Raw genomic sequence first — 57,671 nt, 5'->3', positions numbered from 1 at the left:
GGGCAGGCAACCGGCCACGATCAGGCGGCGGCAGCGCCCGGTTTCTTTATAGCGCGCCAGGGTCAGGATCGTATCGATGGCCTCGTCGGTCGCCGCCTGGATGAAGGCGCAGGTGTTGACCACGATGGTGTCGGCCGTGGACGGATCGTCGGTGATCTCCACCCCCGCCGAACGCAGGCGGGCCAGCATGGTTTCGCTGTCCACCTGGTTGCGGGCACAGCCCAGACTTTCGAGGAATACGTTCATCGTATCGCTGACCTTGGCATTTATAGATGATTGCGCAGCGGTCCTGACCAAATAGACATAAACAATTGGAAAATTTAAAGTAAGAAAGCATGAAAGTTAAGGAATTCTATCGATTGATGAACTCGTAAAAAGTCCCAAAGGTGTCATGGCGGACTTGCTCCGGCATCCAGAATTTATTGGAAATAATGGTTCCCGGCTTCCGCCGGGATGACGGAAAAAGCAAATTCCAGACCTTTTACGGTGCCGTCATTATATGGCAGGAAATAACCATAAAGCCATCAATCAAATCGACGACATTCCTTCACTTTCATACTTTCCGACTTTCATACTTTTTCCCTTCACTTCCCATCACTTTTTCCTCAACCGGGCCGGTGGATGGGCACAACTTAAAAGGCCACCCCCTAAAGGGCAGCCTTTCGCATCTACCTGAATCCGACGGGGATGGCAAGACGGCAATCGCCCTTCCATGGTCATCCCTTGATCTTTTTGATCTCCTCGGTCAGGGCCGGCAACACCTCGAACAGGTCTCCCACGATGGCATAATCGGCCTTGGCGATGATCGGCGCCTCGGGATCCTTGTTGATGGCCACGATCACCTTGGACGACGACATGCCGGCCAGGTGCTGGATGGCGCCGGATACGCCGCAGGCGACGTAAAGATTGGGAGAAACGGTCTTGCCGGTCTGGCCGACCTGGTCGGAAGCGGGACGCCACCCCTCGTCCACCGCCGAACGCGATGCGCCCACGGCGGCGCCCAGCACCCCGGCCAGGGCTTCGACGGCCGAATAATCGGCTCCGCCCATGCCGCGTCCGCCGGTGACCACCGCATCGGCCTCGGTCAGATCCACCTTTCCGGACTCGAACTGCTTGCCCACCACCTTGGAGCGCAGGTCGCCCAATGTCACCGCCGCCTTTTCCACCGCGCCGGCGCCGGCGGCCGACTCGACGGCCTGGGTATTGGGGCGCACCGAAACGATGGCCGGTGCTCCGGTGAGCACCACATCGGCCAGCACCTTCCCGCCGTACATGGGCCGGGTGGCCACCACCTGGCCGCCATCCACGCCCAGGCCGACCGCATCGGTGGCTAGCGCGGCATTGAGCCGGGCGGACAACCGTGCGCCCAGGTCCTTGCCCTGGGTCGTGGCACCCAGCAGAATCACGGCCGGCTGGATCTGTCCGACCAGGCCGGCCAGGGCGTTGGTATATGCCTCGGTCGTAAAATCGGCCAGGGCCGGGTCATCGGCCACGAAAACCTTTTCGGCGCCATATTTTCCCAATTCGGCCGCCAAACCTTCGATGCCGCTGCCCAGCACCACCGCCTGGACGCTGCCGCCCAGCTGGCCGGCCAACCGTCGACCGGCGGACAGCACTTCGAACGTCACCTTGCGAAAGACCCCCTCCACCTGCTCTGCAATCACTAAGACATGTTGCGTCATGATAGGCTCCTTTTTATCTAAATCACCTTTGCTTCTTCACGCAGCAGCCGCGCCAGTTGGGCGGCTTTGGCCTGAACCGAATCGCCTTCAATGATGCGTCCGCCCTTACGCTCGGCCGGCGCCTTGAGCGCCTTGACCTTCATCAGCGGCTGCAGATCGGCGGCGGCCAGGCCGAGATCGGCCGGCGTCTTGGTTTCCAGGGGTTTCTTCTTGGCCTTCATGATGCCGGGCAGACTGGCGTAGCGCGGATCGTTGAGACCCCGCTGGGCGGCGATCAGCGCCGGCAGGGGGGCCTCCACTTCCTTGGTGCCGCCTTCGACCGTACACAGGCAGCGGATCTTGCCGTCGGCCAGTTCCTGTTTGATGACCATGGATATATTGGGAATGGCCAGCAGTTCGGCCAGGGCCGTGGCCACCTGGAAGTTGTCGTCGTCCACGGCCCGGTGGCCGGCCACGATGAGGTCGTAAGCGAGCGGCTTGATGGCGGCGGCCAGCAGTTTGGCCGTGCCCAGCCCGTCGATGGCCAGGTCGCCGGGATCGATGAGAATGCCCTTGTCCGCGCCCATGGCCAGGCCCGTCCGGATCGCTTCGGCTGCCTTGGCCGGGCCCACGGAAAGAATGGTAACCGTGCCGCCTTGGGCTTCGCGAATCTTCAAGGCCTCTTCCACGGCCAGTTCATCGTAGGGATTCATCACGAATTTGATACCATCGGTCTTGATGGATACCCCGTCACCGGCGATGGCGATCATCGATTCGGTTGCCGGGACCTGTTTGACTAAGACTAAGATCTCCACTGTCCGCTCCTTCCTTTTGGGGCTATAAGTGATTCATATCATTAAGATAGGGTTAAGCTTGGGATTACTTATAAGAGTAAAAATACAAAGTCAACGCCAAAGCGGCCTCAACAGCGATTCCAGATCAATGCTATTTTTAAACCCGGCGCGGATGGGGCAGGTGGCCGATGCCACACGCCAAGCGGTCAAGTGCCGGTAAAATGCACGGCGGGCGGCCCAGATACTCGCTGCGCTCAAACAGTCTGGGCCGCTTGCCCGCCGTTTGCATTCAACCCGCACTACGACCGCAGGCTCACGTGGCCCTGGCCACCTGCCCAATCCGTGCCTGCCATGATCGGTGCAATGCGAATTTTGTCAGGCAACCTCAGGGAAGCATACCCTTCAGGGGGAATCACATTCAATTTGAACTGCGGCGGCAATTTTCCACGCAACAGGATGAGATGAGAGGTAAATGGACACTATCTAATCGGCGAAAAAGCGTTCCATCCCCTGGCTGAAATGATCCGAGAAACGGCCGTCCGCATGGCGCACCACGATCAATGCCTCGACGCCCGTCAATGCATCGATCAGGGCGATTCCCTTTTCCGGCCCCAGAATCATCACGGCCGTGGCCAATCCGTCGGCCAGGGTGCAGGAGTCCGCCACCACCGTGGCGCTCACCACCCCGTTTTCAAGCGGATAGCCGGTGCGCGGATCGATGATGTGCGAGTAAATCCGGCCGTCGATCTCGTAAAAATTGCGGTAATCGCCGCTGGTGGCCAGGGCATTGTTCTGCAGGGCCACCACCTTGTAAACCTCTTCGGCTGCGGCTTCGGGACGCGGCCGGTTGATCCCCACCCGCCAGGGCTTGCCGTCCAGACGCCGGCCGGCGGCGAATACTTCGCCGCCCACCTCCACCAGGTAATCGACAAAACCCGACGATCGCAATACACTGGCAACCCGGTCCACTCCATATCCCTTGGCGATGGAGGCCAGATCCACGGAGACAGCGGCCACCTTCTTGATCAGAACGGGTGTACCGCCAACCCCGATGAGATCGAAACCGACCTGCCCGCGTATTCGCGCCACCTCGTCGGCCGCGGGCATCTTCTCCAGGGGGCCGGCCTTGCCGAATCCCCACAGGTTCACCAGGGGATCGACCGTACCGTCCCATGCTCCGCCGGTCAGCCGATAGATATCCCGGGCCGTCACCATCACCTTCCAGAAATCGGCCGATACGGCAAAGGGGCGGTTGACCTCGCCGAATGCGTTGAAACGGCTGATCTCGCTGTCCGGCCTGTAGGTCGACATGCTCTGGTTGATCTCCTCCAGGCAGGCATCCACGCTGGCCTGCACCGCCGCCACGTCCACGGACCGGTTACCCACGAACTTGATGTGGTAGGTGGTCCCCATGGTCCGGCCGGCGATGCGATATTCCTTCTGCCCACTGCAAGCGACGAGTAAAAGGAGTAAAACCAGCACAACAGACCGGATGGGGCCACGCACGCCCAATCCCTTCAACACTCTCCCGTTACGATCCACATCCATAAAGATCGACAGCATTCCTTCACTTTAAACTTCAAACTTTACACTATCCTTTCCGGCTTTGCCGGATCAACATATCCTCGGCAACTGCTCGCCGGCCAGCATATCCACGATGCGCTGGCCGCCGATGGCCGTCTGCATCACCACGCGGCCGGCATGATCGGACACCGTGCGGCCGATGATGCACGCCTGCCGCCCGAATTCATGCTCGCGCATGGCGGCCAGTACCGCTTCGGCCTGCCCGGCCGGCACGAAACAGAGCAGCTTGCCCTCGTTGGCCAGATAGATCGGATCGAAACCCAGCAGGTCGCAGATACCGGCCACGGCCGGCGACACGGGCAGCTTCGCTTCTTCGAGCACGACCCCCACCCCGGACTGCAGCGCGATCTCGTTGAGCGCCGTGCCCACGCCGCCCCGAGTGGGATCGCGTAACACGTGCACCTGAGGGCACACCGCGAGAATCGCCTGGACCAGGCCATTGAGCGGCGCCGTATCGCTGGTCACACCCGATTCGAAGCGCAATCCCTCACGCTGGGTCAACACGGCGATACCGTGATCGGCCATGTTGCCGCTCAGGATGACGGCGTCGCCGATCTGCGCCCCGGTGGCGCCGATGGTGACGCCTTCGGGCACCACGCCGATGCCCGAGGTGTTGATGAACAACCGGTCCGCCGCACCCCGGGGCACCACCTTGGTGTCGCCGGTCACCAGGAGCACACCGGCCCGATCGAGCGCCGTGCGGACGCTTTCCAGCACCCGCTTCAGGTCGGCGAAGGTCAATCCCTCTTCCAGGATCAGGCCCATGCTCAGATAGCGCGGCACCGCCCCGCACATGGCCAGGTCGTTGACCGTTCCGTTGACCGCCAGGTCGCCGATGTTGCCGCCGGGGAAAAAGATCGGATCGACCACGAAGGTGTCGGTGGAAAAGGCCAGCCGGCCGTTGTCGACTTCAAAAACCGCCCCATCGTGCAGTTGGGCCAGGAAAGGGTTGTTGAACATCGGCATCAGGACCTCGGTGGTCAACTGGTGGGCCAACTTGCCGCCGCTTCCGTGATCGAGAAGAATCTTGTCGCTTTTCATCTTAAGAAACGCCCTCTCCGCCCCATTTTATACCATAACCATCCTATCGACAGCATACCTTAACTTTCATACTTTCATACTCTTTTCATTCTTCTCTTTTTCCCCTCGGCCCGCGCAACCCGCATGGACGGATTCAACTACTGTACCGATAATAGGCCGCGCACGTCCCCTCGCTCGACACCATGCAGGGCCCCACCGGATCCATGGGGGTGCAGCGTTTGCGAAACATGGGGCACTCGGGGGGCGTCTTGATGCCGGTCAGGATCTCTCCGCAGGCGCATCCCTTGGGCGGCGGCATGTCTACCACGGCGATCTTGAAGCGCCGGGCCGCATCGAATTGGGAAAATTCCGGCCGGATGGCCAATCCGCTGCCGGCGATCTCGCCCAGGCCCCGCCAGCGGGCGTCGCAGGCGACGAACACCTGATTCATGATCGCCCGGGCCTTGGGGTTGCCGGCTTCGGTAACGGCTCGCGGGTAGGCGTTTTCCAAAGCCGGCCGGCCCGCCTCGATCTGCCGGGCCAGCATCAGCAGCCCCTGCAGGATGTCGAGCGGTTCGAACCCGGCCGCCGCGCAGGGTGTGGCATGAGCCTCGAAAAAGGGCCGGTAGGCCTCCATGCCGATGATCACCGACACATGGCCGGGCAGCAAAAAGCCGTCGATGCGCACCTGGGGATGCTTCATGAGCGCCGCCAGGGCCTGGGGAACGGTCTTGTGGGCCGAGTAGACGCAAAAATTGGACAGTTTCAACTGTTGGGCGGTGAGGATCGCCGCAGCGATGGTGGGCGTCGTGGTTTCAAATCCAACGCCCAGGAAAACCACCGTCCGGTCGGGATGCTCCTGGGCCAGTTGCACGGCATCCATGGGCGAATAGACCACGCGCACATCGGCGCCTTCGGCCTTCTCGCACTGCAAGGAGGTATAGGTGCCCGGCACGCGCATCAGATCGCCGAAGGTGGCCACGATCACCTCCTCGCGCTGGGCCAGGGCGATGAAGCCGTCGATGTCGTTCTGGTCGGTGACGCAAACCGGGCACCCCGGTCCGGAGAGCAGCGTGACCGTCGGCGGCAGCAGGGCGCGGATGCCGTGGCGGAAGATGGCCATGGTATGGGTGCCGCACACCTCCATGATGCGCATGGGGGTCCGGGCACTGGTTTTCAACTGGGTCACCATGCTCCGGGCCAGTTGCGGATCGCGAAACGCCTCGCCGAACTGGGACAGTTGGTCCTTCATATCGAAAATCCTCTTATGTAGCACTGGCCAACGCCTATCCTGAAATCTCCGCCAGCCGCATGCCGGCCACCACCGCCTGCCCCAGCGAAATCCCGCCGTCGTTGGTCGGCACCTGTTCGTGGCTGTATACTGAAAACCCGCTCGCTTTCAGTTGTGCCGAGAGCCCTTCGAGCAGCAGCACGTTCTGGAAACACCCCCCGCTGAGCACCACCCGCTCCAGGCCGGTCTCGCCGCGCAAGGCATCGCAAAGAGCGGCCCACAGGGCAATCAGGGTGTCGTGAAATCTTCGACTGATGACAAACGCCGGCACCCCGGCGAGGATATCATCCACTACCCCCTGAATAATGGGACTTACGGCCACCACCTTGACCGGTCCGTCCGACCATTCGAAGGGATAGGCCCCCTGTTCACGACCGTCGGCGATCATCTCCAGCTCCAGGGCCGCCTGCCCCTCGTAGGCCACGTCATGCCGTAAACCGATGATGGCGGCCACGGCATCGAAGAGCCGTCCCAGGCTGGAGGTGAGGGGGGCATTGATACGCTGGACGGCCATCTGGACCACGGTGCGCGCCGAATCGGCGGCCACCCCCTGCAGGAAAGGCAGCCCCAGGTCCCACATCGCTTCCCCATAGGCGTGGTGCAGGTAGGCCAAACCCAGCCGCCAGGGTGCCTTGATGGCCGCCGCGGCCCCCGGCATGGGCACATAGGCCAAATGGACCGCGCGCCGGTAATCACCGGCGTCGGCCAGGAGCGCCTCGCCGCCCCAGAGATTGGCGTCCGTCCCATATCCGGTGCCGTCGAAAGCGAGACCAATGACCGATCCTTCGAGGTGGTGCTCGGCCATGCAGGCGGCGACGTGGGCATGATGGTGTTGCACCTGGACCACGGGCAACGCCTTCTGGGACAAGGCCCAGCGTGTGCTCAGGTAATCGGGATGCAGATCGCAGGCCAATACGCGGGGGGAGACGTCCAGTATGCGCTGGAGATGGTCGATGGTCAGGCGGAAGAAATCTTCGGTGGCCAGGTTTTCCAGGTCGCCGACGTGCTGGCTGACGAAGGCCTGGTTGCCCTTGGTCAGACAGACGGTGTTTTTCAGCTCCGCGCCGCATGCCAGGACCATGGGCATCCCTTTTTTCAAAAATACCGGCACCGGCACAAATCCCCTGGAGCGCCGCAAGGGCCGGGTGCGGCCGCCCGAACGGCGCACGATGCTGTCGTCGCTGCGCAGCCGGATCGGCCGGTCATGTACCAGGAAATAATCGACGATGGTTCCCAGCCGTTCGAAGGCTTCGTCGTTGTCGATGGCGATGGGCTCTTCGCTCAGGTTGCCGCTGGTCATCACCACGGCAGTGAATCCATGCGCCATGAGCAGATGGTGCAGGGGGGTGTAGGGCAGCATCACTCCATAGTAGTGATTGCGGGGGGCCACGGAGAAGGCCAGCCGTTCGGGCAACCGCTTGGGCAGCAGCACGATGGGGCGCTGGATGCTGCTCAGCAGGGCTGCGTCGTCCGGGGTCACGTGGGCCAACGCGGCAACCGTGTCCAGATCGGGCGCCATCACGGCCAACGGTTTCTCTTCCCGGTGCTTGCGCTCACGCAGCCGGGCTGCAGCATCGTCGTTGCAGGCATCCACCGCCAGATGGAATCCCCCCAGCCCCTTGATGGCCACGATGAAGCCCTGCCGGATCAGCTCGGCCGCTCGGGCGATGGGATCTGCGTCTGGCAGGGGATTGCGACGGGCATCGAAGAGGGCGACCCGCGGCCCGCACACCGGGCACGCATTGGGCTGGGCGTGGTAGCGGCGGTCGTTGGGGTCGTCGTATTCGGCCTGGCAGTGGGGGCACATGGTAAATCCGCGCATGGCGGTCCTGGCCCGGTCATAGGGGATGTCATCGATGATTGTGTAGCGCGGACCGCAATTGGTGCAGTTGATGAACGGATAGCCGAAACGCCGGTCGGCCGGGTCGAACAGCTCCCGCAGGCAGTCGTCGCACACCGCCACATCGGGGGAGACCAGGGTGGCGCGGGAGGCTTCTCCCTTGCTGGACACGATCTTGAAGTCGGTATGACCGGCCACCGGCCGATCCGATTGGGATATCTCCACGATATGCGCCAGGGGCGGTTTTTCGCGCTGCAGGTCGGCCACGAAACCATCGACGTCGGCGTCCGGCCCCTCGATCAGGACCGTCACGCCCCGGGCCGTGTTGGCCACCTCGCCGCGCAATCCCCTTCGCCGTGCCAGACGATAGACGCACGGCCGAAAACCCACGCCCTGGACGATGCCGTTAATGTCGATCTGGCGTGCAATGGTACCGGTGTGCATCAATCGAACTCATCGTCCCTTTCGGCCCGCTCGGCTGCCTTCCGCAGCAGCATCAGGGTCTCCTGGGCCGCGTCGGCATCGAGCTTCTGGATGGCAAAACCGGCATGGACGATGACGAAATCTCCGATCCGGGCATCCTCGAGCAAGAGCAGGCTGGCCTGCCGCCGGACCCCGGCCACATCGATCGTGGCGATCTGGTCCTCGATATGGGTAATCCGGGACGGTATCGCGAGGCACATAATTGTCTACCCCCCACCTTGGGAAAGGTCGTTTCAAACATCAATATGGTCATATATCATCAGACGCCATTTTGCCAGAGGTTCGGTTTGGTGACATAACCGCCCCCCACCCGGTCCAGTTCGGCCAGCACCATCTGCGTCAACCTATCCATGTTGGCCGCCACGACCGGCGTCAGAGTAGTGTCCATGGTGGCGATATCCTCTGGCTCCATCCCGATCACGATGGTTTCGGGGTGATGATCGATCATACCGCACAAGGCCAGGACTTCTGGAAAATCCAATTGATGCAGGGAGTGCTTGGCCAACACGCGACGGGGAACCTGGTCGCCTGCCAGGCGGTAAAGCGTTCCCGCCGCTCCCTGGTTTTGAACCGCATCCACGACGATCAACACATCGCAAGCCGCCACGATGCCCATGAGGCGCATGCCCAGAACCCCACCGTCGAGCACCTGGACATTGTCATCGAAATCATATTGTTCGGCGAGCCGCTCCACCGCCCGTACTCCCAATCCCTCGTCGCGCAGCAGAATGTTGCCCAGCCCCAGGACCGTGATCCGCGGCCTATCCGTGTCGTTCATCATTGTCCCCATTCAATCAGAAACCCTTCCTTCACTTCCCACTTAAATCTTTAAACTTTAAACTCCTATGCTCTTCTTTCATACTCCACCCCCAACCCATCCAGTTCATTCAGCACCATGGCGATCATCTTATCTAACTTGTCCGCCAACGATGGTGTCAGGTGGCTTCCGAAGGTCCGGTCATCATCTGGTTCTACGCCCAATAATACGACATGGGGCGGTCGATCGAGCAGACGGCAGTGGATCAGCGCTTCGATGAATGCCTCTTGGAGAATATGGTCCGGACTCTTCAGCCGATCGATGATCTGCGGTTCGTCGAGCCGGTAAACCGCGCCCGGCGCCCCACCCCGGCGGAGGATATCCACGGCGATCACATGGTCGGCGCCAGCCAGGGTGCCCACCAGGTGGACCCCGATGGTGCCGCCGTCGATCAGGCGGACGCCATCGGGAAAGACAAATCGATGGTCCAGCTCGTTCACCAGGTGCACGCCGAATCCCTGATCCCCGAAAAGCGTGCAGCCGAGCCCTATGATGACGATATGCGCCATGGCCACTCCATCTGGGACAAAAAAAAGGGCTCCCGATGCGTAGATGACGCAAACAGGAGCCCTATCGGTGATAGTTAGATCACGTTGACCTTATACACCTCGTTGGAGTGCGGATCGATGACATGTACCGCACAAGCGATGCACGGATCGAAAGAGTGCACGGTCCGCAGGATCTCCAAGGGTTTCTTGGGATCGGCGATGGGGGTGCCGATCAGGGCCTCTTCCACCGGGCTGCGCTGGTTCTTGCCGTCCCGGGGGCTCAGGTTCCAGGTGGAGGGCACTACATATTGGTAGTTGTGGATCTTCTTGTCCTTTACATCCACCCAGTGCCCGAGGGCGCCGCGGGGTACGTCGTTGAGCCCCACGCCCCGTCCGCTCTCGGGAATTTCATAAGGCTCATAGGTCTTGGTGTCGCCGCTCTTGATGTTTTCTACCAGCTCCATGGTCCACTCCTGCAGAGCGTCGCCGATGGCTACGGTCTCGATGCAGCGAGCCGCGGTGCGACCCAGGGTGGAAAAGAGGGCGGTGGCCGGAATCGAAAGTTGGGTCAACGCCTTGTCGACCAGGGGCTTGATGTCCTTGTGCCCCTTTCCGTAGGCCACGAGTACGCGGGCCAGCGGCCCCACCTCGCAGGACGCCCCGTCATAACGCGGCGCCTTGAGCCAGGAGTATTTGCCTTTGGATGGTTCGTACTTTGGATCTTCGGCCAGCGGCTTGGTCTCTCCCTCGTATGGATGCTTGGGGGATCCGGGCTCGTACCAGGAACGGGTCACGTCCTCGGTGATTTTGGCCTGATCCACCATGTCGACCTTGCCCAAATCGCGCTTCATGATCACGCCCCGCGGCAAATAGAGACTTTCCGGCTCCTTTTCGGTCAGGGGAAAATCGCCATAGGCCAGGAAGTTACGGGTGCCGCCAATGCCGCCCCAATCTTTGTAGAACGAGGCCACGGCCAGCAGGTCGGGCAGGTAAACGTTCTTGACGAAGGCCTGGGTCTCTTTGGTCACGTAAAGGAACTCGGCGATATGGTCCGCAGTGAGGCTGGCTTGGCACGTCACGCCGCCCACGACCAGGGACTGAGGATGGGGGTTCTTGCCTCCGAAAATGGCGTGCAGACGGGCCGTACGGGCCTGGAGGCGCAGGGCCTCGATGTAGTGGGCGCAGGCCATCAGGTTCGCCTCAGGCGGCAGCTTGTAGGCCGAATGGCCCCAGTAAGCATTGGCAAAGGGGCCCAGCTGGCCGCTCTCGACGAAGGTCTTGAGCCGTTGCTGGACCGACTTGAAGTAGACCGCGCCGCCCACATCGGCCCCGGAGACACTGTCGGCCAGGGCCGCCGTCTTCTGGGGATCGGCCTGCAGTGCGCTGACCACATCGACCCAGTCCAGGGCATGCAGGTGATAGAAATGAACCAGATGGTCGTGCAGGTACTGAGCGCCGTGCAACATGTTGCGGATCAAACGTGCATTTTTGGGAATCTTCACATTGAAGGCGTCATCCACCGCCCGCACTGAGGCAATGGCGTGAACATAGGTACAGACGCCGCAGGAGCGCTGCACAAAATGGTGCGCGTCACGGGGGTCGCGGCCTTTGAGAATCATCTCGATGCCCCGGAACATCTGCCCCGAACTCCAGGCATCCACCACATGGCCACCCTCGATCTCGACTTCGATCCTCAGATGGCCCTCAATTCGGGTAATCGGGTCGACAATGATACGCTTGCCCATAAATATCCTCCCTTCACTGCCTTCGGACAGTGGTTAGAATTCTTCGTAAAACGGGGTCATCTTGTCCCAGAAATCCGGTTCACTGCAGCCGATGCAAGGATGTCCGGCTTCTACCGGCCAACTGGTGCCGTCGTTGAATTTGGCCACCGGGCAGTTGTTGTAGGTCTCTGGACCGCGGCACCCCATCTTGTAGAGGCAGTAGCCCAGAGCCGCCTCTTTGGAGCCGAACTCTTCCACAAACTCCTCGTTTTCAAAATGCGACCTGCGCGGGCATTGATCGTGGATGGTTTTGCCATAGGCAAACAGGGGCCGCCCCATGTCGTCGACCGCCGGCAACTTGCCGAGCAGCAGATAGTTGACGATAGTGCCCACCAGGTTGACCGGGTTGGGCGGGCATCCGGGAATATTGATGGTTTTCATCTTCAAGGCCTGGCCGACACCCATGTATCCGCCCGGATTGGGCTTGGCCGCCGGGACGCCACCGAAGCAGGCACAGGTGCCGATGCAGATCGTGGCCGCTGCCTGGGGGATAACCTCCTGGGCGATCTCCAGAAAGGTCCGACCGCCGATACGCCCGTAGCCACCATTATATTTGGTGGGGATTGCACCCTCTGCGACGCAAATGAATTTGCCCGAATGCTTTTCCAAGGCCGCCTGGAGTTGCTCCTCGGCCTGGTGTCCGGCCGCCGCCATGATCGTCTCGTGATACTCGACCGACAGAATCTCCAGGACCAACTCGTCGGCATACGGGTAGACGGTGCGGAGCATCGCCTCCGTACAACCCGTACATTCTCCAAAATTGAGCCAGATCACCGGGGGTCGCTGCTTGGGAGCGGCAAACACCTCGGCCACTTTGGGCACAAAGGATGCCGAAAGTCCCATGGTGGCCGTAAGAAAGGTACAGTACCGCATAAAGTCCCTTCGTGAGACCCCTCGTTGCTCCAGCCGTTGGTAAAACTGTTCTTTCTTGTCCATTGGCTCCTCCTCATACGATGCAACACGAATAAAGGCTCTGCCGCATGCAGAGCCCCGAACAAACCAGACCTGTGGATCGCCGGTAAAAAGCGCTTGAATCAAAAATCATCCATTCAAGCCCTTGACGCCGCATGATCCATTGATAAAATCTGTTTTCAAATGTTTTTCCCTGATATGGGCGGCAAATAGAAAATCTCGTGAACAAAAGAGATGCGCGATCGAATGGTTTCATTCGCATGAAAGTCCGGTTTCCAACAGTCCCATCTTAAAACCTGATTCAATTGAGCTGTTCAGCGAATACTATTTTAAAACATGTACGGCTTATTTAAATTGGGACGGATAGAACAATTTATGAATAGCTTTCATATTATGAAAATTGTCCGTGCGTCAACAGCAAATCTTGGACGACCATGAATTCAATAGCGCCTATCCATTCAAGTACAATCGCCAGACAACGGAATTGCCCCTGTTTTCTTATTTTCGCCGTATGTGCGTTGATCCTCGCGATGGTGACGGCCTGCGGCCCGTCGGCGCCCACCGTCAATCCCGTGAAATCCATAGAACCGGGAGCCTTGAAGGAGCTGATCCATGCCGATGGTTATACCGGTTTTCTGGTGGCTTTTGCCGCCTGGTGCCCGCCGTGCAAAGCGGAACTGCCCGATCTGGTGGCGCTTTACCGCGCATACAAAGACAAAGGCATCCAGATCGTTGGGATGAGCCTGGACGAAAACCCGGAGGCCGCCCAACCCCTGGTGAACCGACTGGGCGTTCCCTTTCCGGTTTATTGGGTGGGAACCCCAGCCATGAACGACTACGGCATTGTGGGGGTGCCCACCCTGATGGTCGTCAAGGCAGGGAAAATCGTCGAAAAGAGGCCCGGCCGGCAAAGTTACCGGGAACTGGAGAGAAAAATCGAGGCGCTGCTCGATTGAAAAGCGTGCGCCCACCTCGGCGGTGGGCGCAATTATCGCCAATAGCGATGAACGGGAGTGACCCCTCTGTTTTGCGAGCGGGTTATTGGTGTTCAGACGGCGTCATCGGTGTCGGCGGGATCGTCGTCGGCCACCTTGATCGATGTCTTCAGGTCGGTCAACACGCTGTCGTCTTCAAAATCATCATCGATGGCATCGTCATCGTCCAGAAGGTCGTCGACATCAACGTCCTCGTCGACCTCCTCCTCGTCCGCAGCCTCTTCGATCGCCACCTCTTCGCCTCTTTGGAAGAGGTCTTTGTCATCGAAAAAAAGTTCGGCGGATTGATTGCCGCCTTCGTCCAGAAGCCCGGCGATGGCTTCGGCAATGGCATATGCGAACGTGGTGGGCGGATACATGTTGTTGGTTCGAATCGCCTTGATCAACTCGATCTGACCGTCTTTCAGCGCCGACTTTATCTTTTCCTGGGAGTAGGTCTCCTCACACAGCAGGGACATCATCTCCTTATCGAGTTCGGCATATTCGCGAACCACCAGGGTGGCCTGATCGTCATCCCGGATGATGGCATATTTTTGTTTCATGTTCTGGATCTCCTAAAACACTCTATCCTTGGGGCCAATTTTTGCCGGCCACATAATCACCAAAAAGGATTGATGTCAACTCCATAATCGTGGCATTATCGTTCCGCTGACCTGGTGAATTCGCAAAACTTATTGACCCCTTAGGCACATGATGGTAAGAGCGGACCTACCCTTGCGGGAGGGATGGCCGAGTGGTTTAAGGCGGCGGTCTTGAAAACCGTTGAGCGAAAGCTCCGTGGGTTCGAATCCTACTCCCTCCGCCAGTTCCGTTGAGTCGTCGAAGCATTCAAGGCTCTCTGGCAGCATGTGAAACGCCGCGAACAGCGCTCGCCACAGCGCCTGCGGAAGGGGAGACGGAACGAATCGAAATTTTGACGATACAACCAAAAGTCGAAGGAGAGATGGCCGAGTCGGCTGAAGGCGCTCGCCTGCTAAGCGAGTGTGTGGGGAAACCTGCACCGAGGGTTCGAATCCCTCTCTCTCCGCCATTGAATCTCAGGCCCGACCAGGCAGCTGGCCGGGCCTTCTGTTACATCCATCGCGGGACCTCGGTTCCGGCCCATAGCCCCCTATCGGAGGAGAGACGTGAAAAGCTTAACCGTTAAAGAGCTGATGGTTCCCCTGTCCGAATATGCAACGGTCCACGTGGGCTCGACCCTTTTCGATGCCATTCAGGCATTGGAAAAGGCCCAGGAGGAGTTCGACCGAACCAAGTACCGGCATCGCGCCATTCTGATCCTCGACCACGACAACCGCGTCACCGGCAAACTCACCCAGATGGATGTGCTGTGGGCCCTGGAACCCAGAGGCAAAGATCTCAAGGACATCGACGAACTGAATCGCTTTGGCTTCAGCCAGCAATTCGTCCGCGCACTGAAAAAAAGAGCGACGGATGGAAAGCGAGCCCTTGAAGGCGTTGTGCACCAAGGCCGCCCAGTTGAAGGTCGAAGATTTCATGCAGGCCACCACGGAAGGGGAGTGCGTGGACGAAGAGACCACCCTGGACATGGCCATCCACCAACTGGTGCTGGGCAACCATCTCTCTTTGCTGGTCACCCGCGGCAAGGATATCGTGGGTCTGTTGCGTCTGACAGATGTCTTCGCGGCCGTGTTCCACACCATGAAAGAGTGTGAACTCAACCCTTAATTGAGGATGGACGATGAACGAACTGCAAAAACTTTTCGACAGAATCGCCCAACGGGTCAATATCAACCTGCGTGAGCTGGAATTCGATGTCACGCCCTACATCAAGGGCCTCGTCAGTTTTGAGAAAATGGTCAAATTCTATGCCTTTTACGGCGTTACGCCGCACCATCCCCTGAACTTCGTCTTCAGGCACTCCAACCTGTCGGGCAGCTATTTTCTGGGCAGGTGCCGCACGGCCAACTCGATCCTTTATAAAAGCGACATCCGCGGCGACGAACTCAAGAAGCAGGGTGCGATGGTGCACTACAAGGGTTTCGACATCCCCGTTTCCAAAGACGAAGCCATCGAAATCGAGGACAGCTTTCTCGTCAAAACCCTGGTTCACAACTACTCCCACGATCCGGAGACGCTCGAACTCTTCTTCATCACCAACACCATCAGCACCCACTATGCCAACATTCACGGCTCCCCCACCGACGGCAGTTTCCTGGGACCGTTTGCCACCGTCGACTTGACGACCATGAACGATTGCGTCATCGGCGCCTTTTCCTACATTCAGGCCGGCGAAGTCAATCACCTCAAGATCGACCCCGGCACCGTGTGGGTTCGTGTGCCGGGTGTGTTCAATTTCCTCTATCGTTATCCCCGCGAGGCGCTGTTTCCTTATATTTCTTTCGAGGCGGGGAAAGCACCCTGCGGCGTACTCATGGACTTTGTCGAAAACCGGAAAAAAGATTTCCAACTGCTTTTCGATGTCGTCAATCTCCCCTCCTCCATCAGAGTGCCCCAAACCACGTCACTGGATCGTTTCGCCGTGGTAAAACCCAAAACCCACATCGACGAAAACGTCCTGGTCGCCCAACGCGCCTATCTCGAAAACTCCTGGCTCGGCAAGGGGGCCAATGCCCAGGAAAACTGCTATATCATCAACAGCCGCCTGGAAGGCAACGACATCACCGCGCATGGCGCCAAAATCATCGAAGCGGATCTGGGCAACACCGTATTCGTCGGCTTCAACAGCTTCCTTCACGGCCGACCCGAGAGCCGCATCACCATCGGCAAGGAATGCATCATCATGCCCCACACGATCATGGACAGCGACGAACCGCTGAACTTGCCGCCCGGCCATCTGGCCTGGGGATTGATCAAAAACCCGGCCGATCTGGAGAAAAACAGTATCCGCATTGCGGATCTAGCGAAAGTCGAGAACAAGCTCTCCAGAGGCGACCTCCACTTCGAGGGCAGCGGAGGGACGTTTGTCAAGGCATTCCAGGAACGCATCCATCACATTCTGGAGGCCAACGGCGCCTTCTTCGACGGCCAAAAAGACAGGGGCCATGCCCAGAAGAATCAGAAAATCTCCTTCAACACCATACAACCTTACCCGGAAGGCGATCTGCAGGGCATGTATCCCACCATTCTCATTCAACCGTGACGGCGCCGTATGAAGTCGCAAATCACCGCAGAAACGCAGCGACCTCAGAGGCATCTATTTGATAATACAAATTTTATCTGTTTGCTCCGCGCCTCTGCGGTGAAAAACGGTTTTTTAAGATGAGGGATCAAGATTTTTTAATGAGGGATTTCAAACGCTCGATCTCCGCCTTGGCCTCGAGATACTTGGAGGTGGTGATGCGCAACCGCTTGGCCAGTACCTCGGCAAAACCGCGGAAGATGGCATAACGAAACACGAAACGGTTCTCATTGGGCAAACCATCGACGCTGGAAATATCGATTTTTAGGCAGGTGGCTTCGTCCAAGGCGAACACCGATACGGACAACTCACCGCTGCCCATATTGCCCACCTCGCCGAAAACATCGCCCGTTCGTTGGAGAATCGCCAGCTCCGTATCTTTTTTAACGATTCGAACCCTGCCGGAAATCAAATAATAGAGCCACTTGTCGTAGGCCCCTTCGTCGACGATGGTTTCACCAGGTTCATAGCGGACGATCTTGCTGATACGCAACAGCTCTTTGAGGTCCTTTTCGTCAAAAGACTCGAGGGCCGGCAAGGTTTTGATTTTTTCGATTATGTCCACACTGTCCTTGAGCTTTTCCGCAGTGCGCATCGTGCCTTCTCCTTTTTTGCCTGCCGCTGCCGCAATGGAATTGGGTTACCTCATAACACCACACTTTTGCTGAACGCAATGTCAAATTGCAGCGCGGCATCTTCAGAAAGGGGTGTCGGGCGATTACCCTTGACAAAACGGCGGTTCCTCTATAGGTATACGCCCTTGAAGCCATCGAAGGCACGCACGCCCACAAGGCAGTTTAGCCTACTGATATGTAAACAAAAATCGAAAGGAGAGCATTGTATGTCGAAACTCATTCCCCCCCATGGCGGAAAAGGCCTGACCATTTGCCTGCTCGAAGGCGCAGAAAGGGCTGCCGAACTGAAAAAAGCAGAGGGTCTCAAAAAGGTCGAGATCTCCCCACGCGTCAAAGGCGACTTGATCATGATCGGTATCGGTGGTTTCAGCCCCCTGACCGGCTTCATGACCAAAGCGGACTGGAAGGGTGTCTGCGAGAACTTTCTTCTCGCCGACGGCACCTTCTGGCCGGTCCCGGTGACCCTGGACGTTTCCAAGGAAGATGCCAACGCCATTAAAGAGGGCGAAGAAATCGCCCTGTTTGATCCCGAAAGCAAAGAGATCATGGCCACTATGAAGGTCACCGAAAAATACGAGCTGACCGATGCCAACAAAGAGTGGGAGTGCGAGAAGATTTTCATGGGCGAAGGCACCCCGACCGCCGAAGAGTTCTGGAAGATCGCCAGAGATGATCATCCCGGCGTACAGATGGTCATGAAGCAGAAGGCGTTCAACCTGGCCGGTCCCGTGAAAGTGCTCAGCGAAGGCGAGTACCCCAAGAAATATGCCGGCGTCTATCATCGTCCGGCCGAATCCCGCAAAATCTTCGAGGAGAAGGGATGGAGTGAAATCGCCGCCCTGCAGCTGCGCAACCCCATGCACCGCTCCCATGAGTACCTGTGCAAAATTGCCGTGGAAGTGTGCGACGGTGTCTACATTCACTCCCTGGTGGGCAACCTGAAACCCGGTGACATTCCCGCAGAAGTCCGCGTGAGATGCATCGATGCCCTGGTGAAAAACTACTTCGTGGAGAAAAACGTCGTACAGGGCGGCTATCCGTTGGATATGCGCTATGCCGGTCCGCGTGAAGGTTTGCTGCATGCTACCTTCCGCCAGAACTACGGCTGCTCCAGAATGATCATCGGCCGCGACCATGCCGGCGTGGGCGACTTCTACGGCATGTTCGAAGCCCAGACCATCTTCGACAAAATCCCCATGCCCAAAGAAGAGGGCAAGGCTCTCTTGTGCACCCCGTTGAAGATCGACTGGACCTTCTACTGCTACAAGTGCGACGGCATGGCCTCCCTGCGCACCTGCCCGCATGGCAAAGAAGACCGCGTACTGCTCTCCGGCACCATGCTGCGCAAGATCCTGAGTGAAGGCGGCGAGATGCCCGATCACTTCGGCCGTGACGAAGTCGTTGTCATCCTGCGCGAGTACTATGAAGGCCTGACCGAAAAGGTCAAGATCAAGACCCACAAGGCTGCCACCGGCGAATAATCGCTAACGGCAAGCTCACAGATCTGCCGCTCTCCCACGGAGAGGTGCCGCACGGTGCCTCTCCGTTTTTTTTGAGAATTTGAATTCTCGCGCAATGTCGATATCGGCCCAATTGGCCATTTGCAGATGAGCACATATCAACACAAAGGGCGCGTCGGAATGACGCGCCCTTTTGATGTTTAAGCCGAGTTTTGGTCAGTTCAGGGTCACCGGCATCCCCATCAGCGGCCAGAGGATGAAGACCGCGAAACCAGTGACGATCATCAAGAGAATGCTCGCCGGGATGCCATAGAGGAAAAACTCCCCAGGCGTAAATTGCTTGGAGTCATAGGCGATGGCGTTGGGCGCCGCGCCCACCAGCAACAGGAAGGGCATACCGGCGGCCACCAGCGAGGCGAACAAAATCACTTCGCCGGCCACCCCCAAGTAAGGCGCGATGACCAGGGCCACGGGAAGGGAGATGGCGATGGCTGCCACGTTCATGATGAAGTTGGTCATCACCATGACGAAAAAGGTGATGCTCATGACAAAAATGAACCAGTTGGCCTTCTGGAACATGAGCAGCCAGTTGACGGCCAGCCAGTTGGCTGCCCCGGTTTCCCACAGACAGTTGCCGATGCTCATGGCCCCGCCAAACAGCAGAATGATGTTCCAGGGCACATCCTCGAGATCTTCGACGCTCAGCAGACCGGTGACGAAAAAAAGAATCGTTGAAATCAGGATAATACCGGTCTTGTTGATCGCCTGCAACGCGGGCAGGAAATTCTGGAGGCACATCACCAGAATACACCCACCTACGATGACCGCCGCCAGGATCTCTTTGCTTGTAAGACCGCCCAATTCGTCATTGAGTCGCCGGGCACGATCCCGTAACCCTGGAATGCGATCCTTTTCGGGCTTCATAAAAATCATGAAGAAACCCCACAGCGCAAAGGTCATCAACCAGCCGATGGGGAACATGTAATAGGTCAGCTGGAAAAAGGAGATGTCCTGGTTCATGATCTCTTTGAAAAAGCCTAAAGCCACCGCACCGCGTGCCGCGCCGAGAAGGGTAATAATACTGCCCGCGCCGGCCACATAAGCCATGCCCATGAAGAGCGCCTTGCCGAACTTGGTGCGTGCATCGCCCTCACCGTACATGGCGTAAATGGAGACGAGCAGCGGATAGATGGTAGCCGCTACTGCCGTGTGCGCCATGATATGGGTCAGGGCCGCCGTCACCACAAAACAGCCGAGCATGATCATGCTGGTCCGTTCACCCACGATCATGAGCATCTTGTAGGCCAACCGCTTGGTCAGGCCGGTCTTGGTGAAGACCAGGCCGATCATCAGCGAGGCGAAGATGAAGAAGACCGACGGCACCGTGAAATCGGTAAACGCGATCTTGGCCGGCCGGATGAGGAACAGGGCCTGCAGCACGCCGATAGCCAAGCTGGTCACACCGATGGGCACCACCTCGAAGACCCACCAGGTGCCGGCCAGCAGGAATACGGCCAACGCCGCCTTGGCTTCCCGCGTCAATACGAAATGCTTGCCCATTGGGTCGACGGCGTCCGGCCAGCCCGGTGACCAGTAAACCACGGCAAAAAGAAACAAGCCGAGAAAGAGAAAACCCAGTTTTTTCCAATCGACCCCAGACGAGTCGACTGCCACAGACGTATTAGCCATTTATTCCCCCTATCGATCGATTCATTCCGCATCATCTGACACCGAGTTCAAATGACGCAAAATTTCTACAGATTGCATGCCTTCATGGCATGAAAAACCGCCGCGAATACATCGGTGAGGCGCAACAACCCCACGATATGATCGCCCCTCGTTACAAGGAGAGACTGGTGTGAACCGACCACAAACAGATGAATGGCCTTGTCCAGCGAATCGTCTTCACCGATATATTCCCCTTCGGTGGGGCGATGCATATAAGTGGAGACTTTTTCCAATCCAGCTTTTCGGCAGATATCATCCAACGGTTTATCGAAAAGCTTGTAAGTCTCCAGCATGGAGAGCAGAAACTTTCGGCTGAAGCCGTATTTGGCGATGCCTGGGGTATCGGCTTTCATTTCCTCGTATTTGGGTTCCAACGCGCGCAAGACGTCGATTTGCCCAAGCTTTCCGACGATCCGACCCGCTTTATCCTCCACGAGGATAGCCCGATGGCGGTAACGGGCCTGGTCGAAATCCTGCTGGGCCTTTTCGAGGGCCTGCACCGCTTCGAAAATATTAGCATCTTCAGAAATCACCGCATAATCCTCCCGCGGTACCATCAAGTCCTTGACTTTATACTTCTTCACGCAACACCTCCTGGTAACTATAATTATGTCGTTAGACACCCAACTGTCTATTGCGACTTCTCGTTTTTATCCTCGGTACTTCGCCCATCTCCCAAACTTCTAATACGGGCTATCAAACCCTCCAGATGAAAAGGAATGAGAAAATCATCAAAGGCCCCCAGGCGCATGCTTTCAATGGACAAATCGAGCTGATCGCCTGAGTTGATTGTGATAATTTTGATTTGGGGAAATCGCTGTCGAATGTGACGCATCATGGCGATGCCATTGCGCTTCAACCCTTGAAGATCAAGGAGGATCAAGCCGAAATTCTCCTCGTCTATAAAATTCATCAACTCTTGCGTGCCATCGGTTTCAGATACGTGAAAACCTTCTTGTCGCAAGTGTTGCGAAAGATTGGCGCGCAAACTGGTCTCTGTTGCAATGATCAGGATATGTGGATCCATTTCTCAATCGATGCGCAGTGTGTTCGATCCCAATTAAAACCATCTTGGCTTCAGCAAAGCGCATGCCAACCGTAAACCACCTGATATTCAATCAGATATTTTTTGAACCACAGCAGCGAAACAGGCATAGTCTCATTATGCAACTTTTTGCATCATTTATAAATCAAATCGAAACATCTCTTCGGGCCGCAAAAGGCCAAGGGCGACTGGCGAACGGATGAAAATGGGATTCATGCCCGTTGAGATTACGATGGAACGATGTCGCCGCGTTGCAGCCGGCCCGAAAGATACCGTCGTAAAACCGTTGCCGCGCGGCCGATGACGTCGTCGATCACGTCGACGTTCTTCCAGGTCAGATAGTCGAACACCTCCTGGTCAATACCGCCGCAGATAATGGCCTGCACATGCTCGGTCATGGCCATGTGGCAAATCCGCTCTGCCGATGGGCCCGGCAGAATCAACAGTTTTTCCTGTTCGACGTTTCCCTCGTCCGAACACCAGGCCATCAACACCTCGGTGGACAAATCGAAGCGGGGCGCCACCTCATCCTTGTGCAAGGGGATCATCACCTTGGTCGTCATGATGCGTCGATTCCGTATTGTTTCATTTTTCGCCACAAGGTACTGCGCGCCCAGCCCAGATGCTTTGCAGCCAGCACGCGATTCCCGCGCGTATGGACCAGAGCATCGAGTATCAGCCGCTTTTCCATCTCGGTCCAGGTCGAAACGCCCTCCCGATCTACTGGTGCAGGACCGGCCCGTTGAACGGTAGGTCCGGACGGCGCAGGCGGCTCCACGGTCATGGGTCGCCTTTCAGACAGGTAGGTGGGGAGATGGGCTGCGAGGATTTTCTTTTCGCGACATACGCTGACGGAATATTCCACGATGTTGCGCAACTCGCGAACATTTCCAGGATAGGCATACGAGAGGAGAATCTGCATGGCCTTGGCTGAAAAACCCGACATGTTTCGGTGCAGCTTCTGATTGAAATAGTTCAGGAAGTAATCCACCAGCAAACGCACATCCCCTTCCCTGTCGCGCAACGGGGGAATGTTGAGCCGCATGACGTTGAGTCGGAAGAAGAGGTCCTGGCGAAACTTCCCTTCACGCACCATTTGCTCGAGGTCGCGGTGGGTCGCGGCAATCACCCTCACATTGGCGGCGTAACCCTTTGTGCTGCCGAGCGGATAGACGATTTTGTCATCTAAAAAGGTGAGTAGCTTGACCTGCAGAGGGAGGGGCAAATCCCCGATTTCGGTAAGATAGAGGGTGCCGTTGTGGGCCAGGTAAAAACGCCCCTGTTTGTTTTCCACCGCGCCGGTAAAAGCGCCTTTGGTGTGTCCGAAGAGCTCGGATTCGAGGAGTGTCTCCGGCAGTGCACCGCAATTGATTTTGACAAACGGCCCCTTTGCCCGGGCAGACTCCTGATGCAGGGCTTCGGCCAGCATGTCCTTTCCCGTACCAGTCTCACCGGTAATCAAAACCGAGGCGTCGCTCTGGGCGACCACGGGCAGCATACCGAACAATTTCTGCATCTGAACGCTCTGCCCCACGATGTGGCTGAAGCTATAGGCTTGCGCCGCCTCCTCATCATGGGCCTTCAAGTGCCTCAGATCTTCTATGGTTTCGATGAAGCCTACCGGTTTCCCCTGGACATCGTAGAGCGATGAGAGGGTCATGCGCACGGGAATGCGTTTGCGGTCCCGATTGATCAAATCGCTTTGGATGCAAACCGTTTCCGAGAGCTCGGCAAGATGCTCGGCCGGGCAACCGGTGATACAAGTGCGGCTGCGAACCACGTTGCGGCAATGCAGCCCCTCGGTCCTCAAGGCCTGCGTGCCGATCAGCGTTTCTAAAAAACGATTGCAAAACACCACCCGGCGATGGCGGTCCATCACGAGCACTCCCAACGGCACATCATCGAGCAATCGATAAAAATCGAGCGCGTAGGCGTCTCGAATTTTTACCTTGGATGCCAAATTCGATTTGGGAGACATAAAGCGTCTGTCCATCACTCCCGCATTGGGTGTCCGGCCGACTCGGTGCTGAGCCTTGTGCCCTCTGAGCGGCGTCCAAAAATCTGCCTGAGGGGGTCGACCGTGCCGAAAAGCACAGAGGGGGCCGGCCCCATGCGGGACACGGCCCCCTTTGAATTGGCGTATCGAAAAAACCTGCTATTTGCGCCCTGAATACTCCTGGTAGGCCATGGCCACCGTTCGGTAGACCAGGTGGGCCAATTTGGAGTAGGGGGTATAGGCAAACAGCGCCCACACAAAAATCAAATGGAGATAGTAGACGAATGCGGAAAGGCCATAGAGGTGACCCAGCCGCAGCATCTCGGTCAAAAGGCCGGTGCCGCTGAGCAACATCACCAGGCCCAGCAGGTACCAATCTTTATAACTGGACACCTCATCCTTTTGATTCAAACGCTTGGCAATCATCAGGCCGCCGCCGATGAGCAGCGCAATACCGCCCGCATTGCCCAGCCACTTGATCGGGTTGATCTGGCTGTAGGGGCCTTCGATGTGCAGCACCCACTCGGCAATGAAAAAGCAACCGGTCACGATGAACAGGCCGATGAAGCCGTACAGCACCATCATGTGGGACGTGGCGCGCTCCTTGTTCTCCCCGCACTCGCTGAAACGGTTGTGCTTGAGAATTGTCGGGATGATTTTGATCAGAGCTTGTATGAATCCGGCCGGATCGATCTTCTCCTTGTCGGTCTTGCCCTCTTGCAGCGCATTGGCATGTATGTCGGCGATGAAACGCTTCAACCCCAGGGCAAAAACCGCGATGGCAGCAAAGAAGGTCGGGATCATGATGATATCGACCATATAGTTGCTGAAGTAGTCGGCCTGCCAGAGCTCGTCACCGGTGGGGGAAAAGTTGAGCCAGCCGAGGCCGAAAAGATTGAAGATAAAACCGGCGACCAGTATGAGCACGGCCGGGATGGCCAGCAAAATCGGCAACGATTTGGGGTCGTTGACCATTTTCCCCAATTTCTTGGGAACGGCGTATTCCGTCACCGCATAGGCGCGCACCGCTGCCAGGACGTCACCCGGCTTGGCACCACGCGGGCAGCGCGTCGAACAATCGCCACAATTGTGGCACAGCCAGATATCGCCATTGCCCACCAGGCGGTCTCTCAGACCCCACGATGTGGCGATCATCTCCTTGCGTGGAAAGGGCTTGGTGTCCGGGGAGATGGGACAGACGACAGAACAGGTGGCACACTGGTAGCACTTTTTCACATCCTCGCCACCGAGCTTGATCACCTCCTTGATAAAGCCGACATCCGGTTCGACTAAATATGAGTCAGACATACATTTACCTCCTGAATTGAAACAGCAATCGATTCGCTTTGGGTTTCCATTTCGCCGGCTGACACGCTAGAAGCCTTTGAATGGGTTGGGTCCCAATGCCTCGATGGATTCCACGAAATCGTTGATGATCTGGGGCACCTTGTCGTAGTCGTCGATGGCGACCTCGAACTGGGCCACGCGCTCAACCTCCAACGCCAGGCTGGTCAGAGCCTCGCCGATCTTCTTCATGCGGATGCTGGCCAGCTCGCTGCCTTTGACGAAATGACATTGATAGTCGTCACCGTGCTTGCAGCCGAGCAGGAAGACGCCGTCCATACCTTGGGAAAGCGCATCCTTGATCCAGATCACGTTGACCGAGCCGAGACAACGCACCGGGATCAACCGAACGTCGGCCGAATAGGAAAGCTTGTTCAGGGCGGCGATGTCCAAGGTCGGATAGGCGTCGTTTTCACACACCAACCCCAGGATCCGCATGGGTGGTTCGGAGTAGTCGTCTTCCGAAGGCACATTGATCGCCTTGACCATGGAGCCGATGCTGTCGATGTTGTAGTCGGCAAATCCGATGATGCGTTCGGGACAGGCGCCCATGCACGTGCCACAACGACGGCAGCGTGTGGGATTGGGCTTGGGTGTTCCCTTGGCATCGTCGTCCAGGGCGCCGAAGGGGCACTCCTGGGTGCAGCGTTTGCACTGGGTGCAGCGCTGAAAGAAGAAATCCGGGAAGGTCATATCGCCCGAACGCGGATGAACCGAAACGCCCCGGTTAACGGACGTGATACACTGAATGGCCTTGAGGGCCGCACCGGACGCATCTTCCATGGCCTCTTCGGTGGTCATGCTGCGACGCACCGCGCCGGCCGCGTAAATACCCGTGCGCTGGGTTTCATAGGGGAAACAGATGAAATTGGAATCGCAGTAGCCGTTGAACAGGTCGATGTCGCGGAAGGCCGGCCCCTGACGATAGGCCATGTTGACCACGGGATCGTCCTTCGTGACCGGCACCATGCCGGCCGCCAGCACCACCATGTCGGCCTTGACCTTGAGCTTTTCGCCGAGCAGGGTGTCGGAGGCTTCGATCATCAGGCCACCGCCGCCCTTGGCGACGCTGAGCACATTGCCCTTGGTCAGGAAGATACCCGGATCCTGCTGAATGCTCTTGTAGAAATTCTCGTTGAGACCCGGGGTGCGCATATGCTGGTAGAAGACAAAGGACTTGCCGTCTTCGTAATCCTCGCGCACATACTTGGCCTGTTTCAGGCTCACCAGGCTGGTGACCGCGCCTGCGTAACTGAAATCGCTGTCATCTTCGTCCTTGCCCGGGCTCTGGATGAAGACCACGGACTTGGCCGGCTTGCCGTCCGAAGGCCGAGCGATCTTGCCTTTCTTGGCAATAGCTTCGAATTCGGCGTTGGTGACCACATCGGGGATCGCGCCATAGCCCAGGTGGGCATAGGCATCGCCCTCCAGCTTGGCAGGCCGCCAGCCGGCCGCCAGCACCACGGCGCCGAACAACTCGCCGTTGGGATCGAGGGTCAGAATATCGGCCCGCCCCTCGTTGTACTCCATATACTTCTTGTGCAAGGTCTCGGCATCCAATTCCTTTCCACTCTCATCCACCAGCATTTCGGGTGGCAGGGGATAGGGCACATCGAATTGGATCTTTTCGCCGGGCTTTTTGAACGTGACCGTAAACTCTCCGGGTTGGCCGGCCAGCCGGGCCACCACGGTGGAGGTCTTAATGGTAATCCTGGGATCGGCCTGAACGGCTTTGATCTTCTCTTCGATCACCGGTGGAATCAGCTTGTCATATGGATCACCTACCGGCAGCTGGCTGCGCCAGTTGAGGGCCGCGCCGCCCAGCTGGTCTTCCTTTTCCACGATAGTCACATCATATCCGGCCCTGGCGGCATCCAGGGCCGCACTCATTCCGGTGACACCGCCGCCGATGACCAGGATCTTTTCGGAGGTCGTCTCCAGTTTGTAGGGTTCCGGCAAGGCCACCTTCTGTACCCGGGCCATACCCATGCGGAGATAGTCCTCGGCCATCATCTGAACACGATCAAAGGCATCCCCACCGGCCTTTTCTTCTTCGGTCAGTTTTGGGAACTTGTCGCGGGGATGACACCAGACCACGCCTTCACGCAGGTTGACGCGGTCGACAATGCAACCGTCGAACCGGAAGGTGTCGTAATGGACCCGCCGGGAACAGGCGCACAGCACCAGTGTGTTGACACCGTCCGCGATCTCCTTCTTCAGGAAATCCACCCCTTCGGGGCTGCAGAGGATGGGATGGGTCTTTGCCGTTCGCCCTTCATCCGCGGCCACGCTTTTAATTGCATCCACGTCGAGGGACTCAGCGATGCCGCAGCCTTCACAAATATACACACCATATTTCTTATCCATGGATAGCCTCCTACTTCCTTGCCAGGGTTTGGATGGCCTTCAAGGCCATACCGGTCGCATTCTGGTTGGATGATACGACATCGGCCGGTTTGTTGGCACATCCAGCAGCGAACATGCCACCCTTTTCATAGTCGTTAAGAATGAACCCATCGGCATTGTACTTGAGATCCGCCGGCAATTTCACTTTGGCGGCCGTGGGCTGCATGCCGGTGGCAAGGACCACCAGATCCACGGTTTGTCTTGTTTTTTCGCCGGTAACGGCATTTTCGGCCACGACGGTCACCTGCCTGGTGGTCGAATCTTCCACCACTTCGGCGACCTTGCCCTTGACAAAAAAGACCTTCTTGTCTTCTTTGATTTTCTTATAGAATTTTTCGTAACGATCACCCGGAGCACGCAAATCGATGTAGAAAATGTAGATATCGGCGTCCGGACAGCGCTCACGGATATAGGTGGCCTGCTTCAGGGAGGCCATGCAACAGATGTAGGAACAATAGGGCAGATGATTTTCGTCCCGCGACCCGGCGCATTGCACGAACGCCACGCTTTGGGGCTCTTTACTGTCCGACGGCCGTAGAATTTTCCCCTTGGTGGGGCCGTTGGGGGCCGCCAGGCGTTCCACCATCATGTTGGTGATGATGTTGTCGTACTGCCCAAACCCGAGGTTGTCGATTTTACTGGCGTCGTAGGGCTCCCAACCCGTGGCCCATACGATGGCGCCGGCCTGGATGGTCATGGATTTGGCCTGCATCTCCAAATCGATGGCATCGTATTTACAGGCCGCATTGGCCTTCTGGGCGTCTTCCGTCCCGATAATCTGCGGCGATACCACATAGCGCGCCGGAAAAGCCATTTCAAATGGCATATAGGCGCCTTTTCGGGTCGTCATGCCGAAGTTATAATCGTCGCTGATCTCCGTTTCACAGGCATCCGAGCAGGCACCGCAACAGGTGCATTTTTCGTTGACATAACGTGGGTTGAGCTTGATGGTCACATCGTAGTTGCCGGGTGCACCCTCCACCTTCTCCACCTCGGCCAAGGTGAATACCTTGATGCGGGGGTTGTCCTTGATACGGCGGAAGTTGATCTCCAGGCCGCAGGTCGGCGGACACAGTTTGGGGAAATACTGGTTCAACTGGGCCACCCGCCCGCCCAAGTAGGGATTCTTCTCCAGCAGGTAGACGTCATACCCCACTTCCGCGGCTTCAAGGGCCGTCGTCAGGCCGCTGATACCGCCACCGACCACAACGATGCTTCCACTCGCAGGGGCTTTGTTTTCACTTGTCATGCTATCCCTCCGTGCGTTCTAGAATTGGCAGAAGCAAAATCACTTTTCGAGATCGAATACTCGAAGCGTCGCTTCATGAAATAAGATGTTCTCTTTGCAGCCGCTCCCGGCGGCCGCAGGCGATACCCTTGGATCCTGAACCACATAGCTGAACCTTGGAGCGCGTCATCGATTTTCTCCAGGGCTCAGCTTCGCCATTCAGCGGCCCTCCTCCGTCGCTTATGAACTATCGACGAAGGATTAGCGGCGACCAAAAAGGATATCGCCTGCACCGGTCTAACGGCAGGCTTGTTATGGGCCCAGCTAACAAAAACCTCCAGGCGCGCTGCGGCGCCTGGAGGTATTTTTGTCAGCGCTTATCGCATAACCGATACCCGCCCATTAGTCAGGAATGATCTTGATGTAGTCTTTCTTCATCACATTCCATTCCTTCTTCTCCGGATCGAACTTGGAGTTGACGAAACAGAACCAGTTGGCATCATCCTGTCCGGGGTAGTCGGCCTGATAGTAGAAGCCCGGATAGCGGGTCTCTTTACGGAACTGGATGTGACGCAGGTGAGCCTCCACCGTCCAGATGCGGTGTTCAATCTCCCAGGCGCGCATCAGTTCGTGCAGATCGCCGGCCGCCATTTTTGCACAGTCCTCGCGCATGGTCTTGAGGAGATCCATGACGATTTCCAGACTCTTGCTGCTGGTCATGTAGTAGGTGGCCGTACCGGCGCCGTACTCATGGGTCGCTTTCATCAACCGGTACATCATCCCATTGGGTTTGATGTAGTTCGGGTTGATGTCAATGGCCGTGGTGTAATTGCAGTGATCGAGGAAGGTGCGAACCGGTTTGTAAACCAGATCGACCAGCTCTTGATTGCTCTGCTTCAGGGTCGGTTTGAAGTCGGCATGATCCTTGGCATAGCGCACCATCTGCTTGGCCGCGATGCGACCCTCGGCATGGGAACCGGAGGAGAACTTGTGACCGGAGCAGCCCACACCGTCTCCGGAGGTAAACAGACCGTTGACCGTGGTCATACGGTTGTACACCTTGCCGTTGTCGGCTTTAATTTTGTAAGCATCCGGCACCCAATCCAGGTCCGGACCGGAGGTCCACAGGCCGCAGCAACCGGAGTGGGAACCCAGCAGGTACGGCTCGGTGGGCATAACTTCGGAATTCTTCTTCTCCGGCTCGCAGTCCTGAGCACACCACAGGTTGGCCTGGCCGCAGGTCATGTCCAGGAAGTCTTCCCAAGCTTCGGACTCCAGGTGCTTGAGCTCTTTCTTGTCCATGGTCTTGCCCAGGTTGGCCAATGCGGTGACGGTGTCCATGATGATCGGGCCGCGACCAGCTTTCATCTCGAACAACATCAGGTGGTTACGTAGACAGGTCGGGGTGATGGCAGCGGTGCCGTAAGGCGCATAGTTTTCCAGCTCTTTCTTGGCGGCATCGCTGGCGGCGAAGTTCTCGCCCAGGCCGTTGAGGGTCTTGGCCTTGAACAGCAGGAACCAGGCACCCACCGGGCCGTAACCGTCTTTGAAGCGGGCCGGGGTGAAACGGTTTTCCATCATGGAGAGTTCGGCACCGACCTTCATGCACATGGTGTAGGTGGAACCGGCGTTCCACACCGGGTACCAGGCACGGCCCTTGCCCTCGCCCACCGAACGCGGCTGGTAAATGTTCACCGCGCCGCCGCAGGCGACCATCATGGTTTTACATTTGATGATGTAGACTTTGTTCTCACGCACCGAGAAACCCACGGCACCGGCGATGGTGTTGGGTTTATTGGCATCCAAGAGCAACTCGACGATAAAGCAGCGCTCGATGATGTTGTCGGCGCCCAGGGCTTTCTTGGCGGCCTCGGCCACAACACGTTTGTAAGATTCGCCGTTGATCATGATCTGCCACTTACCGGTGCGGACCGGTTGGGCGCCGCTCTTCAGGGTACCCATGGCCTGGCCTTTTTTACCGTCGAGGTTTTTGCCCTCGGCCGATTTTTTCCAGATCGGCAAGCCCCACTCTTCGAACAGGTAGACCGAGTCATCGACATGGCAGCCCAGGTCGAAGATCAGGTCTTCGCGCACCAGCCCCATCAGGTCGTTGCGCACCATGCGGACGTAGTCGTCCGGGCTGTTCTCGCCGATGAAGGTGTTGATGGCGGACAGACCCTGGGCCACGGCGCCGGAACGCTCCATGGCGGCCTTGTCGCACAGCAGCACGGTCTGGCCCGGCTGCAACCATTTATTGATTTCAAACGCGGTACCGCAAGCAGCCATACCACCGCCCACGATAAGGATGTCGACTTCTTTTTCAACAACTTCAGGGTCCCGCACAGCTTTGAGTTCACCCAAAGGCTTATTCGGTAATGCCATATCTATACCTCCTAAAAATTATATCGAAGTGTATGAATTAATGGATTCAAATCTCCGCCCTACACGGTCGCCTTGGGAGTTGGCAGCGCGCGGCCGTCGGCTTCCTCGGTGGAAAGCAGCTGGCTGTCGAGATCTTTGCCCTTCAGGCTTTCATAAGCATTGGCGGCACCTTCCGGAGTGGTGCGAATGGGGAACTTGAAACGTTTGATGAGTCCGTTGCGGAACTTGCAGGTCCACATGACGTCTTCGGTACCCATCATGGGCATGATGGAGCTTCCCAGGGGTACGAAATCGGCATAGCCGCGCACTTCGATTGCCTGGGTGGGGCAGATTTTAACACAGGAGAAGCATTCCCAGCACTGATCCGGCTCTTGGTTATAAGCCTTCATGGCGTTGGGATCCAAAACCATCAGATCGTTGGGGCAAATGTACATGCAAGCGGTCTTGTCGCCACCCTTGCACCCGTCACATTTTTCCTGAATTACGAAACTTGGCATTTAATATACCTCCTAAATTTGGTTTTTAAAAATCCAACCAATCCACGCCTCAAAACATGTGGAACCTTAAGCTGTTTTCCTTGCACCCCCCTTCGTTTTGGTTGTCCGATGATTATCCTTCACGGACTTATGTAAAAGGCAAGTCTAAAAAGCTGCGGACCCGCAGCGTCACATCTGTTTTTGGTGAGAAAAAAATTAGCTTATAAAATCAACATCTTATAAGTAAAACAAGATAAGATGAATAGCACCCTGGCACACCATTGTCAATAAATTTCAACATGAGCGAATGGCTAAAATCGGATTCAAAGGCCCGCCAAATCTGGATCTCCAATATATGGAATGCAGTGCGGATCCATATCACAACATATAGTGCGATAGCCATTTCATCCTTTTAAATTCATCAAGGCCTCGAGACATTCCCCGCCAGATAGAGTCATCAATCCCGCGGAGGACACCTCGACAATGCCCATGAAGCTCGCCATGCCTTTTCGGCAAATATCGCGGCAAGTGTCTGCACCCCAGGGATTCTATCTGAATGCTATTCATTAAAACCGGCGTGGGTGGGACAGATTCAGTTAGAATTGCTGTCGGCGACCCAACAAGACGGATTAAAAAAGCAGATGGCATAAATTGAAAATACTAATCCAGTAGACCCCCTGGCATTGAATATATCGCTTTGACTTTTTGTTTCAGCCCTTTTAGAGGTAACGCCTGCCTGATGCCCATCCAAAAACAGGAAGGACATGGCGCAGGAAATTCGGTTACCGTTAATCTGGAAAAATCCACATGCTCCTTCCACACCGACACACTGGTTTTACCTGAGCAAGCCGCTGATCGCAGCCCGGGCTGGCGTGCGCAGGCATAGGGACCAACCGTCGGTGCCCCTCCGCCGAATATTGAATTCGGCACAGCACACATCACAACCTCGACGGGTACCTGCCAGGTACTTGGATATGCCTTGTAAAGAGGTCTTGACCCGGGTCCGGGCCGAGCCGGCGGCGATTCCTGAAAACCTATCGCGCCGCATGCGCGGAAAGGAGTTCCGGCATGACCCAAGCCATCGTGTTGAAAGGCCCCAACAAGGAACGATTTCTCGACAAGGTCCGGCACCTCATCCCCAGAGGTGAAAATCTCAACCTGTGCCTCACCTGCGGCGCCTGTGCATCGGGCTGCCCGGCCACCGGCCTGGAAGGCATGGACCCGCGCAAATTCCTGCGCATGGTCATGCTTGGCATGGACGATGAGATCACCAAACACCCCTGGGTCTGGATGTGTTCCATGTGCAGCCGCTGCATGCATGTCTGCCCCATGGCCATCAACATCCCGGGTCTGGTCTATGAGGCCCGCAAATTGTGGCCCCGCGACGAGCGCCCAAAGGGCATCCTGGCCTCCTGCGACATGGCCTTGCGCAATGACAGCTGCAGCGCCATGGGAACGCCCCCCGAAGATTTCCGCTTCGTGGTCGAGGATGTGCTCGACGAGGTTCGCGGCACGCAACCTGGATGGGAAACACTCGAAGCGCCGTTGGAGAAGCAGGGGGCTCACTTTTTCCTCAGCCAGAACTCCCGCGAGCCGGTCACCGAACCGGACGAGATGGTGCCCCTGTGGAAAATTCTTCATCTGGCCGGTGCGGACTGGACCTACAGCTGCGAAGCGTGGGGCGGCGAAAATTACTGCATGTTTCTGGCTGATGACGAAAATTGGGAAAAGACATCCGCCCATACACTCAAACGCGCCAAAGAACTGGGGTGCAAAGTTTACTTGAATACCGAATGCGGTCACTCCACCTATGCAGTCTGGGCGGCCAACAAGAAATTCAATATCCATACCGAATTGGAAATCGCCCCCCTGGTGGCCTACTACTATGAATGGATCACATCGGGAAAGCTGAAGGTCAGCGCCGACTGGAACAAAGACCTGAAGCTCAAGTTCACCGTCCAGGACCCCTGCAACCAGATCCGCAAAAGCTTCGGGGACGAACAGGCCGAAAAAATGCGCTTCGTGCTCAAGGCGTGTGTGGGCGAAGAGAACTTCGTCGACATGGTCCCCAATCGATCCAACAACTACTGCTGTGGTGGCGGCGGTGGTTACCTGCAATCCGGCTATACCGAAGCGCGCCATCAATACGGCAAAATCAAGTTCGACCAGATCATCGCCACCGGCGCCGACTACTGCGTAACACCCTGCCACAACTGCCACGCCCAGATCCACGACCTGGCCGACCATTTCGGAGGCACCTATCACACGGTCCACATGTGGAGCATTGTCGCCCTCGCCCTGGGTGTCCTGGCCGAAAATGAGCGGGAGTATTTAGGCGATGACCTGAAGGAGGTCTTGCTGCCCGGGGAACCGGGAACACCCAATCCGTTTATTGGTTGAATAGATTCAACATGAGGTCCGGAACGCAGAAAAGAGATTCTGCCGATTCCATGGTGCAAAAACCCACAGGCAAGGAGGCATGCATGACCGCTGAACACCTCTTCGAGCCCCAGATTCTGGCCTTTTGCTGCAAGTACTGTGCTTATGCGGCCGGTGATCTGGCCGGGAGCATGCGTCTGACCTACCCGGCCAATGTCAAGATCATTCAGGTGCCATGCACCGGCCGGGTGGATATGAGCCATCTGCTCAAGGCCATCGAAAATGGAGCCGACGGCGTATACGTGGCCGGATGCATAGAGGGCGAATGCCATTTTCTAGAAGGGAACCTGAAGGCCCGGAAAAGGGTTGCCGCGGTGCGGAAGCTGCTGGCCGAGGCAGACATAGAACCCGAGCGGGTTCAAATGTTCAATCTCAGTTCGGCCATGGGGCCGCGTTTTGCGGAAATCGCAACGGAGATGACCGAAACCATTCGCCGGCTCGGTCCGTCGCCTGTTCGACGAATAGACCGAATTGCTTCATAGCCATTAACCCAAAGAATTTGGAAACACAAGAGAAGTGATGCCATGACGCCACAATGGGAACCGAAAATCATCGCCTTTTTTTGCAACTGGTGCACCTATGGGGCCGCCGACCTGGCCGGGGTCAGCCGCCTGCAGTACCCGCCCAACATCCGCGTCATCCGGGTGCCATGCAGCGGCCGCATCAGCCCCAAGTTCATTCTGGCCGCCCTGCGCAACGGCGTCGACGGCATATGGGTGTCTGGCTGCCACCCGGGCGACTGCCACTATATCGAAGGCAATTTCTACGCTCGCCGGAAATTCACCTTATTGAAAAATTTCCTGGAATATTCCGGCCTGGAGCCGGGCAGGCTGCATTTTTCGTGGATCTCTTCGGCCGAATCGACCAAATTCGCCGCCACGGCGCAGAAGGTGACCGATTCGGTCCTGGCGCTGGGGCCGGCCAAGAGCATGATCAAAAGGCCATTGTCGGATTCAGACCCCACAACGATCCAATCAGGAGCGACGTTGATATGAAAAAGACCAGCGGCAGCGTCATGATCGTGGGCGGCGGCGTCGCCGGCATCCAAGCCGCCATGGACTTGGCCGATTCCGGCTTCTTTGTCTATCTGGTCGAGCGAACGCCGGCGATCGGCGGCACGATGGGGCAGCTCGACAAGACCTTTCCCACCATCGACTGTTCCATGTGCATTCTCTCTCCCTACCTGGTCAGCGCCGGACGACATCCCAACATCGAACTGGTCACCTATGCCACCTTGGAATCGCTCTCAGGTGAAGCGGGCCGATTTAAAGCGGTGGTGAAAAAGCGAGCGCGCAGCGTCGACATCGAGCGCTGCACCGGGTGCCGGGCCTGTATCGATGCATGCCCGGTCGTGTCGGCCGCCGACCTTCCGGACCGGAAGAGATATGGAGACGGATCCCATGATTAGACATGTGCACCTGGATCCCAGAATCAATAAAAGCCTTGAACTACTCCGTCGTTCGGGCAAAAAGGCGGCCCTGGCTGCCGCACGGGCCGAAAAGATCATTCAGCGCATGCGGCAGGGCCACCTGGTCCCGGACCGCATCGGCACGATCACCAAGCATGGCGAACTGCGCATCAAAGGGGTGATGAAATACAACCTGGGCGCTGGCTACCGCCTGATCACCTTCAAAACCGGCCGCCGGCTTTTCCTGCTGCATGTCGGCACCCACGACGATTGCCACCGCTGGATCGAGAACAACCGCGAATTGACCGAGGAACAGATTCGGGAACGCTGCAATGAGATGTGCATATGCCCTGCCGAACTCGATCCTTCACCGCATCCCGAAACAACTGCTCACCCGGACGAAGATATCGACCCGCTGTCCAACGCAACCGAACGCGACCTCCGGAAGGTCTTCAGGGGCCTGGTGAGCGCGTCTCAATCGTAAACACAGGAGAAATGCTCATGCTCAATGTCACTGAAAAGGCCCAGGAACAAATTGCACGCTACTTTGAAGAAAACGCGCTTAAACCCATCCGGGTATTTTTAGCCAGCAGTTGCAGCGGACAGCAAATTGTTCTGGCCCTGGATGACGCCAAGCCGAACGATACCACCTTCGAATTCTCCGGTATTCAATACCTGGTGGACACGGCCTTCTTGAACCAGGCCCAGCCCATTGAAATCGATTTTGCCGGGAGCGGCTTCAAAGTTTCCTCTTCGCTGAAATTGACATGCGGTTGCGGCGGTTGCGGTTCGTCTGAGGGATGCTGTTCATGACGAATCCTGCACAAACCCTCTTCATTAACGGCCGTCAACTCCCCTTCGAAAATGGTGAAACGCTATTGGAAGTGGCCCGACGCCACAGCATCGACATCCCCACCCTGTGCTGGCTAAAGGGGGTCACCCCCACCGGTGCCTGCCGAATTTGCGTGGTCGAAGTAGAGGGAGCACGCACCCTGCTCACCGCTTGTACCACACCGGCCGCCCCCGGCATGCGCGTGCAAACCGAATCATCCGCAGTGATTATGGCCCGGCGGGAAATCATTCAGCTGATGCTCGGCTCCGGCAACCACAACTGCGCCGTTCGCTGCAACGACAACCTGGATTGGACCTCGTTTCAGCTCAGGGTGCAGGAAGAAGATGGCGGTCTTGACCTTTGCCCGGTATGGGGCGATTGCCGGCTGCAGGATCTTGCCTACCGGTACCAAGTCACCGGTCGATGTTTCGGCACCGGCCCGACCCGCTATCCCTTGGAGACCGTGAACCCTTTCATCGTGCGCGACTTTTCCCGCTGTATCCAATGCGGCCGCTGTGTCCAGGCATGTAACGAAGTGCAATGCAACGACGCCATCAGCATCGGCTATCGGGGCCCGGCAGCCAAAATCATCACCGGCGGTGACCGCCCCTTAAAAGATTCAGAGTGCGTGTTCTGTGGCGAATGTGTTCAAGCCTGCCCCGTCGGCGCTCTCGTTGAAAAAGATGCGCGCTATGCCGTGCGGCCATGGGAAACCCATAAAGTTCGCACCACTTGCAGCTATTGCGGCGTGGGATGCCAGATCCACCTCCATGTCAAAGAAAATCGCGTAGTCAAAGTGACCGGCGTGGATGAGCCCCCCAACCACGGTAGTTTGTGCGTCAAAGGGCGCTTCGGCTACCACTTCATTTCCTCCGCCGAAAGGCTCACCGATCCATTGATCAAGGAAAATGGTCGATTCCGCAAAGCTTCGTGGGATGAAGCATTGGACTTGGTAGCCCGCAGGTTCAGGCAAATCCGCGATGATCATGGCGACGCCCCCATGGGCGTACTGGTCTCCGCCCGGATCACCAACGAAGAAAACTACCTGGCTCAAAAATTTGCCCGAACCGTTCTCAAAACCAATAACGTTGACCATTGCGCCCGCCTATGTCACGCCTCTACCGTGGCTGGCCTTGCCGCCAGTTTCGGCAGCGGCGCCATGACCAATCCGATCGCCGACCTCGACCAATCCAAAGTGATCCTGGTGACTGGCGCCAACAGCAGTGAAACCCACCCGGTGATCGCGTCGCGCATCAAGCGGGCCGTACGCTACCGGGGAACGCGGTTGATCGTCGTCGACCCCCGGAATATCCCTCTGTCGCGTTTCGCCGCGCACAAGCTCACCCCCCGGCCCGGCACGGACGTGGCCTGGATCAATGGTTGGATGCACATCATCCTCAAAGATAAACTGCATGATGCAGACTTTATCCGGAACCGCACCGAGGGCTTCGATGCGCTGGCACAAATGGTGGAAAAATATACTCCCGACGTCGTGGCGGCCATCACGGGCATCGATGCCGACGAACTGGTCAGCACAGCACGGCTATACGCCCAATCCAAACCTGCTGCCATAATTTACTGCATGGGCATCACCCAGCACAGTACCGGCACCGACAATGTCAAATCCCTGGCCAACCTGGCCATGCTCACCGGTAATCTGGGAATTCCGGGCGGAGGGGTCAACCCGTTGCGGGGTCAAAACAACGTCCAGGGGGCCTGTGACATGGGTGGGCTGCCCAACGTCTTCAGTGGATACCAACCGGTGATCGACGTCGCCGTGTTGAAAAAAATGGAAAACGCCTGGGCCGCAACCGATCTACCCGCCCGGCCCGGCTGGACGGCCACCGAGATGATCCCAAAGGCCCATAACGGCGAACTCAAGGCACTTTACATCATCGGTGAAAACCCCATGCTCTCAGACCCGGACCTGAACCATACCGAAACCGCCCTGAAGCAACTCGATTTTCTGGTGGTCCAAGACATTTTTCTGACTGAAACCGCCCAATTGGCGCACGTGGTGCTGCCCTCTGCCTGCTTCGCCGAGAAAGAAGGCACCTTCACCAACACCGAGCGCAGGGTCCAACGCGTTCGCCGCGCCGTCGCCGCTCCCGGCCAAGCCCGCTCCGACTGGGACATCATCGCCGACCTTGCCACCCGCATGGGGGTAACGATGGCTTACAAGAATGCCCAAGGCATTTTTGACGAAATGCGCAGTGTGACCCCTTCATATGCAGGCATTTCTTATAACCGCATCGAAAATTTGAGCCTGACGTGGCCCTGTCCGGACCTCGATCATCCCGGCACGCCGGTGCTTCACACTGGACAGTTCACGAGGGGTTTGGGCCGCTTTCATGCCGTGGGGTTTCAACCGCCGGCCGAACTGACAGATGAGGCCTATCCCCTGACGCTGACCACAGGCCGATTGTTGTACCACTACCACACCGGCACCATGACCATGAAGAGTAACGGCCTCAACGAGCGAGCTCCGGAGTGCCAGGTGGGAATCTCCATCCAAGATGCCCACCGGATCGGCATATCCGACGACCAGCGGGTCCGCATACGCTCCCGGCGCGGCGTTATCATGGCCAAGGCCTCAGTTTCCAACGACATCCTACCAGGTGTGGTTTTTATTCCGTTCCACTTCGCGGCGGCAGCTGCCAACAGGCTGACCCACGCGGCGCTGGACCCGGTTTGCCATATTCCTGAATTGAAGGTTTGCGCAGTAGCCCTCGAGCCCACGAATGAAGCCTCAAATAGGGATTACGCTATAACCTGATGGACATAATCACAGGCCTGGGAATCCTCTTTCCTATTGTGGGCGATCCGATAGGAAATGCCTATGGCATTTCAAATCAATATTTAAAGTTCCAATTTGAACAATAGGCTTTTCCCATGCGATAAGAGTGAAATTTCATGCCTGCCAACGCGAGAGAAACGGCAAGGGAAAAGATGATCCAAACCGATCTTGCGACTCTGAGTCGAAGAGCGTTTCTAACCGGAGCTGCCGCTGTAGCGGCGGGCGCGGTGACACCCGCCAGGGGATCGGCCGCGTCAACAAGTGCCCATTCAATACTACAGGTATGGTCCTGCGGCGGTTTGGCCGAGGCCTTCATTCCGGCCAATGCAAGGTACAAGGAGAAGACGGGGGTCGAAATCGCCTATACCGGGGCTTTCGCGGCCGCATTGGGCAAATCGCTGCTGGGCAGCGCCACCACCGAGGTGTTTGGCGGCCGGGTGCTGGACCTGGCCAAAAAGCTGCGCTCGGCCGGCAAGATGATCTATTTCAAGCCACTGTGCTTTACCCGTTATGTCATGGTCACGCCCAGGGGTAATCCCGCAGGCATTTCGGATATCAAAGACCTGGCCCGCCCAGGCGTTAGGGTGATTCTCGCGCCGGATGCCTCTCCTCCCGGGGGACAGGCAGCCATCGGTCTGCTGAAAAAAGCCGGGGTGATGGATCAGGTCATAAATAACACCGTGATCCGAGGAAGCTGCGTGCAACGCACCATGGAAGAGCTGATCGACGGCAAGGGGGATGTGTCGGTGGTAGAATTCCGGCTTACCCGGATGCCGCTCTTCAGGGACCGGTCGGAGGTCATCCCCATTCCGGCCCAATACTTTCCCCCGCCGCCGCTCACTTTTACCATCGGCGTCATGAAAGAGGCCCGGGATCGTGCCCTGGCAGATCGGTACGTGGATTTTATCCTCTCAGAGGAGGGCCAATCCTTTTTTGAACAGGCCGGATTCATCCCCGCCATCTCCGACGAAGGCCGTCAACTGGTCGAGACCCTGGGAGTGAAAGATGCTTGAGACAGCCAGGACGATACCCGCCGTACCGAAAAGCGCCGGCGAAAAAAAGTCTTTTGCAGGGATGGGTCTCATCTGGTGGCGCCGTTTGTGCCAATCGGCCATCGCGGCCGTCATCGGCCAATGGTCCTTTTACGGCATTTTCCGCTGCCCTTTCATCGTGCCTTACGTGAGCTGCCAGAACTGCCCGGTCATTACGTGTCACGGCCGCCTCTTCACCGTCTTTTGGGGATTTTGGTTGCTACTGCCTCTTTCCGTGGTGATTTTTGGAAGGGCGTTCTGCGGATGGGCCTGCCCGGGAGCCCTGGTCAATCAGATGCTGGGGCATCTCGCGCCATTCAAACTGCGCATCCGGCACACCTTTACCCGCATGTTTCCCTATCTGCTGTTGACCGCATCGGCGGCCGCTCTCTATGTCTGGCTGCCGGGAGGTCAACCCCGGGAAGTGGTGCCGATTCGAGTCGGCGGATTTTTCGAATCCATCCGCTTGACCTTTGAGCACGCCAACCTCATCTGGCTCGTACGCACTTTTGTGGTTCTGGGTGTCTTGGCCTTCGGTCTCCTGATGGCCAATGCCTGGTGTCGTTTATTCTGCCCAACGGGCGGGGTTCTGGAATGGATAAAGCCCATTGCCCTTTTCGGGGTCTTCAAAACCGATCGCTGCAATGATTGCAATAAATGCATCAAAGTCTGCCCAATGGGTACGCGACCAGCGGAAGCCAACTGTACCAACTGCTGCGACTGCCTTTCGGCATGCCCCCAGGATGCCATCAAGATCGGTCGACTGCCGAAAGGACGCTAAATGCATCGCCCGAATTCCCGATCCTCCACGGCTCATCATCCCTGCTTCTTTTCAAAAGACCATTCCCGGTATGGCCGCATTCACCTGCCCGTGGCACCTTCGTGCAACATTCAATGTGTCTATTGCCGGCGCGATCATGCGTGCCCCAATGAAAACCGGCCCGGTGTCTGCAGCAGGACAATCACCCCGGACGAAGCGCTGACTCGCTTGGAGATAGCCCTGGCGAACATGCCGTACATCACCGTGGCCGGCATCGCCGGTCCGGGAGATGCATTTGATGATCCGGAACTCACCCTCCGTACTTTCCAGCTCATCCGCCGCGCCCATTCCGATATCGCCTTGTGCGTCTCAACCAATGGCTTGATGATCAAGGAGGTCATCGGCGACCTTCAGGCGCTTGACGTTCGTTTTGTCACGGTCACGATCAACGCTATCGATCCAGGCATCGGGTCACTTCTATACCAAAGGGTCCAGTTCGGGGGAAAAATGCTGCATGGCGTTGAAGCGGCGCAGTTGCTGATCGACCGACAAATGGAAGCGGTTGCTTTGTTGAAAGAGAAGCATTTCACCGTCAAAATCAACAGTGTGGTGGTTCCCGGTATGAACATGCATCATATCCTCTTTCTGGCCAAACGCTTGCATCGGTTGGGCGTGGATCTGATGAACCTGCTGCCCCTCATTCCCCTGCCCGCAACACCCATGGAAAATACCGCGCCGCCATCCACATCGCAAATGAAGAGGCTTCAAATGCAGGCCGGCCGATATGTGCCGCAAATGCGCCATTGCCAGAGGTGCCGGTCGGATGCCGCAGGAAAATTGAATGAGGATCATATGATCCGGTTCGAGTGTTGAAGGAATTCACATGTCTCATTCTCATGCGCTTGAATGAGAATACTCAGAAAGGAAATTATCATCATGAGCGACAATTACCGTTCCATGTGGACCGAACTGGGCCTCGATCTGGAAGCCCACGATGCGCTGCTGGGCGTACTGGGCAGTGCCTACCAGGAGATCTATCTGGCGCAAAAGAACCGCCCCGAAGGCATGGCCTACTTCGATTTCGTCATGAGCGAAGTGCACGGCCTGCGCATCAAGGAGTTGATGGATGAAAAGGCTGCCGGACGCAAAATCGTCGGCTCTTATTGCGTGTTTGTCCCAGAGGAGCTGGTACTGGCGGCCAACGCCACCCTGGTGGGCCTCTGTTCGGGTGCCGATTTCGCCATGGAGGAGGTGGAAAAATTGCTGCCGCGCAACACGTGCGCCCTGATCAAGTCTTCGTTCGGGTTCAAGCTGGGTAAGGTGTGCCCCTACCTGGAGAGCGCGGACATGATTGTCGGCGAAAACACCTGCGACGGCAAGAAGAAAGCCTATGAAACGCTGGGCCAACTGGTGAGCAACCTCTATGTGATGGACCTGCCCCAAGTCAAATCAGAAAACGGCCGGGCATTGCTCCAAAATGAATACTTCCGTTTCAAAACGGCCATGGAAACGCTCACCGGTGTGAAGATCACGGCTGAATCCTTGAAAGCGGCCATCGGCACCGTCAATGCCAAACGGGCTGCCTTACACCGATTGTCAGCTTTGCGGAAAGCAGATCCTGTCCCCGTATCCGGCCTGGATGCCCTATTGGTCAACCAGGTCTTCTTCTACGACAACCCGGCGCGTTTCACAGAATCGGTGAACAAAATCTGCGACGAGCTGGAAAACCGCATCGCGGAGAAAAAGGGCACCTGCCCGGCCGGCACGCCCCGCATCCTGGTCTCCGGCTGTCCCCAGGCTGTTCCCAACTGGAAACTGCCTTTTATCGTGGAGACTTCGGGCGCCGTTATCGTGGGAGAGGAGTCGTGCGTGGGCGAACGGGGCACCCGCAACCTCACCGACGCATCGGGCCAAACGGTCGAGGAGATGATGGCCGCCATCGTGGATCGCTATTACCAGGTGGATTGCGCCATCTTCACCCCCAACCCCGATCGCCTGGCCCATATCGAAGAGATGGCCGCCGCCTACAAGGCCGACGGCGTCATCCATTACGGCTTGCAGTTCTGCCAGCCCTACCTGATGGAAGCCATACCCGTGGAGAAGGCCCTCGAGAAAAAAAATATCCCCTGCCTGCGCATCGAGACCGACTACAGCATGGAAGATGCCGGGCAGCTCAAGACGCGCGTGGAAGCGTTCATCGAACAAATCAAAGGATAGCAAAAGGATGAACGACCGTTTTGCCGGCATCGACATCGGCTCCCGAACGATTGAACTCGTGGTGGTGGATTCAACCGGAGAAATCACCCATCGCCTGAAGACCGATACCGGCTTTGACCCCATGAGCGACACCAAACGCCTGCTCAATGGCATCGAATGCGACCGCATCATGGCTACCGGTTACGGTCGTAATCTTCTGGAAATAGCATTCGAAGCTCCAACGGTGACCGAGATCAAGGCGCACGCCCGGGGAGCCCGCACACTTTTCCCCGAAGCTCGCAGCGTGCTCGATATCGGCGGCCAGGACAGCAAGGCCATCGCCTTGTTCGACAACGGAAAAGTGAAAAAATTTGAAATGAACGACCGCTGCGCCGCCGGCACCGGTAAATTCCTTGAGATCATGGCGCGCACATTGGGTTTTGAGATCGATGCTTTCGGTGACGAAGCGCTTCTGGCGGAAAAAGAAATCACCATTTCGAGCATGTGCACGGTCTTCGCCGAATCGGAGGTCACTTCGCTGATTGCCAAAGGTCAAGATCGCCGCCAAATCGCCCTGGGCCTTCACGCCAGTGTCATGCGCCGGGTGGCGGCCATGATCCAACGGGTATCCCCCTCAGGGGATATTGTATTTACCGGTGGGGTCGCCAAAAACCCGTGCCTGCGTGCCCTGCTGGCGCAGAAACTGGGCCGAACCGTCCTTTACCACGAGCACTCACAATTTGCCGGGGCCCTGGGTGCGGCCTTGCTGGCTCTGGAGTCGCAGTAAACGGTGGAAGACCGATGGCGCCCTCGGGCAATCCGGGACAGACAGGAACGCATGCAGCGGCACCTTCAAAGGGAGCCAAAAACTCTTTTTCGAGCAATAGAAGAAATCAAGCATCTGAATCGTAAGAGGCCGTCTTTACATATGTCAGGATGAAACGGAGTGGGACATCAAAAAAGGAGGTTGAATTGATGCAGGGGAGAAACATTTTTGCGACGCGATGGGGAATCATCGGCGTCGGCGCTGTGATCGGCATTCTGGCCCCGTTGCTTCAGAAACTGGGCAACCCGGGCAACATGGGCATCTGCGTGGCCTGTTTCGAACGCGATATCGCCGGTGCCTTAGGCCTGCACCGTGCAGCGGTGGTGCAGTACATGCGCCCGGAAATCATCGGCTTCGTGATCGGTTCGCTGATCGCCGCCTATCTTTTCAGAGAGTATCGGCCCCGGGTCGGATCGGCACCCATCGTTCGGTTCGTGCTGGGCGTCTTTGCCATGATCGGCGCCCTGGTCTTCCTCGGTTGTCCGTGGCGGGCCGTGCTGCGCCTGGCCGGCGGAGACGGCAATGCGATTCTGGGTTTGTTGGGTTTGACCTTCGGCATCTGGATCGGCACCCTCTTTCTCAAAAAGGGCTACAACCTGGGCCGCACCCAGGCGACCCACGCCGCCGTGGGCTGGATGCTGCCGCTGATCATGATCGGATTCCTGGCTCTGGTGCTGGTCTTTCCCCAAATCAAGGACCAGCCCAGCAGCGGTGTGTTGTTCTATAGTGTCAAAGGGCCGGGCGCCATGCATGCGCCGCTGCTGCTGGCGCTGGTGGTCGGATTGGCCGTCGGTTTTCTTGCCCAGCGGAGCCGCTTCTGCACCATGGGCGCCATTCGAGACACCGTGCTGTTTGGGCAGACCCATCTGCTCTCCGGCTTCGTCGCCCTCGTGGTGGTGGCCTTCGTGACCAATCTGATCCTGGGGCAGTTCAACGCCGGTTTTACCGGGCAACCGGTGGCCCACACCATGCACATCTGGAATTTCGCCGGTATGGCCCTGGCCGGTCTGGCATTTGCGTTGGCCGGGGGATGTCCCGGGCGCCAGCTGTTTCTGGCCGGCGAAGGAGACGGTGATGCGGCCGTATTCGTGATGGGCATGATCGTGGGCGCCGGAATCGCGCACAACTTCGGATTGGCCAGCTCCCCCCAAGGGGTCGGGCCCCATGGCATCGCCGCCGTGGTCATTGGCCTGTTGTCTTGTCTGTTCATAGGGTTTACCATGCGCAAGAAAAGCGTATAAGGAGGTTTGCATGCCTACAACCGTCGATGCGCGAGGGCTATCCTGCCCTCAACCGGTCATCATGACTCTGAACGAAATCAAAAACGGCAAGGACAAAGAGATCGTGGTCCTGGTGGATACCGATACATCCCGGGAAAACGTGACACGGGCCGCCGAAAGCCAAGGTTGCCGGGTGGGTGAGGTCACGCCGGAGGGCGAAGGGTACCGGATCGCCATCACCAAGGGATAAATATCCATGATCGGCTGGTTGAAACGAAAATTGCCGGGGCCTGGGACCCCGGCGGAACCCCAAAGGGAATCATCGTCCGATCGCGGCATCCTGGTGTTCGAAAACACCAGCGAGGTGATCCAGGCGGAGAAGATACTAAAACAGGCCGGCTGGCCGGTGCGGGTCATGGGGCCGCCCCCGGAGATCCGCACCGGCTGCGACCTGGTCATCGAGTTCCCGCTCATCGAAGGGCTCAACATCGTCCGGGAACTGCACCTGGCCGAGCTGGCGCCGTTGAGTGTGGTACCGGTCAGCGCTCCCCTGCTCACCCCCGTCGACCTGTTTCACACCAAGGACTTCGGAGAGTATCTCATGGTACGGGCGGCCAACATGAAAATCACCATTTTCAAGCAGACCCGCACCATCGTCAACATCTCGGGCGGTGGCTGTCCGGACGTGCCCTATCTGGCCGAAAAGATGGTGGGGAAAACGTTGAGCGATTCACCCCGGCCGCGCGATCTGGGCCACACCCTGTGCGGCTATGCCCTGCAGCTGGCTTATGAGGAGCTGCAACGAAAATGATCGGTATCATCGGCACTGTACCAGACCCGGATTTCCCCTTGACCTGCGGAGTGGTGAAATGGGACGGAGACAGCCTGATCATCGACGGCCGGCGTGTAACCGTCAACCGCGGCACGCCCGCCCTGCTCGGCGCCGCCTTGAAAGCCGGCGAAAGCATCGGCGCACCGCCCATTCACGGCATTCTGGTCGGCGATATCGGAAAGGGGGCAGGCAGCCGGCGCCTGTATCAGTTTCTTGAAAACGAGCTGGACCGATGGCCGTTCACGGTGTTGACCTTCCACTATCTGCAACCCGATGTGGACTGGCACAACCGGGTGCTGTTCGCCATCGAACTCATGCGGCAACGCCCGCTGTTGATCGCCGACGCCGGTTTCATGTATGCCGCCAAGATGAGCGGCCAGGCGCCGGCTTACGATTTCTTCACCCCGGATGCGGGCGAACTGGCCTTCCTGGCCGACGAGACCGCCCCCCATCCGTTTTATACCCGCGGCTTCATCCTGCACCAGAACGACAACCTGCCTGAACTGATCCAGCGCGCCTATCAACACGGGAATGCCGCCCGTCATCTTCTCGTCAAGGGCGCCACCGACTATATCGTGGAACAAGGTCGCATCGCGGCCACCGTGAATCACCCCAGTTTCGAGGCCATGGAGGCCATCGGCGGTACCGGCGACACCCTGACCGGACTGCTGACCGTTTTGTGCGCCGCCGGTTACGCCCCCACCCGGGCCGCCCTTCTGGCTGCCCAGGCCAACCGTCTGGCCGGTTCCCTGGCCGATCCCACCCCCGCCACCCAGATCGCCGAACTGATCGTCCACATTCCCGAAGCCCTCGCCCGCCGATTGCATTTTACCGGCAATTGACCGCTCGGCGTGTGGCATCGGCCACCTGTTCCACCCACGCCGGATTTAATGCTTGGCGTTCAGTTTCAATCGCTGGGTCGCGCCGGTCCATGAGTTCGTGACATATGCCATCCCCGGATCCCGGACTTGCATCCATCGCACGGAAATGGGCTTTATTTCCATTGTAACGTAGGCTAAAAGGATCGGGTGCCTTATCTTCGAAGGGGTTGCGGATCAGGCCAGAATGAATTCACGATAGAAACGACCTCCATGATTGCAGTAGAAAACCTGACCAAAACATTCGGCGGCCAAGTGCTTTTCGACCAGGCCGGCTTCAAGATCAACAAGCGTGAACGCGTGGGCCTGGTGGGACGCAACGGCCACGGCAAAACCACCCTTTTCCGCATTCTCATCGGCGAGGAGGAGTATGACGGCGGCACCGTGACGGCTCCGAAGGGATATCGCATCGGCCATGTCCAGCAGCAGTTGGCATTTACCCAGGCCACGGTCCTGGAAGAGGGGATGCTGGGGCTGCCGGAAGACCGGAGCGACCACCACTGGTTGGTGGAGAAGATCCTGGCGGGCCTGGGGTTTTCCGATACCGATATGCAGCGGCATCCCAAGGAGTTTTCGGGCGGATTTCAGGTCCGGCTCAATCTGGCCAAGGTCCTGGTGTCCGAACCCGACCTGCTGCTGCTGGACGAGCCGACCAACTACCTGGATATCACCTCCATCCGATGGATCGAACGCTTCCTGACCAACTGGCCCCATGAACTGATGCTCATCACCCATGACCGCAGCTTCATGGACCGCATCGTCACGCACACCGTGGGCATCCATCGCCAGAAATTGCGCAAGATCGCCGGCAGCACAGAAAAATATTATGCCCAGATCGCCCAGGACGAGGAGATCTATGAAAAGACGCGCCAGAACGACGAACGGCGCGCCAAGGAGATCGAACAGTTCATCACCCGCTTCCGCGCCAAGGCGCGCCTGGCCGGCCTGGTCCAGTCGCGAATCAAGGCCCTGGAGAAGCTCGAAAAGAAGCAGAAATTGACCCAGATGCGGGACCTGGACTTTTCCTTCCGCTGCCTGCCCTTTCGCGGCAAGCAGGTCCTGGGGGTGCGGGGATTGACCTTTGGCTATGCCAACCGCCCCAGGCTGTTCAGCGATCTGGATTTCGTGCTGCACGCCGGTGACCGCCTCTGCGTGGTGGGGCCCAACGGCCAGGGCAAGACGACCCTGCTGCAACTGCTAGCCGGCAACCTGAAACCCGTGAAAGGTGAGATCGTGTTCCACCCCGGCGTGGTCACGGGCTTTTACGAGCAGACCAATATCCAGACCCTCAACGACCGCCACACGGTCGAAGAGGAGATCCTGCTCTGCCATGGGGATCTCAACCGGCAGCAGGCGCGTAACATATGCGGCGCCATGTTGTTCGAGGGCGACGCGGCCCTGAAAAAAATCGAGGTGCTTTCCGGCGGTGAAAAGGCCCGGGTCATGCTGGGCAAGCTGCTGGCCACGCCGTTGAACCTCCTGCTGCTGGACGAACCGAGCAACCACCTGGATATGGAGTCGTGCGACGCCCTGATGGCCGCCATCGACAACTTCGACGGCGCCGTGATCATGGTGACCCATAACGAGATGTTTCTGCACGCCCTTGCCCAGCGCCTGATCGTCTTTCATGAAAACCAGGTCACCCTGTTCGAAGGCAGCTATCAGGACTTTCTGGAAAAGGGCGGCTGGGGAGACGACCCCAACCCGGCCGGTAAAACGGTGGAATCAGAGATTGCCCGTGCGCCGGACCAGCCCAGGATGACCAAAAAAGAGATGCGGCGCATGCGTTCGACCATCATGAGCGCGGACGCCAAGACGCGCAAGGGGTTGGAAAGCGACATTCAAACCACCGAGGCCGCCATAGAAACCGAAGAAAAGCGCCTGGCGAAGCTCAACGAAGAGATGGTCACGGCCGCCCAGGCGCAGAATGGCGACCGTATCGCCCAACTCTCCCGGGACATCCACAAATGCACGGCTGCGATCGAAACCCAATTCGCTTCGCTCGACACCCTTTACAAGCAAAAAGAGACGCTGGACGCACAATTATCCGAAAAGCTGGCCGGACTGGAAGAGTAGCGTAAAAACAGCAGACGATGCTTATTGGTACTTGTCTTTGAGTGCGGCGAGACGGGAAAGATAGCGCTGACGGTACATCAGGCCCTTCTGGTTGTTGATGTCGTAAAAAACATAGTCGAGATGCGGCCGGATATCGAGCCCGTAAGCGTTGAGGCTGGCATCGTTGGCCATGTCCAGAATACGCAAGGCATAGTAGTTGACCAACATGCGCAATTTGCTGTCTCGACGCAGCAGATAGCTGCGCCCGCCCAACGTGTTGAGAAAAAAAGAGGCGTATTGGTAAAGGGTATTGAGCCGCTCGGGCTCCCGGGTCTTGGGATGGATGCGGTCGCAGACGGTCATCCAGGTAAACAAAACGGCCATGGCCGGTTCCACCACCGCCGATTCGCTGGTGAGAATCTCCTTGATCAGGTTGATGCGATCGCGGCCCAGCACCCGGTAAAAGTGGGTCACATTCCGCATCAGAGCGTACAGGTTGTCCATCTCGCCCACGTTGGTCGGTGGGTTGGCGGCCAACCGTTTGAAGACATCGTCGAAGAGCGCTTCGGCCCGCATATTGATACCAGGCCAAATCAGATAGGCCTTGCTGTCCAGATATTGAAAAAAGGCCACTGTCTGGGCCGTGACCTTCTGGCAGTTCACGGCGTCGTCCACGCCCGCCGTCATGGGTTTGTCCGGACCGAACACGGGCGTCAAATCGGATTTGCCGGCCAACCCTTGCGACTGAAGATCGGCCTCCTCGGCCAGTTTGCGGATATCTGCCTCGAGCTTGGCGATCTTTTTCAGGCAGGCGTCCTTTTCTTGTTCCACGGCCGCCTCGATGGCGCGGGTGTGCCACTGGTTCACCAGGTAATATCCGAGCAGGCCGAGGCCCAGGGCGGCAAAGAGGATGATGAGAATTTTGACGGTTTTGTCCATAGGCTACGAAAACGCGTTTGGAAATTGGCATTGTTTCGGATAAGGAGTGTTTACCATACGCCAGCAGGCTTTGGTTTGCAAGGAGAACCTCGCCCTTTCGGCTTTGCGATGGGGAGAGGTTAGAATAAAGGAGGTCGCCCATGTCCTACTTACGACCGGTGCGTTATGCCATCCACATCACGCCGGATTTAAGCCAATTTCGGTTCGACGGGCAGGTCGCCGTCACGTTTGAAACGGATGCGCCCGTCGATCATGTGATCTTGAATGCGCTGGAGCTGGCCATTTGGACGTGTCAAATGGACAAAGGCGAGCGCCGGGTCGACCTTCCATTTGCGCTGGACCCTGCCAGTGAGACTCTGACCGTTCGCCTGCCCGAACCCCAAACCGGCCGCTTCGAGCTCCACATCCAATACCAGGGCATCATCAACGACCGCATGGCCGGGTTTTACCGCAGCCAGGCCACCTATGACGGCCGCACCCACCTTCTGGCCGTGACCCAGTTCCAGGAAAGCTCGGCGCGGCAGGCGTTTCCCTGCATGGATCACCCACGCCAGAAGGCGGTTTTCGAGCTCACCATGACCGTACCGGACCACCTGACGGTATTGGCCAACACCCTGCCCATGAAGGAAGAACAGCTGGATAACGGGCGCAAGCGGGTCACGTTTCAGCCCACGCCGGTGATGTCCACCTATCTCGTCTTTTTCGGTCTGGGGGATTTCGAACTGCAGCGGGACAGGAAAGACGCACGGGTGCGCCTGGCGCACCTGCCGGGCATGGCCCACACCACCGGCCTCGGCCTGGACTTCGGCCGCAAGGCGCTGCAATATTGCGAACGCTACTACGGCATCGACTATCCGCTGCCCAAGATGGACTTGATCGCCGTGCCCGATTTTGCCTTTGGGGCCATGGAAAACTGGGGGGCCATCACCTTTCGGGAAAATCTGCTGCTCAACTTCCCCGAACACACCTCCAAGGCCGGCATCGAACGCATCTGCGAGGTGATCGCTCATGAAATCGCCCACCAATGGTTCGGGAATCTGGTGACGCCCGCCGACTGGAAATATCTGTGGCTCAACGAAAGCTTTGCCACCTATTTCGGCTATGGCGTGGTGGCCCACTACCATCCCGACTGGGGCATTTGGGAGCAGTTCCTGACCACCGAAACCGCCACCGCCCTGACCCGCGACGGCTTGAAGGAAACCTTTGCCATCGAAATTCCCGGCGGCGAGCACGTGGTCATCAACTCCAGCACCGCGCCGATCATTTACAACAAAGGCGCCAGTATATTGCGCATGATCGAAGGGTACATCGGAACCGAGACCTACCAGCAGGGCGTCCGCTCCTATCTCGGCGACCATCAGTACGATTGCGCCGAAAGTTACCATCTGTGGCAGGCGTTTGAAAAGGTATCGGCCCAACCCATCACGGCCATGATGCAGAATTGGATCGGCCAGCCTGGCCATCCCCTGGTCACGGTTTCCCGCAGCGGCAACGAACTGGTTTTGCGACAGCAACGTTTCACCTATCTGGACATGCCCGGTGATCAGGTGTGGCATATTCCCCTCACTATCACGGTATGGACCGGCGACCGCCCAGCCGAAACGCTCTCCCTGTTGATGGATACGGAACGGGCCACGCTGCCCCTGCCGCCCGATTGCCGGGCGTATAAACTCAACAGCCGTCAGTCGGGATTCTACCGTGTGCACTACGAGGACAAGGAGAATTGGGCGGCTCTGGGCGAACTCGTGGCCGGTCAGGTCATGGATGTCGAGGATCGCTGGGGGCTGCAGAACGATCTGTATGCCCTGGTCCGGCAGGCCCGGGTCGAGTTGGGCGCCTGGCTCGATGCATTGGGCCGCTACGGAAACGAGACCGCCTTTTTGCCGTTGACCAGCATGGCGGGCAACCTTTTTCAGGCCCTGCTGATCGCATCCGAGGCCCGGCGGCCGGCGGTCGCAGCCGCAGGCAAGGCCTTGGCCGACCGGGCCCTGAGCCATTGCGGCCTGCGGCCGGCCGAAGACGAACCTCACACCACGGCCATTCTCCGCGACCAACTGCTATGGCAGGCGGCGGTCTGGGGGTTGGATAGCGCCATCGATTTCGCATGCGAACAGTTCGACGCCCTGACGGCCGGCCATCCCACCCATCCGGATATCGCCAAGGCGGTGATGCAGATCGGCGCCTGGACCCGGGGCGAACAGGCCTTGGGCTGGCTGATCCGCCGCTTCGAACAATCGCCCAGCGAACATGAACGCATGAACATCCTGGCCGCGTTCGGCGGCTTTCAGGATTGGCAAGCGGCCCGCAAGGCCCTGGCGCATACCCTTGCCAGCGTGCCGCCGCGCAACCGTTTCATGCCCATCGTGGCAATGGCCGCCAACCCGACCCTTCAAACCCAGTTGTGGCCCTGGTACCTGGAAAACCTCAATGCCCTCGAAGATTTTCATCCCCTGCTCTACGAACGGGTCATCACGGCCATCATCCCGTTCGGCGGGCTGGGCCGGGAAACAGAGGTGCGACACTTCAGCGAAGCCTACATCGCCGAACACCCCTGCCTGGCGGATGCTTTCCGGCTGGCCCTGGAGAACCTGGAGATCAACACGCGGATGCGGAACAGTTGTTAGCAGTGTCCCTCCACAAATAGCCAGGTGGCCCGATATGGGCGTTGACCTCTATCGGCACCCTTCGATAGGACCCGCGTGAATGACGCGCCCGGCGTCCAATTGAAGACAATGGGTAATGCAGGCCGGCATCTCGTCCGGCCGATGGCTGATATAAAGCAGGTTGGTATGCCCGGAAGCGGCGATGGCCTTTACCATGTCGAGGACCCGGCGGCGGTTGCTCATATCCAGGCCGTTGCACGGTTCGTCCAGGATCAACAGGCGGGGCGTCTTGACCATGGCCCGGGCGATGAGAATCAACCGCTGCTGACCGAATGAGAGCTGCGCCATGGGTCGGTCGGCCAGCTCTTCCAGATGCAGGACATGCACCCAGTGGCTGCCGGCCTCGCGCTGTGCGTCGCTGCAATAACGGTACAGACCGACCGAGTCGAAAAAACCCGAACAGATGACATCGAAAGCGGTGATCCTGCGCTGATAGCGGGCCTGCAACTCGTCCGCCACATAGCCGATGTGTTCCTTGATCTCCCAGATCGACTCTCCCGAGCCCTTGGGGCGCCCGAACAGGTGAATGTCGTTGGCATAGGCCTGCAGCTGGTCGCCGGTGATCAATTGGAGCAGGGTGCTCTTGCCGGCGCCGTTGGGTCCCAGGACCGCCCAGTTTTCTCCGGCACGCACGGTCCAGTCGACCCGATCCAGGACGACGTGGCCACCGAAGCGGACGGTCGCCTCGCGCATCCGGATCAACGGCTCGCCGGCATCGACCCGATTTAAGGATCGAGTTGCTGATCGGTCTTTGGATCGATCTGGGATTCGGCCGCCGTCACCGGCTTTGGCCTCGTCTGGCGAACGCAGCACCGCAGCATCGGCCATGGGCCCCTGCCAGACCACCCGTCCGTCCTTCACCTGCAGCAGGTGCGAAAAAAAGACGGGTATCTCCTCTCTGCGATGCACGATCAGCACCATCTGGGTCCCGGACACGATCCGTTGTTCGAGCAGCCGCAACAGATTCGCCCGGGAGGGTTTGTCCAGGCCGTTGAACGGCTCGTCGAGAATCAGCAGGCAAGGTTCGGCGGCCAGGCCGCAGGCGATGAGCAGCTTGCGCATCTCACCGGAAGAGAGCGCCTGAATCGGTTTGCTCAAGATCGCCGCCAGATCCAGAATCTCGGGTATCTGGGTCCCATGGAAGGCCGCAGATGGCGTTTTACCGTATCGCTCCGTAACGCCCCGCAACACGTCGGCGGCCGCGGTGGTTTGATCCAACCGTCCGCTGAAATGGCGGAATTCATCGAACAGTTGCTCCTGCCGGTAGATCCGATGGTACTGCTCGGAAGAGACCAGGGCCACTGCTCGACGCCCCGCGCACACGGCCGGGTCCTGCTCGTAATGGCGCCGGACCCACCCCTTGACCACCGCCACCTCGCCGGTGAGTATCCTGGCCAGGGTCGTCTTGCCTGCGCCGTTGGGCCCCCATACCACCCAATTCTCACCACACCGGATCTGCCATTGGGTATCTGCGAGCAACCAGCGATCCCGCAAACGCACGGTCACATCTTCCAATGTCAAAAACGGCGCGGCATCCATCATCACACCTCGCGGTCCCACCCCCGGACGGGTTCGGTACCCCCCTGCAACCTCTGCAAACGCATTACCCCTATAACAAAAAAGGCGGTCGCGGGACCGCCCTTTTTTCGATCATCTCACGCTGCCGACGAGCTATACCCGTTCGGCCACCATGTCTCCCACTTCGCTGGTGCTGAAACCCATCTTCCCCGCCGCCAGGCTTTTGATCTTGTTGGCCGTCACATCCTTGACCGCCTCCTCGATGGCCCGGGCCGCATCGATCTCGCCGAGGGTTTCCAGCATCATGGCACTGGAACAGATGGCCGCCAGAGGGTTGATGATGTTCATGCCCGTGTACTTGGGGGCCGACCCGCCGATGGGCTCGAACATGCTCACGCCTTCGGGATTGATGTTGCCTCCGGCGGCGATGCCCATGCCGCCCTGGGTCTCGGCACCAAGATCGGTGATGATATCCCCGAACATGTTGGAGGTGACCAGCACGTCGAACCATTCCGGGCTCTTGACCATGTACATGCAGGTCGCATCCACGTGGTAATATTCGCGTTTGACATCCGGGTAATCCCGCTCCCCGATTTCATGAAACGCCCTTTCCCACAGATCGAACACAAACGTCAGCACGTTGGTCTTGCCCACCAGGGCCAGGGTGTTGGCGTCGCCTTTGCCGCGCGCCTTCTTGCCGAACTTACGGGTATAGTCGAAGGCATAGCGCAGGCAGCGCTCCACTTGAAAACGGTTGTAGACCATGCTTTGCACGGCCACCTCGTGGGGGGTGCCCTTCATCGAAATGCCGCCCGTGCCGGTGTAGATACCGCCCGAATTTTCGCGCACCACCGCATAGTCGATGTGCTCGGGTCCTTTGCCCTTCAACGGTGTTTCCACTCCCGGATATAGGCGCACCGGCCGCAAGTTGATGTATTGATCCAGCTCGAAGCGCAACCGCAGCAGAATGCCCTTCTCCAAAATACCCGGTTTGACGCCCGGATGGCCGATGGCCCCCAGATAGATCGCATCAAATCGGCGCAGCTCATCGGCGGCGTTGTCCGGCAGTATCTCGCCGGTACGCAGGTAACGCTCACCGCCATAGTCGAAATCGGTCATTTCCAGTTTAAAGTCAAATTTGGCCGCGGCGGCCTTCAAGGCTTTGCGGCCTTCATCCACCACTTCCGGACCGGTGCCATCTCCCGGGATGACGGCTATCTGATACGTTTTTCCCATCTTGATCTCCCTGTTCGGATCCATCGCGGCTTGGCGTCGATCCTCGATTTTGATAAATCGTGCCTATATATGGGATTCATGCCGCAGGGTCAAGCATTCGTGCGGACCGTGAGTGACAAAATGAACGTTATTCATCAGCGATCCTAACTGAACGTTATTCATTAAACCCGGCGTGGATTGAACAGGTGGCCGATGCCACACGCCAAGCGGTCGAATGCCGTTAAAATGCACGGCGGGCGGCCCAGAAACTCGCTGCGCTCAAACAGTCTGGGCCGCTCGTCCGCCGTTTGCATTAAACCGGCACTAGGACCGCAGGCGTATGTGGCCCTGGCCACCTGCCCCACCCACGCCTGCCATGTCCGTTGCCGTGCGGTCTTTTTATCAAAAATCATTTGGAAGGCGCGCCCTTCACGGTGAATCACATTCAATTAGAATTGCTGGATATTCAGAGAATCCAAAAAACCAAAGGAGGACCGATGCCACAAGCGCGGGCTATGCTGCAACAGTTTCGGCCGGATCAGGATACGGCAACCTTCGCCCTGACCGGCCTGGTAGAACGCATTGGCGACAGGTTGAGCCTCGCCTTCGAGCTCACAGGCCCCATCCACCGGCTGCGCCTGCCGTCCGTTGTCACCCATCCCGAGCGCAGGCAGGGGCTGTGGGAGGACACCTGCTTCGAGTGTTTCATCGGTGCGCAGACCGCATCCGCCTACTGGGAATTCAACTTTTCACCGGCAGGGCATTGGAACGTCTATCATTTCGACGACTACCGACAGGGGATGCATCCGGAAGCGGCATTTGACGGGTTTCCAATGGAGATGTTGCCCCTGCGAAAGGCAATGCGGCTCACCGTGGATATTGATCTGAAAAAACTGAAGCTCGAGGGCCGGCCGATCCGATTGGCCCTCAGCGCCGTTCTCGTAGCAGCGACGGGGGAAAAATCCTACTGGGCCCTGGTCCATGGAGGGGACAAACCCGACTTTCACCATCCCGCGGGCTTTCGGCTCGAGCTTTAAGGTGACCCCATCGGCTATTTTTCCTCCACGCGCGCCTGGGCCTGGCGAATCACATCCAGGAGGCTGGCGACTTTGTTGGGCGGGGCCGGATGGGCGAGACGATCGAACGCCTCGGGGCTCAAGCAGGCCTTGAAATAGGCCGTTACATCGAAAGATTCCCACCAGCAGTCGAGCACCTTGAAGCAGGGCCGGCCGTTTTCGCTGGTGCGACAAAATCGGAAGGACACCACGCTGCCCAATCGCGGGCAGCGCCTCTCTTTTTCGTCGTAGAGCATGGGACGGCACTTTCACAGCGGCGGCCGGCATCAGGGCGCGCGCCCTTACGCTCCGGCCGCCGCCTCGCGATTCTCGAAGGTTAAAAACTCTTGATATGCTGCGGTTTGGGGTAACCGGCAAAGACAGACATGGATTTCCCCAGGTCGTCTTCGCTGAGGGCAAAATCCTTCAGGTCCCCGTGCAGAAATTTTTCATATCCGGTCAGATCGAGCAGGCCATGGCCGCTGAAGTTGAAAACGATCACCTTCTCCTTGCCCTCCTCCTTGGCCTTGTTGGCCTCGATCACCACCTGGGCCAGGGCGTTGGTGGTTTCGGGGGCCGGGATGACCCCTTCGGTGCGCGCCCAGAGGATGCCAGCTTTGAAGCAGTCGCTTTGAACCACCGATTTGGGGGTAAGGATACCTTCATCGACCAACTGGCTGACGGTCGGCGCCATGCCATGATAGCGTAACCCTCCGGCATGGATGGGGGCCGGTACGAAGGCGTGCCCCAGGCTGTACATGGGCAGAAGCGGGGTATAACGGGCCGTGTCGCCATGATCGTATACGAACGGTGCTTTGGTCAGGGTGGGGCAGGCCATGGGCTCGACCGGGAGGATCTCGATCTGCTTGCCGTTGATCTTGTCCAGGACAAAGGGAAAGGCCAGTCCGGCAAAGTTGCTGCCGCCGCCGGCGCATCCGATAATGATGTCCGGGTACTCGCCGATCATGGCGAGCTGTTTTTTGGCCTCCAGGCCGATGATGGTCTGGTGAAGCATGACATGGTTGAGCACGCTGCCCAACGAGTAGCGGGTCTTGCCGGTGGAATCGCCGACCGCCTGCTCGATGGCCTCGCTGATGGCAATGCCCAGGCTGCCCGGCGTATTGGGGTCCTTGGCCAAGGCCTCCTGGCCGGCTTTGGTTTCGTTGCTGGGGCTGGCCACGCACTCTCCGCCCCAGGTCTCCATCATGGCCTTGCGGTAGGGTTTTTGATCGAAGCTGATGCGCACCATGAAGACCTTGCAGGCCAGTCCGAATTGAGAGCAGGCAAAAGCCAACGCGCTGCCCCATTGGCCGGCACCCGTCTCGGTGGTCATGCGTTCGATGCCGAACACCTTATTATAATAGGCCTGGGGAACCGCCGTGTTGGGCTTGTGGCTGCCCGGAGGGCTGGCGCCTTCATATTTGAAATAGATCCGGGCCGGCGTTCCGAGCGCCTTCTCGAAACGGTCGGCGCGG

53 protein-coding genes and 2 tRNA genes (2 of these 55 running past the window's edge) are annotated in these 57,671 nt (G+C 58.0%); 25 read left to right on the top strand and 30 right to left on the bottom strand.

Features of this window, described 5'->3' with window-relative positions:
• The 12 genes from rimO to DFT_RS00965 form a co-directional block, all read right to left on the bottom strand.
• Positions 1-246, bottom strand: partial view of a 30S ribosomal protein S12 methylthiotransferase RimO gene (rimO, locus tag DFT_RS01020; protein ID WP_054029386.1) — the beginning only. The gene continues 1,080 nt to the left of window position 1, outside the view; only the first 246 of its 1,326 coding nucleotides appear in the window; the start codon lies at positions 244-246; its stop codon lies beyond the left edge, outside the window.
• 470 nt (positions 247-716) lie between these two features.
• Entirely contained in the window at positions 717-1,682 is a 966-nt protein-coding gene (locus DFT_RS01015; RefSeq protein WP_054029385.1) for an electron transfer flavoprotein subunit alpha/FixB family protein, read from the bottom strand.
• Between the two features lie 17 nt (positions 1,683-1,699).
• On the bottom strand, positions 1,700-2,476 hold the full coding sequence (locus DFT_RS01010) for an electron transfer flavoprotein subunit beta/FixA family protein (RefSeq protein ID WP_054029384.1): 777 nt from the start codon (positions 2,474-2,476) through the stop codon (positions 1,700-1,702).
• 462 nt (positions 2,477-2,938) lie between these two features.
• Positions 2,939-4,018, bottom strand: a complete 1,080-nt coding sequence (locus DFT_RS01005) for an FAD:protein FMN transferase (protein ID WP_054029383.1) — start codon at positions 4,016-4,018, stop codon at positions 2,939-2,941.
• 51 nt (positions 4,019-4,069) lie between these two features.
• Positions 4,070-5,080 carry a hydrogenase expression/formation protein HypE gene (hypE, locus tag DFT_RS01000; protein ID WP_054029382.1) on the bottom strand — a complete coding sequence of 337 codons (1,011 nt, stop codon included), beginning with the start codon at positions 5,078-5,080 and terminating at the stop codon, positions 4,070-4,072.
• A gap of 133 nt (positions 5,081-5,213) precedes the next feature.
• Positions 5,214-6,311 carry a hydrogenase formation protein HypD gene (gene hypD, locus DFT_RS00995; RefSeq protein WP_054029381.1) on the bottom strand — a complete coding sequence of 366 codons (1,098 nt, stop codon included), beginning with the start codon at positions 6,309-6,311 and terminating at the stop codon, positions 5,214-5,216.
• A gap of 34 nt (positions 6,312-6,345) precedes the next feature.
• Positions 6,346-8,634 (bottom strand): carbamoyltransferase HypF, encoded by a 2,289-nt coding sequence (gene hypF, locus DFT_RS00990; protein WP_054029380.1) that lies wholly within the window; start codon positions 8,632-8,634, stop codon positions 6,346-6,348.
• Positions 8,634-8,873, bottom strand: coding sequence for a HypC/HybG/HupF family hydrogenase formation chaperone (locus DFT_RS00985; protein WP_054029379.1), 240 nt, complete (start codon positions 8,871-8,873; stop codon positions 8,634-8,636). The genes hypF and DFT_RS00985 overlap by 1 nt, the downstream gene beginning before the upstream one ends.
• A 59-nt stretch (positions 8,874-8,932) precedes the next feature.
• Positions 8,933-9,451: a HyaD/HybD family hydrogenase maturation endopeptidase gene (locus DFT_RS00980; protein ID WP_054030041.1), complete on the bottom strand. Its 519-nt coding sequence runs from the start codon at positions 9,449-9,451 to the stop codon at positions 8,933-8,935.
• Positions 9,452-9,516: 65 nt separating this feature from the next.
• A complete protein-coding gene (locus DFT_RS00975) occupies positions 9,517-9,999 on the bottom strand; it encodes a hydrogenase maturation protease (protein WP_054029378.1) in 483 nt (160 codons plus the stop codon).
• A gap of 74 nt (positions 10,000-10,073) precedes the next feature.
• A complete protein-coding gene (locus DFT_RS00970) occupies positions 10,074-11,723 on the bottom strand; it encodes a nickel-dependent hydrogenase large subunit (protein WP_083453244.1) in 1,650 nt (549 codons plus the stop codon).
• A 33-nt stretch (positions 11,724-11,756) separates the two neighbouring features.
• The gene (locus tag DFT_RS00965) at positions 11,757-12,698 is read right to left on the bottom strand and encodes a hydrogenase small subunit (RefSeq protein ID WP_054029376.1); all 942 of its coding nucleotides are present in this window, start codon (positions 12,696-12,698) and stop codon (positions 11,757-11,759) included.
• A 506-nt stretch (positions 12,699-13,204) separates the two neighbouring features.
• Here DFT_RS00965 and DFT_RS00955 point away from each other — a divergent pair.
• Positions 13,205-13,630 carry a TlpA family protein disulfide reductase gene (locus DFT_RS00955; protein WP_161807057.1) on the top strand — a complete coding sequence of 142 codons (426 nt, stop codon included), beginning with the start codon at positions 13,205-13,207 and terminating at the stop codon, positions 13,628-13,630.
• A 92-nt stretch (positions 13,631-13,722) separates the two neighbouring features.
• Here the strand turns inward: DFT_RS00955 and DFT_RS00950 are convergent, their stop codons facing one another.
• Positions 13,723-14,211 carry a hypothetical protein gene (locus DFT_RS00950; protein ID WP_054029373.1) on the bottom strand — a complete coding sequence of 163 codons (489 nt, stop codon included), beginning with the start codon at positions 14,209-14,211 and terminating at the stop codon, positions 13,723-13,725.
• Positions 14,212-14,388: 177 nt separating this feature from the next.
• Between DFT_RS00950 and DFT_RS00945 the strand changes: the two genes are divergently transcribed.
• Both DFT_RS00945 and DFT_RS00940 read left to right on the top strand, forming a co-directional pair.
• Positions 14,389-14,474: transfer RNA gene (locus DFT_RS00945), tRNA-Ser, on the top strand.
• A gap of 132 nt (positions 14,475-14,606) precedes the next feature.
• Positions 14,607-14,699 (top strand) — tRNA-Ser (locus DFT_RS00940).
• A gap of 106 nt (positions 14,700-14,805) precedes the next feature.
• Here the strand turns inward: DFT_RS00940 and DFT_RS27150 are convergent.
• Entirely contained in the window at positions 14,806-15,072 is a 267-nt protein-coding gene (locus DFT_RS27150; protein ID WP_369688295.1) for a hypothetical protein, read from the bottom strand.
• Positions 15,073-15,103: 31 nt separating this feature from the next.
• Here DFT_RS27150 and DFT_RS26645 point away from each other — a divergent pair, with 31 nt between their 5' ends.
• Positions 15,104-15,358 (top strand): CBS domain-containing protein, encoded by a 255-nt coding sequence (locus DFT_RS26645; RefSeq protein ID WP_235506171.1) that lies wholly within the window; start codon positions 15,104-15,106, stop codon positions 15,356-15,358.
• A 13-nt stretch (positions 15,359-15,371) separates the two neighbouring features.
• Positions 15,372-16,793 carry a transferase gene (locus DFT_RS00930; protein ID WP_054029372.1) on the top strand — a complete coding sequence of 474 codons (1,422 nt, stop codon included), beginning with the start codon at positions 15,372-15,374 and terminating at the stop codon, positions 16,791-16,793.
• A 127-nt stretch (positions 16,794-16,920) separates the two neighbouring features.
• Here DFT_RS00930 and DFT_RS00925 read toward each other — a convergent pair whose 3' ends face one another.
• On the bottom strand, positions 16,921-17,427 hold the full coding sequence (locus tag DFT_RS00925; RefSeq protein WP_054029371.1) for a Crp/Fnr family transcriptional regulator: 507 nt from the start codon (positions 17,425-17,427) through the stop codon (positions 16,921-16,923).
• Between the two features lie 246 nt (positions 17,428-17,673).
• Here DFT_RS00925 and sat point away from each other — a divergent pair, with 246 nt between their 5' ends.
• Entirely contained in the window at positions 17,674-18,948 is a 1,275-nt protein-coding gene (sat, locus tag DFT_RS00920; protein ID WP_054029370.1) for a sulfate adenylyltransferase, read from the top strand.
• 195 nt (positions 18,949-19,143) lie between these two features.
• Here the strand turns inward: sat and DFT_RS00915 are convergent, their stop codons facing one another.
• From DFT_RS00915 to aprB, 10 genes are all read right to left on the bottom strand, one after another.
• Positions 19,144-20,616: an SLC13 family permease gene (locus tag DFT_RS00915; RefSeq protein ID WP_054029369.1), complete on the bottom strand. Its 1,473-nt coding sequence runs from the start codon at positions 20,614-20,616 to the stop codon at positions 19,144-19,146.
• A gap of 65 nt (positions 20,617-20,681) precedes the next feature.
• Entirely contained in the window at positions 20,682-21,239 is a 558-nt protein-coding gene (locus tag DFT_RS00910) for a CBS domain-containing protein (protein WP_076750316.1), read from the bottom strand.
• A gap of 47 nt (positions 21,240-21,286) precedes the next feature.
• Positions 21,287-21,682, bottom strand: a complete 396-nt coding sequence (locus DFT_RS00905; RefSeq protein WP_054029368.1) for a response regulator transcription factor — start codon at positions 21,680-21,682, stop codon at positions 21,287-21,289.
• 245 nt (positions 21,683-21,927) lie between these two features.
• Complete coding sequence (locus tag DFT_RS00900) at positions 21,928-22,263, bottom strand: NifB/NifX family molybdenum-iron cluster-binding protein (protein WP_054029367.1); 336 nt, start codon at positions 22,261-22,263, stop codon at positions 21,928-21,930.
• Positions 22,260-23,678, bottom strand: a complete 1,419-nt coding sequence (locus tag DFT_RS00895; RefSeq protein ID WP_054029366.1) for a sigma-54 interaction domain-containing protein — start codon at positions 23,676-23,678, stop codon at positions 22,260-22,262. Before DFT_RS00895 ends, DFT_RS00900 begins: the two co-directional genes overlap by 4 nt.
• Before the next feature lie 177 nt (positions 23,679-23,855).
• Positions 23,856-25,004 (bottom strand): quinone-interacting membrane-bound oxidoreductase complex subunit QmoC, encoded by a 1,149-nt coding sequence (gene qmoC / locus DFT_RS00890; protein WP_054029365.1) that lies wholly within the window; start codon positions 25,002-25,004, stop codon positions 23,856-23,858.
• Positions 25,005-25,070: 66 nt separating this feature from the next.
• Positions 25,071-27,407: an FAD-dependent oxidoreductase gene (locus tag DFT_RS00885; protein WP_054029364.1), complete on the bottom strand. Its 2,337-nt coding sequence runs from the start codon at positions 27,405-27,407 to the stop codon at positions 25,071-25,073.
• Between the two features lie 10 nt (positions 27,408-27,417).
• Positions 27,418-28,695 carry a CoB--CoM heterodisulfide reductase iron-sulfur subunit A family protein gene (locus DFT_RS00880; RefSeq protein WP_054029363.1) on the bottom strand — a complete coding sequence of 426 codons (1,278 nt, stop codon included), beginning with the start codon at positions 28,693-28,695 and terminating at the stop codon, positions 27,418-27,420.
• Positions 28,696-29,076: 381 nt separating this feature from the next.
• A complete protein-coding gene (aprA, locus tag DFT_RS00875) occupies positions 29,077-31,056 on the bottom strand; it encodes an adenylyl-sulfate reductase subunit alpha (protein ID WP_054029362.1) in 1,980 nt (659 codons plus the stop codon).
• Positions 31,057-31,115: 59 nt separating this feature from the next.
• On the bottom strand, positions 31,116-31,553 hold the full coding sequence (gene aprB / locus DFT_RS00870; RefSeq protein WP_054029361.1) for an adenylyl-sulfate reductase subunit beta: 438 nt from the start codon (positions 31,551-31,553) through the stop codon (positions 31,116-31,118).
• A 1,047-nt stretch (positions 31,554-32,600) separates the two neighbouring features.
• On the opposite strand from aprB, the gene DFT_RS00865 reads away from it, so the two are divergent.
• From DFT_RS00865 to DFT_RS00785, 17 genes are all read left to right on the top strand, one after another.
• Entirely contained in the window at positions 32,601-33,932 is a 1,332-nt protein-coding gene (locus DFT_RS00865; RefSeq protein ID WP_054029360.1) for a (Fe-S)-binding protein, read from the top strand.
• A gap of 83 nt (positions 33,933-34,015) precedes the next feature.
• The gene (locus DFT_RS00860; RefSeq protein ID WP_054029359.1) at positions 34,016-34,453 is read left to right on the top strand and encodes a hydrogenase iron-sulfur subunit; all 438 of its coding nucleotides are present in this window, start codon (positions 34,016-34,018) and stop codon (positions 34,451-34,453) included.
• A gap of 42 nt (positions 34,454-34,495) precedes the next feature.
• Positions 34,496-34,966 (top strand): hydrogenase iron-sulfur subunit, encoded by a 471-nt coding sequence (locus DFT_RS00855; protein WP_054029358.1) that lies wholly within the window; start codon positions 34,496-34,498, stop codon positions 34,964-34,966.
• Positions 34,963-35,379: an FAD-dependent oxidoreductase gene (locus tag DFT_RS00850; protein WP_054029357.1), complete on the top strand. Its 417-nt coding sequence runs from the start codon at positions 34,963-34,965 to the stop codon at positions 35,377-35,379. Before DFT_RS00855 ends, DFT_RS00850 begins: the two co-directional genes overlap by 4 nt.
• On the top strand, positions 35,372-35,863 hold the full coding sequence (locus tag DFT_RS26070) for a hypothetical protein (RefSeq protein ID WP_054029356.1): 492 nt from the start codon (positions 35,372-35,374) through the stop codon (positions 35,861-35,863). Before DFT_RS00850 ends, DFT_RS26070 begins: the two co-directional genes overlap by 8 nt.
• 17 nt (positions 35,864-35,880) lie before the next feature.
• The gene (locus tag DFT_RS00840; protein WP_054029355.1) at positions 35,881-36,192 is read left to right on the top strand and encodes an IscA/HesB family protein; all 312 of its coding nucleotides are present in this window, start codon (positions 35,881-35,883) and stop codon (positions 36,190-36,192) included.
• On the top strand, positions 36,189-38,987 hold the full coding sequence (fdhF, locus tag DFT_RS00835) for a formate dehydrogenase subunit alpha (RefSeq protein WP_054029354.1): 2,799 nt from the start codon (positions 36,189-36,191) through the stop codon (positions 38,985-38,987). Before DFT_RS00840 ends, fdhF begins: the two co-directional genes overlap by 4 nt.
• Before the next feature lie 137 nt (positions 38,988-39,124).
• Positions 39,125-40,021 carry a substrate-binding domain-containing protein gene (locus DFT_RS00830; RefSeq protein ID WP_200906995.1) on the top strand — a complete coding sequence of 299 codons (897 nt, stop codon included), beginning with the start codon at positions 39,125-39,127 and terminating at the stop codon, positions 40,019-40,021.
• Positions 40,014-40,820, top strand: a complete 807-nt coding sequence (locus DFT_RS00825; protein ID WP_200906994.1) for a 4Fe-4S binding protein — start codon at positions 40,014-40,016, stop codon at positions 40,818-40,820. Before DFT_RS00830 ends, DFT_RS00825 begins: the two co-directional genes overlap by 8 nt.
• Complete coding sequence (locus DFT_RS00820) at positions 40,821-41,672, top strand: radical SAM protein (protein ID WP_054029352.1); 852 nt, start codon at positions 40,821-40,823, stop codon at positions 41,670-41,672.
• Between the two features lie 63 nt (positions 41,673-41,735).
• Positions 41,736-43,016, top strand: a complete 1,281-nt coding sequence (locus DFT_RS00815) for a double-cubane-cluster-containing anaerobic reductase (protein ID WP_054030038.1) — start codon at positions 41,736-41,738, stop codon at positions 43,014-43,016.
• Between the two features lie 7 nt (positions 43,017-43,023).
• Entirely contained in the window at positions 43,024-43,782 is a 759-nt protein-coding gene (locus tag DFT_RS00810; RefSeq protein ID WP_054029351.1) for an acyl-CoA dehydratase activase, read from the top strand.
• Between the two features lie 188 nt (positions 43,783-43,970).
• A complete protein-coding gene (yedE, locus tag DFT_RS00805) occupies positions 43,971-45,062 on the top strand; it encodes a YedE family putative selenium transporter (RefSeq protein ID WP_054029350.1) in 1,092 nt (363 codons plus the stop codon).
• Between the two features lie 10 nt (positions 45,063-45,072).
• Positions 45,073-45,291 carry a sulfurtransferase TusA family protein gene (locus DFT_RS00800; RefSeq protein WP_054029349.1) on the top strand — a complete coding sequence of 73 codons (219 nt, stop codon included), beginning with the start codon at positions 45,073-45,075 and terminating at the stop codon, positions 45,289-45,291.
• A gap of 6 nt (positions 45,292-45,297) precedes the next feature.
• Positions 45,298-45,852, top strand: a complete 555-nt coding sequence (locus tag DFT_RS00795) for a putative Se/S carrier protein (protein WP_054029348.1) — start codon at positions 45,298-45,300, stop codon at positions 45,850-45,852.
• Positions 45,849-46,715, top strand: a complete 867-nt coding sequence (locus DFT_RS00790; RefSeq protein WP_054029347.1) for an NAD(P)H-hydrate dehydratase — start codon at positions 45,849-45,851, stop codon at positions 46,713-46,715. The genes DFT_RS00795 and DFT_RS00790 overlap by 4 nt, the downstream gene beginning before the upstream one ends.
• 249 nt (positions 46,716-46,964) lie before the next feature.
• Positions 46,965-48,827: an ABC-F family ATP-binding cassette domain-containing protein gene (locus tag DFT_RS00785; RefSeq protein ID WP_054029346.1), complete on the top strand. Its 1,863-nt coding sequence runs from the start codon at positions 46,965-46,967 to the stop codon at positions 48,825-48,827.
• Between the two features lie 21 nt (positions 48,828-48,848).
• Here DFT_RS00785 and DFT_RS00780 read toward each other — a convergent pair whose 3' ends face one another.
• Positions 48,849-49,745, bottom strand: a complete 897-nt coding sequence (locus DFT_RS00780) for a hypothetical protein (protein ID WP_054029345.1) — start codon at positions 49,743-49,745, stop codon at positions 48,849-48,851.
• Between the two features lie 140 nt (positions 49,746-49,885).
• Between DFT_RS00780 and DFT_RS00775 the strand changes: the two genes are divergently transcribed.
• Positions 49,886-52,369 carry a M1 family metallopeptidase gene (locus DFT_RS00775; protein WP_054029344.1) on the top strand — a complete coding sequence of 828 codons (2,484 nt, stop codon included), beginning with the start codon at positions 49,886-49,888 and terminating at the stop codon, positions 52,367-52,369.
• A gap of 48 nt (positions 52,370-52,417) precedes the next feature.
• On the opposite strand, the gene DFT_RS00770 is transcribed toward DFT_RS00775, so the two are convergent.
• Together DFT_RS00770 and DFT_RS00765 are read right to left on the bottom strand one after the other, a co-directional pair.
• Entirely contained in the window at positions 52,418-53,950 is a 1,533-nt protein-coding gene (locus DFT_RS00770; protein ID WP_083453242.1) for an ATP-binding cassette domain-containing protein, read from the bottom strand.
• A 129-nt stretch (positions 53,951-54,079) separates the two neighbouring features.
• Positions 54,080-55,162 carry a 3-isopropylmalate dehydrogenase gene (locus DFT_RS00765; protein WP_054030037.1) on the bottom strand — a complete coding sequence of 361 codons (1,083 nt, stop codon included), beginning with the start codon at positions 55,160-55,162 and terminating at the stop codon, positions 54,080-54,082.
• Positions 55,163-55,638: 476 nt separating this feature from the next.
• Here DFT_RS00765 and DFT_RS00755 point away from each other — a divergent pair, with 476 nt between their 5' ends.
• Complete coding sequence (locus DFT_RS00755) at positions 55,639-56,178, top strand: DOMON-like domain-containing protein (protein WP_152971814.1); 540 nt, start codon at positions 55,639-55,641, stop codon at positions 56,176-56,178.
• 14 nt (positions 56,179-56,192) lie between these two features.
• On the opposite strand, the gene DFT_RS00750 is transcribed toward DFT_RS00755, so the two are convergent.
• The gene (locus DFT_RS00750) at positions 56,193-56,453 is read right to left on the bottom strand and encodes a hypothetical protein (protein WP_054029340.1); all 261 of its coding nucleotides are present in this window, start codon (positions 56,451-56,453) and stop codon (positions 56,193-56,195) included.
• Between the two features lie 80 nt (positions 56,454-56,533).
• Positions 56,534-57,671: the 3' portion of a TrpB-like pyridoxal phosphate-dependent enzyme gene (locus DFT_RS00745; protein WP_054029339.1), read on the bottom strand. Its footprint extends 239 nt past the window's final position; only the last 1,138 of its 1,377 coding nucleotides appear in the window; the start codon falls outside the window, past its right edge — the gene reads right to left on this strand; its stop codon occupies positions 56,534-56,536.

Origin of the sequence: Desulfatitalea tepidiphila (assembly GCF_001293685.1) — a bacterium.
Classification (GTDB): Bacteria; Desulfobacterota; Desulfobacteria; order Desulfobacterales; family Desulfosarcinaceae; genus Desulfatitalea; species Desulfatitalea tepidiphila.
This window is presented reverse-complemented; position numbering and strand designations above follow the sequence as displayed.

Coding starts and splice junctions, on each gene's coding strand:
- DFT_RS01015 (WP_054029385.1), bottom strand. CDS start 1,682: ATGACGCAACATGTCTTAGTGATTGCAGAGCAGGTGGAGGGGGTCTTT.
- DFT_RS01005 (WP_054029383.1), bottom strand. CDS start 4,018: ATGCTGTCGATCTTTATGGATGTGGATCGTAACGGGAGAGTGTTGAAG.
- hypE (WP_054029382.1), bottom strand. CDS start 5,080: ATGAAAAGCGACAAGATTCTTCTCGATCACGGAAGCGGCGGCAAGTTG.
- hypD (WP_054029381.1), bottom strand. CDS start 6,311: ATGAAGGACCAACTGTCCCAGTTCGGCGAGGCGTTTCGCGATCCGCAA.
- hypF (WP_054029380.1), bottom strand. CDS start 8,634: ATGCACACCGGTACCATTGCACGCCAGATCGACATTAACGGCATCGTC.
- DFT_RS00985 (WP_054029379.1), bottom strand. CDS start 8,873: ATGTGCCTCGCGATACCGTCCCGGATTACCCATATCGAGGACCAGATC.
- DFT_RS00980 (WP_054030041.1), bottom strand. CDS start 9,451: ATGAACGACACGGATAGGCCGCGGATCACGGTCCTGGGGCTGGGCAAC.
- DFT_RS00975 (WP_054029378.1), bottom strand. CDS start 9,999: ATGGCGCATATCGTCATCATAGGGCTCGGCTGCACGCTTTTCGGGGAT.
- DFT_RS00970 (WP_083453244.1), bottom strand. CDS start 11,723: ATGGGCAAGCGTATCATTGTCGACCCGATTACCCGAATTGAGGGCCAT.
- DFT_RS00965 (WP_054029376.1), bottom strand. CDS start 12,698: ATGGACAAGAAAGAACAGTTTTACCAACGGCTGGAGCAACGAGGGGTC.
- DFT_RS00955 (WP_161807057.1), top strand. CDS start 13,205: ATGGTGACGGCCTGCGGCCCGTCGGCGCCCACCGTCAATCCCGTGAAA.
- DFT_RS00950 (WP_054029373.1), bottom strand. CDS start 14,211: ATGAAACAAAAATATGCCATCATCCGGGATGACGATCAGGCCACCCTG.
- DFT_RS26645 (WP_235506171.1), top strand. CDS start 15,104: ATGGAAAGCGAGCCCTTGAAGGCGTTGTGCACCAAGGCCGCCCAGTTG.
- DFT_RS00930 (WP_054029372.1), top strand. CDS start 15,372: ATGAACGAACTGCAAAAACTTTTCGACAGAATCGCCCAACGGGTCAAT.
- DFT_RS00925 (WP_054029371.1), bottom strand. CDS start 17,427: ATGCGCACTGCGGAAAAGCTCAAGGACAGTGTGGACATAATCGAAAAA.
- sat (WP_054029370.1), top strand. CDS start 17,674: ATGTCGAAACTCATTCCCCCCCATGGCGGAAAAGGCCTGACCATTTGC.
- DFT_RS00915 (WP_054029369.1), bottom strand. CDS start 20,616: ATGGCTAATACGTCTGTGGCAGTCGACTCGTCTGGGGTCGATTGGAAA.
- DFT_RS00905 (WP_054029368.1), bottom strand. CDS start 21,682: ATGGATCCACATATCCTGATCATTGCAACAGAGACCAGTTTGCGCGCC.
- DFT_RS00900 (WP_054029367.1), bottom strand. CDS start 22,263: ATGACGACCAAGGTGATGATCCCCTTGCACAAGGATGAGGTGGCGCCC.
- DFT_RS00895 (WP_054029366.1), bottom strand. CDS start 23,678: ATGTCTCCCAAATCGAATTTGGCATCCAAGGTAAAAATTCGAGACGCC.
- qmoC (WP_054029365.1), bottom strand. CDS start 25,004: ATGTCTGACTCATATTTAGTCGAACCGGATGTCGGCTTTATCAAGGAG.
- DFT_RS00885 (WP_054029364.1), bottom strand. CDS start 27,407: ATGGATAAGAAATATGGTGTGTATATTTGTGAAGGCTGCGGCATCGCT.
- DFT_RS00880 (WP_054029363.1), bottom strand. CDS start 28,695: ATGACAAGTGAAAACAAAGCCCCTGCGAGTGGAAGCATCGTTGTGGTC.
- aprA (WP_054029362.1), bottom strand. CDS start 31,056: ATGGCATTACCGAATAAGCCTTTGGGTGAACTCAAAGCTGTGCGGGAC.
- aprB (WP_054029361.1), bottom strand. CDS start 31,553: ATGCCAAGTTTCGTAATTCAGGAAAAATGTGACGGGTGCAAGGGTGGC.
- DFT_RS00865 (WP_054029360.1), top strand. CDS start 32,601: ATGACCCAAGCCATCGTGTTGAAAGGCCCCAACAAGGAACGATTTCTC.
- DFT_RS00860 (WP_054029359.1), top strand. CDS start 34,016: ATGACCGCTGAACACCTCTTCGAGCCCCAGATTCTGGCCTTTTGCTGC.
- DFT_RS00855 (WP_054029358.1), top strand. CDS start 34,496: ATGACGCCACAATGGGAACCGAAAATCATCGCCTTTTTTTGCAACTGG.
- DFT_RS00850 (WP_054029357.1), top strand. CDS start 34,963: ATGAAAAAGACCAGCGGCAGCGTCATGATCGTGGGCGGCGGCGTCGCC.
- DFT_RS26070 (WP_054029356.1), top strand. CDS start 35,372: ATGATTAGACATGTGCACCTGGATCCCAGAATCAATAAAAGCCTTGAA.
- DFT_RS00840 (WP_054029355.1), top strand. CDS start 35,881: ATGCTCAATGTCACTGAAAAGGCCCAGGAACAAATTGCACGCTACTTT.
- fdhF (WP_054029354.1), top strand. CDS start 36,189: ATGACGAATCCTGCACAAACCCTCTTCATTAACGGCCGTCAACTCCCC.
- DFT_RS00830 (WP_200906995.1), top strand. CDS start 39,125: ATGCCTGCCAACGCGAGAGAAACGGCAAGGGAAAAGATGATCCAAACC.
- DFT_RS00825 (WP_200906994.1), top strand. CDS start 40,014: ATGCTTGAGACAGCCAGGACGATACCCGCCGTACCGAAAAGCGCCGGC.
- DFT_RS00820 (WP_054029352.1), top strand. CDS start 40,821: ATGCATCGCCCGAATTCCCGATCCTCCACGGCTCATCATCCCTGCTTC.
- DFT_RS00815 (WP_054030038.1), top strand. CDS start 41,736: ATGAGCGACAATTACCGTTCCATGTGGACCGAACTGGGCCTCGATCTG.
- DFT_RS00810 (WP_054029351.1), top strand. CDS start 43,024: ATGAACGACCGTTTTGCCGGCATCGACATCGGCTCCCGAACGATTGAA.
- yedE (WP_054029350.1), top strand. CDS start 43,971: ATGCAGGGGAGAAACATTTTTGCGACGCGATGGGGAATCATCGGCGTC.
- DFT_RS00800 (WP_054029349.1), top strand. CDS start 45,073: ATGCCTACAACCGTCGATGCGCGAGGGCTATCCTGCCCTCAACCGGTC.
- DFT_RS00795 (WP_054029348.1), top strand. CDS start 45,298: ATGATCGGCTGGTTGAAACGAAAATTGCCGGGGCCTGGGACCCCGGCG.
- DFT_RS00790 (WP_054029347.1), top strand. CDS start 45,849: ATGATCGGTATCATCGGCACTGTACCAGACCCGGATTTCCCCTTGACC.
- DFT_RS00785 (WP_054029346.1), top strand. CDS start 46,965: ATGATTGCAGTAGAAAACCTGACCAAAACATTCGGCGGCCAAGTGCTT.
- DFT_RS00780 (WP_054029345.1), bottom strand. CDS start 49,745: ATGGACAAAACCGTCAAAATTCTCATCATCCTCTTTGCCGCCCTGGGC.
- DFT_RS00775 (WP_054029344.1), top strand. CDS start 49,886: ATGTCCTACTTACGACCGGTGCGTTATGCCATCCACATCACGCCGGAT.
- DFT_RS00770 (WP_083453242.1), bottom strand. CDS start 53,950: ATGATGGATGCCGCGCCGTTTTTGACATTGGAAGATGTGACCGTGCGT.
- DFT_RS00765 (WP_054030037.1), bottom strand. CDS start 55,162: ATGGGAAAAACGTATCAGATAGCCGTCATCCCGGGAGATGGCACCGGT.
- DFT_RS00755 (WP_152971814.1), top strand. CDS start 55,639: ATGCCACAAGCGCGGGCTATGCTGCAACAGTTTCGGCCGGATCAGGAT.
- DFT_RS00750 (WP_054029340.1), bottom strand. CDS start 56,453: ATGCTCTACGACGAAAAAGAGAGGCGCTGCCCGCGATTGGGCAGCGTG.